Below are 55,160 nucleotides of genomic sequence, written 5' to 3' on the forward strand. Positions count from 1 at the left end.
GATTGCGATCGGTGCCCACATTGGTCACCTCGTGAGCCACGATGAGATGATGCTGCGTATCAACTGCAATCGCCCCGTGTCGAGTGGCTGGACCCCAACGAAGCCGAGCTTATCCAGATCGAGCCCGTCGACGAACACATCAACCGCACGCACCGGATTGTCCTCGGCCACGTAGTCGTCGAGCACCGCAGGGAACAAAGTGCTTTGTCCGCGATCAACCCCTTCCACGAATCCAGCCATCGCTCGTCCCCGTCGATTCGCTGCAGAATAGCAGCGGAGGCGAGGTTTTCACACGGCCTGGGCCAGTAGGCGACATCACGCGGTTGTACCAAAATGGAGGAGGCTCAATACTACCCATCCCTATGTGACCCGCTTTAGTGGCGGGGCGGTCCACTTTCCTTCCAATGCCTCGGGCTTCGGCCAGTAAAGTCGCATTACAACGAGGAACGGTCCCTCGGGCGCGGGCAGCCAGTTGGCTTCCTTGTGGGCGCCGGGAGATTTGTTCTGGAAGTGGAGCGTAAACCCGCCATCGGCATCTTTCTTGAATTGCGGGATCATCGGCGAGTTGAGCAAGTACCGATTGAGCGGATTGTCCACCATCAATTGCGCGGGAAAGTCGTACATGGTCATCGACCAAAATGCGTTAACGGGCGGCAACTGGTCCGGCGCAAAGCGAATGATGTAGCTGTTGGCTCCGTCCAGTTTCTGCCCGTCCGCGTCAACGGCATATGACGGATACATAGCCTCCTGCTGTGAATTGCCGTAAATTCCGTATACGGCACCCGCCATCCGATAGAGGTAGTTGTTCCTTAAGAACTCCCGCGTGCCGAAAAACTTGCCGGTGCTTACTTCTCGCGCGTCAATTTGTTTCTGCAAGGCCGCATGTTCAACCCATGCGTCAGCCATCCCTTGTTCGATGGCCGTCTTCATGTCGGGTGTAAGCTTCGCGACGTCGAACGTCTTGCCTGCGCCAACACCGATCTTCGCAAATCGCTCCATCAGAGCGGTTTCCGAAGGAACGGTGGGGCAGACCCGCAGGACGAAGTTCAGGATGCTGAAGAATTCTGCAGATGTTCTTTGCTCGGCTGGTGTAAGCGGCTTGATGAAATCAATAGCAGAAGCGGCGTTCGGCGCGGGCTGGCCGAGAAAGGCCGAGAGCGTCTGCACCTTGTAGCCGGCCTGCACCTTTTTCACATTGTCGAGGTCGGCTGGGCTGAAGAGTTGCGTGCGATACCCCGGAAACGCAAGCTCGGTCTCGGAGCGAAACACCTTGTCGACGCCCTTGGGGGTCTCACCTTTCCAGTTCGGGCCGGCAAGAAGGAACGTCCCGCCTCCGTTGCCGCTCGTGCGAGTGCCAATGTAATCGAAGTTTTGCGTGTAGTAGTCGATGAGCTGGACGCTGAAATAGCGATCCTTCTCCATCGCGGGCACGGTGAGCACGAGCGGTTCGGCACGCAGGTCGGCACCGATCATGGAGTAGAGAGTGTCCGAGTTCGCCGTTTGGATCGCTTTGTCTGCGGCAGTGAAAAGTCGTGCGCTATTCCAAATCTGGTTCCACGGCGCTTTATACTCGCGGTTCTTGGTGTCCACGAAGTAGGCATATTGGACGCGATAATTATCCACGACCGGGAAGCCATAAATGTACGCCTCCTTGGCGATGGCGCGAGCTTCTGCAGGACTTGCTTGGGCTTGGGCGAGCGCCGGTGCAAAACGTAGCGCCGGAAGCAGAGCAATCCCGCCGGTAAAGGATCGTCGCGTGATGGATTTCATGGTTCTGGACCTTTTATGCTTTGGTTCCATTGCGAACTTAATGAAACGCCGTGCCTTGACGTCTATGTCACCCGCTTCAATGGCGGCTTCTGCCACTTGCCGTTTAACGCTTCGGCCTTTGGCCAATAGAGCCGCAAATATATGCGAAATGGTCCCTGCGGCGCAGGAAGCCAGTTAGCCTCCTTGTCCTTGCCGGGGTTTTCGTTCTGGATCAGCAATGTCAAACCGCCGTCGGCGTCGCGCTTGAACTGCGACATCATCGTAGAGTTGAGCAGGTAACGATTGATCGGATTGTCTACCAAGAGGCTTTCCGGCATTCTGTACATGGTGAGCGACCAGAACGCGTTGACCGGCGGTAATTTATCCGGCGGGAAACGCAGGGTGTACTTGTTGGTCCCGGTCAGCTTTTGGTTCGCCTCATCCAAACCATAGAACGGATAAATCGCCTCTTTTTTCGAATTGCCGTAGATGCCAAGCACAGCGGCGCCCATGCGGTAGAGATAGTTGTTGTTCAAGAACTTTCGCGTGCCGAATACGTCACTCGATGTAACTTTTCCTCCATCAAACTTTTGCAGCAAGGTCGCGAAGTCGGCCCACGCATCGGCTCTGCCGCCTTCGATGGCCTTGGTCATTTCTGGCGAGAGCTTGCCTGGATCGAAAGTCTTACCTGCACCGACGCCGATCCTGGCGAAACGTTTCATCAACTCCACTTCCGATGGGTCCGTAGGACAGTAGCGCAACACGAAGTTCAGAATGTTGAAGAACTCCAAGGATGTCTTCTGTGTTTCCACGGTGAGCGGCTCGACGAAATTGATCGGGCGCGCCGTCTTGGGCGCTGCCTTTCCGAGAAAGGACGACAGGGGTTGGACCTTGAAGCCTGCCTGCACTTTCTTCACGTTGTCGATGTCAGTGGGATCGAAAAGCTGCACGCGATAGATCGGCATTAAGATGTCAGTCTCGGAACGAATGACCTTCTTGATACCCTTCGGGATTTCGCCCCTCCAGCCCGGCCCCACGACCAGCAAGTTCGCTGCATCGCTTCCTGTCGTACTGGTGCCCGCATAATCGATATTGAACGTATAGGCGTCCGTGAACTGAATGCTGTAATAGCGGTTCTTCTCGACCTCCGGCACTGCGATGACAAAAGGTTCAGTCCGGAGGTCCAACCCCAACCATGAGTAGGGTGTGTCCGAGTTGGGCGTTTGAACCGCCGTGTCAGCCGGTGTGTAGACCCGAGGCGTGTTGGCAATCTGGCCCCATGGTGCCTTGAACTCAGGACCAGTACGGTCCACGAAGTATTTGTACTGGATGCGGTAGCTGTCCACCAACGGGAAGCCGTAAACGTAAGCTTCCCTTGCGATTCTGCGGGCCTCTACGAGGCTGACGCTGTTTTCCGCGCTTGCCGGAACGGACTTCGCAATACCGGCGGTGGCGACAAAGGCGGCGGATCTGAGAAAATCGCGTTTCGTGAGCATTTACAGCTCCTTGTTAACGCAGCCTTAGCAGAGTGTTGGCTCTGCCACCTTAGGTTACGCAGGCTTTTGGAGAGTGACAACGCAAATCAGACGCCTCTGCCGTGCCAACCATTCGGATGGCGGGCGGTTGGATGATGTCCGTTCCGGGTCAAAGGCGCCGGTTTGATCCTGCCGTCCGTCATCATCACTGCCCAATTTGCATGCCCACTGGCTTTGCGGTGATAAATTCAGTCGATACAGTGATGCAGTGCGACATCTGGCACAACAGCGCCGGGACGGCGACGCACTGAACCGGTAGGAACTAACGGAAGTGGCATAGAAGCATGTTTGTTGCGGCTGTCGCGTTCGTATTTATCTTCGGCGGAGCGCTGCTGGGCATCTTCCTGCGCAAAGCTTTTCCTGAGCAACATTTGAATTCCGACACGAAAGACGTCGTGAGGGTCGGAACTGGCTTGATTGCGACGCTGTCAGCTCTCGTCCTTGGCCTTCTCATTGCGTCCGCGCAAAGCGCGCTCCAAACACAGAGCAATCAAATCAGACAAATGACAGCGAATGTTATTTTGCTCGACAACTTGCTCGCACGCTCCGGTGCCGATGCTCAGCCGGTACGCGCGTTGCTTCGGAGTGGAGTGAAGAGTCTGGTTGATCGAATTTGGCGCGAACAGGACGCCACGTCGACCAAAGTGACGCCGTTCGAAGCCACGCCCCAAGCCGACCTCTTCTTTGATAGCTTGCTGAACCTCACGCCAAGGAATGACGCTGAACGCATAGCGCAGACGAAGGCCATTCAACTCGGCATTGATTTGGCGCAAACACGGGTCCTTTTTGCGCAATCATCCTACTCCATCCCAAAGTCGTTCGTAGGCGTGCTCATATTTTGGCTCTCGGCCATCTTCGTCAGCTTCGGGCTGTTTGCACGTCCAAATTTGCTCATCGTGACGACGCTGTTCGTCTCTGCACTATCGGCATCGACAGCAATCTTTCTTATATTCGAACTGAGCCATCCCTTTTCCGGTCTTATGTCGATCTCTAGCGACCCGTTGCTCAACGCCCTGGTACCCTTGGACCGGTAAACGCGACGGGCATATTGGCAAGTATGATGGGCACCGCGACTTCCGCTATGGGTCAAACTGAGACCTCCCGCCGACGGGTCGGCACTTCTGGTCTTCGCTCGGAAGCGGAGATCGCACGGCCGTTCGGCATGTCTCAGAAGGCCCAAGAAGAGAAATCTTGTCGCCAGTGTCGGTCCGATCTAGGCTCCGACGGTCGAGGGCCTCTTATGGATATCAAACGGGCATTACCCCGTCCCCAACTTCGAGATGTCGTGCGTTCGTTCGAAGAGAGACGCGCGGAACTGGGGAGCGCGGTGCTGACCTGGCCCGTCGCGGCGCGGCCTCACCAGATCCTGAATATTCACCTGGCTGAGCCATATCGGGTTCGCATCGACGGCGACCCGGCAGTCACTACACCGGAAATGAGTGTGGTCGGACCGCAGACCTATCGTCGGGCCCACGTCTATCTGTCGGGCTCGATTCATGTTTTCAATATTCTGTTTCAACCGACCGGCTTCAACCGATTGGTCGGAATCAACATGACGTCCCTGGTCAATCAGGACCCCGCAGCCTCGGATGTTCTCGGTAAATCTGCCGTCACCCTCGGCGACGCTGTCCGCGCGGCATCGGACTTTCGTGAGCGTGTAGCCGCCGTCGAACGTTGGGCAGGGATGATGTTGGATAAGCGCGAACCCGACGGGGCGATTGGCCACGCATCGCGTCTGCTGATAGCCGCGCGGGGCCGCGCGCGGATCGAGGGCCTCGTTGCAAAGTCCGGCCTCAGCACGAGTCAGTTTCAGCGTCGGTTTACGACACAGGTGGGCATGACGCCAAAACTGTTCGCACGAACGATCCGGTTCGATAGAGCACTGATCGCCCGTCGCAATGCTCCGGGCAGGCCCTGGACCGACATCATCCACGAACTGGGTTACTTCGATCAGGCCCATTTCATTCGCGAGTGCCACGCTTTCACCGGCTTGCCGCCTGGCAGCCTCGTTGGCGACTGGGACAACATTTTTTTCCCGGCGGATGACTAAAATATACAAGCGCTTTCGCTAACTCTTCCGCAAGGTCTGCCTCAACGGGAGACCACGACGGCAATGAGAATGACCCGGCGCAAATTTGGTATCATCACAGCCGGCATCGCGGTTGCCGTGGCTGACGCAAGAACCGGAGCAATGGGTATGTCTACGAATCTGGAACGCTTCAAGGCGATAGTCGAACGCGGCTTTTCTCAGGGCGACCTGACTGTCGCAGACGAAGTTTGCGCCGAGACGCTGATTGAACACGAGTATTTGTCAAGAATTGATATCCCCGGCCCGCAAATACTGAAGGCGCAGATCGAGGATGCGAGGCACAGCATCAACGGACTCACCCTCACGATAGAGGCCATCGTGGAAACAAGCGATACGGTTTGGGCGCGCAGCGAAGCAACAGGCGTCGATCCGCGCTCAGGCAAGCCGGTGATCATCGATGTGGTGGACATTTGTCGATTTGCAGATGGAAAGCTTGTCGAACATTGGGGGGTACCAGACCGATTTGCCCTTCTTCACCAGATTGGAGCGTTGCCGCCTCCGCCCAAACGATCATAACGCGGGGCCTTTGCTTGATGATTCAACGTCAACGGCTTGGGAGAGATGATCCGCGGCGTTCGCCCTCTTCACACTTTGCCGCCCCGCTTGGTCCTTAACATGGAGATCGCGAATGCCCTCGAGCACAAGAGCCGTCTCGCTCGCGCGGTCAGAACACCAGGATGATCTCGAAACGCTGCAAACCCTCGCCATTTTTTGTGGTGTTGGGCTGGTTCTCTCACTGCTCCTTGCCGCTAACGGCTGGATCATCTCGATGGTATAACAAGCAATGCAAAGATCTCCCGAGAGGCAACCGCCTGACCACCCAAGGTGTGATTTCCGCTTTGGGTCAAAAGCGGTGCGGACTGATCTTGGAGAGGGTCTGGTGTGGCTGAGAAGCGGACTACGTGCATAGCCAATGTCTCGCATTCGACAAGCGTCAAACAACCAGACGGTCCCGGAGCCAAGGCAGACGTCGCGTCAGGTCAGGGGAGCTCGCCTCCAGGATGCGAGTGGCCGGGATGCGAGTAGCTTGGACACCCTTGATTTTGCGCGATCTCCGTGGTAGTTGCGCGTGATGATCAACGTCGCGCGCATTTCGAACCGTAAACACATGACCCGCTCTCGCTGGGCCGTGGAAGGAGTCGTGCGCTAGGAATTCGACGACGCGATCTTTTCACCAGGCCCCGCCGGCATCGGACGGGGCCTTTTGTTTGGCCATGCTCCCTGCCGGCACAACAGCAGGAGCATCCGATGCCACCCCAACAGACGAACGTCACATCCCTGACCAGGCGCGACGCCGCAAGGCCCCGCCTCACCATCGCTTTGGTGAAAAACGCTACTGGCGATGCTTTGGCCGAGGCGCGCCCCGATGCCTCCATCGCAACGCTGAGAGACGCTTTCTCGGAAAAGGAAGCGGCTGGACCACCCGTCGCATCGACGCGGAGCGTCCTGGATTTGCTGCGGGACTATTGGCGTGCGTTTCGAGAGCGGCGCCAGCGCGAGAGGTTGCGAGTCAGTTTGCGCGACCTGAACGAGCGAGCGCTGATGGATATCGGGGTGCCACAAGGTGACATCGAACACATCGTCGCGAACCAAGCGATCGAAAGGTCAGGGATGGCACGGCGTCTGTCTCGTGGCTTCATGTAACTGATGGTGAACCACCGTCCAGTTCGGTACGTTGTGCGGCAAGCCGTCTTACCGTCATTGCGAGCCAACGGGTCGCGCGAATGCGCGCCCGATGACAGGCTCCGCGAAGCAATCCATTGCGCCACTTGCGGAGACATGGATTGCTTCGTCGCTTCGCTCCTCGCAATGACGGTGAAGAGCCCTCAAAACTCCTGCGCGAGCTTCGCCAACATCTGCAGCAGCGCGGCGTGGTTCGACGGTCCGAGCACCTCGATCAGCCGCGCCTCGTGCTTGCTGGCGACCAGCTTCTTGGCGCGCGCCAGCACGGCACGGCCCTTGTCGGTCAGCACAAGGATGTGGGAGCGGCGATCGTTGGTGGAGCGCATCCGCGCGCAGAGGTCGCGGGTTTCCAGGGCATCGAGCATGGCGACGAAGTTCGGGCGGAGGATGCCGAGCGTGTTGGCGATCTCGGTCTGGTTGCGGCCCGGATTCATGTCGAGCAGCAGCAGCACCGAGAACTGCGCCGGCGTCAATTGCAACGGCGCGACGCAGCGCAGGAAGTCCTCGAACACCTTGAGTTGCGCGCGCTTCAGCGAATAGCCGAGCAGTCCGGACAGCTCGCCCAGCTGCAGCATGCTGTCGTCGCCGGCGGGATCGACGATATCCTTGCGCGAGGGGCGGGCCGGCCTGACGGCATCGGAGGCAGATTTCGGAACAGTCATCGCTCGTGGCTCGCAATCCAGATACAATATCCCTGCGCAGCGCTCGTGGGTCTTGAGATTATAATTGATAATTGTTATGAACCATATCAAATATTGGGATTTCAACAACCGATATTGATCGGCCCGGCTCTTCCTGGTGAAGACGGAGGGGTGACGCTTAGGGGGAGCGCTCGGTCTTGAACACGACGATTCTGCTGTTCCTGCTGCAGGACGGCATCACCAACGGCGCGGTCTACGCGCTGCTCGGGCTGGCGCTGGTGCTGGTGTTCGCGGTCACGCGGGTGATCCTGATCCCGCAGGGCGAATTCGTCACCTATGGTGCGCTGAGCTACGCCATGCTGGCGACCGGACAGGTGCCCGGCACGGTGCGGCTGGCCGTCGCGATGGGCGTCGTTGCCTTCGGCCTCGACCTGTTCTTTGCGCGCAAGGCGCTCCGCGCACGGCTGGTGCTGCGCTCCGCCGCGCTCAACATTGTCTTTCCCGTCGCGCTGCTTGCCCTCACTTATGCGCTGGTCGGCCCCAAAACGCCGATGGCCGTCAATATCGCGCTGGCGCTGCTGATCGTGGCCGCGATCGGATTGTTCCTCTACCGCATCGCGTTCCAGCCGATCGCGCATACATCCGTGCTGGTGCTATTGATTGCTGCCGTCGGCTGCCACCTCGCGCTGCAGGGCCTTGGCCTCGTGTTCTTCGGCGCCGAAGGACTGCGCGGGCCGGCGCTGTCGAGCGCCGCGGTGACCGCCGGCCCGCTGCGCTTCACCGGTCAGAGCCTTGCGGTCTACGCGCTGACGGTCGCCTTCATCGTCGGGCTCTGGCTGTTCTTCGGCTATACCCGAACCGGCAAGGCGCTGCGGGCCACCGCCGTCAATCGCCTTGGCGCCCGGCTCGTCGGCATCCGCACTTCGCTCTCTGGCCAGATCGCGTTCCTGCTCGCCTCCGTGATCGGCGCGCTTTCGGGGATCCTGATCGTGCCGATCACGACGCTCTATTACGACACGGGTTTTCTGATCGGCCTGAAGGGCTTCATCGCCGCGATCATCGGTGGCCTCGTCAGCTATCCCCTGACCGCGGTCGCGGCCATCGTGGTCGGCATCGTCGAGGCCTTCTCCTCGTTCTACGCCAGCAATTTCAAGGAAGTCATCGTCTTCTTCCTGATCCTCCCCGTGCTGGTGCTGCGCTCGCTCGCGGCACCCGCGGTCGAGGAAGAGAAGGATTGAGCGATGACGCAGCGGCTGCCCCTCATCATCTTCGCGCTCGTGATGGCGGTGATCCCGTTCGTCCCCGGCGTTCCGCCATTCTGGATCGTGCTGCTCGACAATATCGGCCTCGCGGCCCTGGTCGCGATGGGGCTGGTGCTGCTCACCGGGGTCGGCGGTCTCACTTCGTTCGGCCAGGCCGCGTTCTGCGGTTTCGGCGCCTACACCACGGCAGTGCTGACCACGGCCTACGGCGTCTCGCCATGGCTGACACTGCCGGCCTCGCTCGTGGTCAGCGGCATCGCCGCCGTGCTGCTCGGCATCGTCACGGTCCGGCTGTCCGGCCACTACCTGCCGCTCGGCACCATCGCCTGGGGCATCGGGCTGTTTTATCTGTTCAGCAAGCTCGAATTCCTCGGCCGCAATGACGGCATCTCCGGTATTCCGCCGCTCTCGGTCGGAGCGTTCAAGATGCTGAGCCCCGACACGATCTATTACGCGATCTGGATCGGGGTGCTGATCTCGGCGCTGCTGACCATGAACCTCTTGGATTCCCGCACCGGCCGCGCCATCCGCGCGCTGCGCCGCGGCCATATCGCAGCCGAGGCCTTCGGCGTGCAGACGCCGCGCGCCAAGCTGCTGGTGTTCATCTACGCGGCTGTTCTGGCCGGCCTGTCCGGCTGGCTCTATGCGCATTTCCAGCGCGCCGCCAATCCGACGCCGTTCGGCGCGCAGGCCGGCATCGAATATCTGTTCATCGCGGTCGTCGGTGGCGCAGGCTACGTCTGGGGCGCCGTGCTCGGTGCCGGAACCGTGGTGATCCTGAAGGAGGTGCTGCAGAGCTATCTTCCTTACATCTTCGGCGGCCAGAGCCAGCTCGAGACCATCGTGTTCGGCATCCTGCTGGTGCTGCTGCTGCAACTCGCCCCGGCAGGCGTCTGGCCGTGGCTGATGTCGCGATTGCCGTTCAAGCCGGGCCGCAAGACGCCTGACACCTCCCTCAAGCTGCCGGCGCGCGAGCAGGCGCCCGTGACGTCGGGGACACTTCTGCGGATCGAGAAGGCACGCAAGCAGTTTGGCGGCGTGGTCGCCGTCAACGACGTCTCCTTCGATGTCAATGCCCGCGAGATCGTCGCGCTGATCGGCCCGAACGGCGCCGGCAAGAGCACCACCTTCAACCTGATCACCGGCGTGTTGACCGCAACCGGCGGCAAGATCTCGGTGCTCGGCAAGGAGGTTGCCAACGCACCGCCGCAGGAGGTGGTCAGGCTTGGAGTGGCCCGCACCTTCCAGCACGTCAAGCTGGTGCCTGATATGACCGTGCTGGAGAACGTCGCGATCGGCGCGCATCTGCGCGGATCATCCGGCGCGATCTCCAGCATGCTGCGGCTCGACCGCGCCGACGAGGCCAGGCTGCTGGCGGAAGCCGCGCGGCAGATCGAACGCGTCGGGCTGGCCGAGCAGATCGACCAGCTCGCGGGCTCGCTGTCGCTCGGCCAGCAACGCATCGTCGAGATTGCGCGTGCTCTCTGCGTTGATCCGATGCTGCTGTTGCTCGACGAGCCCGCCGCGGGATTGCGCCACATGGAGAAGCAGCGGCTCGCCGCACTTCTTCGCCAGTTGCGCGACGGCGGCATGTCGGTGCTGCTGGTCGAGCACGACATGGGCTTTGTGATGGATCTCGCCGACCGCATCGTGGTGCTCGACTTCGGCACCAAGATTGCCGAGGGCACGCCGGCCGCGATCAAGCGCAATCCGGACGTGATCAAGGCCTATCTCGGAGCCGCGGCATGAGCGCGCTGTTGAAGGTCAGCGACGTCCACATTGCCTACGGCAAGGTCGAGGCCGTGCGCGGCGTCTCGCTCGATGTCGCCGAGAACGAGATCGTCACCATCATCGGCGCCAACGGAGCCGGCAAGAGCACGCTGCTCAACGCCGTGATGGGCATCCTGCCGCTGAAGGGCCGCGCGACCTTCGCCGGCACTGATCTGACGCCGCTCGATATCGAGGACCGCGTCGCTGTAGGCCTCAGCCTGGTGCCGGAGCATCGCGAATTGTTCGGCTCGATGAATGTCGAGGACAATCTGGAACTCGGCGCCTTCCGGATTGCAAAGGCCACCGCGGCGATCTCGATCGAGAAGGTCTACGCGCTGTTTCCGCGCCTGAAGGAGCGGCGCAAGCAGCTTGCCGGCACGCTGTCCGGCGGCGAGCAGCAGATGCTGGCGATGGGCCGCGCGCTGATGGGCGCGCCGAAGCTGCTGATGCTGGACGAGCCGAGTCTCGGCCTCGCCCCGATCATCGTCGCCGATATCTTCCGCATCGTCGGCGAGCTTCGTGCCGCCGGCGTCTCGGTATTGTTGGTCGAGCAGAACGCACAGGCCGCGCTGCAGATCGCCGACCGCGCCTATGTGATGGAGCTCGGCGAGTTCGTGCTGTCAGGCACGGCGAAGGAGATCGCAGCCAACAAGGGCGTCGCCGCAAGCTATCTCGGCTTCCAGTACGAGGGCGAGAGCGCGATTTGAGTTGTGGAAGCTCGGATGCAGATAGACCTTCACCCCACCCCGGTTCACATCGCTGACGCGATGTGAACCGACCCTCCCCCTCCAGGGGAGGGTAAGAATGGGAAGGATATCGCGTCATCCGCTTCTGGAATTCGGAGATCACGGCCGACCTCAATGCGGTGCTGGAGCGGATCTACGTCGAACTCTATGGTTCATGTGAGCCGAAGCGGTTCCATTGAAGCACCTCCGACGACGATAGACTGTCACCCCACCCCGCCTCTCATCGCTCCGCGATGCGAGGCGACCCTCCCCCTCCAGGGGAGGGTAAGAGAAAGAGCCGGCCTCCTTGCGAAGACCGGCTCGTCTGTTTCGATCCGGGATCGTCTACATCGCCGGGACGTATTTCCCGTCCTTGACCGTCAGCAGAATCCGCGAGCGGTCGTCGAGGCCGTAGCGGTCCTTTTCGGTCCAGTTGTAGACGCCCTGGGTCGCGACGATCTCCTTCTCGGTGAGGAACGCCTGGCGGATCGCCTCGCGGAATTCCGGCGTGCCGGGCTTGGCGGTCTTCAGCGCCACCGGGATGATCCGCTTCAGCACCTCGAAGGCGTCGTAGGAATGCCCTGCGAACTGACTGCGGCTGTTGGCGCCATATTTGGCTTCATAGGCCGTATTGAGCGTGAGGCCAGGCTTCTTGGTCAGCGCGCTGTCAGCTTGCGTCTCCGGCGACATCACCGGGCCCGCCGACATGATGACGCCCTCGGCGGACGCACCCGCGATGCGGATGAAGTCCATGCTGGCGGCGCCGTGGGTCTGGTAGATCAGGCCCTTGTAACCGCGCTCGCGCAGTGCGGTCTGCGGCAGCGCCGCAGCGGTGCCGGAGGCGCCAATCAGGATCGCGTCGGGATTGGCGGCGACGAGCTTCAGCACCTGGCCCGCGACCGAGGTGTCGGGACGCGCAAAACGCTCCTCGTCGGTCATGGTCAGGCCCATCGGCACGGCGGTGGTCTTGAAATCGTTGACCCAGAGATCACCGTAGGAATCGGAGTAGCCGATATAGCCGACCGTCTTGATGTTGTGCGCCTTCATGTGCTCGTACAGCACCTTGGCCATGATCGGGATCGACTGCGGCAAATCGACCGACCATTTTGCGCGCGCCTCGTTGATCGGGAACGGCGCCAGTCCGAAATGCGGAATGCCGGCCTCGTTGGCGACCGTCGACACCGCGATCGACGGCGGCGTGGTGCAGGAGCCCATGATGATGTCGGCCTTGGACTCGGTGACGAAGCGCCGCGCGTTGGTGGTCGCGGCCGTCGGATCGCCGCCGTCATCGAGCACGATCAGCTTCAGCGGTACGCCGCCGATTTCCTTCGGCACGAAATCGAGCGCGTTGCGCTCGGGGATGCCCAGGGCTGCGGCCGGTCCCGTGGTCGAGATCGAGATACCGATGGTGATGTCATTGGTCTGCGCGTGCGACGGCGAGCCCGGCAGCGCAAAAGTCGCCGCGAGCACTGCTGCGGCGAGAGTGGCCTTCTTCATTCAATTCCTCCCTGCGGATATGTTATTTCGGTTTAAGCCGGTTTTGCGGGCCAATTCAGCCCCTTCTTTAGGTCATGAAGGACGGCAAGTCAGCCCTTCATGAACAAGTCAGCCTTGCATGAAACGGTCGATGATCTCCTGCGGAAACGGCGCCGATTTCAGCTTGGCGGGATCATCCGGGTGACGGCCGACCAGCACCCGGGTCTCGAAGGCCTCGATCGCAAGTGCCTCGCCCTTGAAGACCCGGTGCACCACCTCGAAGCTCGACCGCTTGATGCTGTCGATCCGGCTTTCGATGGTAATCCAGTCGCCATGGGTCGACGGGATGTGGAATTTCGCCCGCGTGTCGACCATGGGAATGCCGACCAAGCCGTATGTCTTGATGATATCCTGCTTCGAGAAGCCGGCCACTTCGAACATGATCGAGGTCGAATCGTCGAACATCGCGAAGTAGCGCGGGTAATAGACGATGTTGGCCGGGTCGCAATCGCCCCACTGGATCTGCACGTCGCGCCGGTTGACGAACATCATTTACCCTCGATCATCATGATCATGCTCTAGCGCGGCGCCATCCGGAGCGCGGCATCGAGCCGCACCACTTCGCCGTTCAGATAGGGATTGTCGATCATGTGCAGCGCCAGCGAGGCGAACTCGTCGGCCTGACCGAGCCGGCGCGGGAACGGGATCGCGGCGGCGAGCGAATCCTGCGCCTCCTGCGGCAGGCTGCCCAGCAGCGGCGTCATGAACAGGCCGGGTGCGATCGTCAGCACACGGATGCCGAACTGCGCCAGTTCGCGCGCGATCGGCAACGTCATCGCGACGATGCCGCCCTTCGAGGCCGAATACGCCGCCTGCCCGATCTGGCCGTCATAGGCCGCAACCGAGGCGGTGCAGATCACGACGCCACGTTCACCGGTGGCGAGCGGCTCGAGCTTGGACATGCCCGCCGTCGCGAGCCGCAGCATGTTGAAGGAGCCGATCAGATTGACCTTGATCACCTTCTCGAAATCGGACAGCGCCATCGGCCCCTCGCGGCCGATCACGCGCTTTGCCACCCCGATGCCGGCGCAATTCACCAGCACGCGCGCCGGACCATGCACCTTGGCGGCCTCCGCGACCGCGGCTTCGGCCGCCGCGGCATCCGATACGTCGCAGACCAGCGGAATGCCGCCGATCTCGGCCGCGACGCTCTCGGCAAGTTTTGCATTGAGGTCGCAAACCGCGACCTTGGCGCCCTGGGCGGCCAGACGGCGCGCGGTTGCGGCACCCAATCCCGATGCGCCGCCGGTGACGATAGCGGCCTGGTCCTTCAACTGCATCGCGTTCTCCTCTTCTGAATTCAGCTTAGTGTGATTACGAATGCCGGCGGTACCGGCGCATAGAGCGTCTCGATCAATGCGGCGCGATGCTCCAGCACGGCGCGCTGGTTGATCGAGCCCTTGTCGGTCACCTCGCCGCGGTCGATCGACAGCGGGGTGTCGAGCAGGACCGCACGGGTGATGCGGGTCGACGAGCCGGTGGCGCTGGCCAAAAATCGCGTGAAGCGCTCGCGGAACGCGGCGCGCACCTTCGGATCGTTGGCCGCAGCGGCGAGGTCGTTGGCCGCAAGGTTTGGATTGATCAGCCGGCAACCGTCGAGATCGAGGATGACGAGCGCCGAGACCTCGTCGCGGTTGAGGCCGGCGATCACGACGTCGCGCACCAACGGCGCGCAGGCGCCGACGAAGCGCGCGCGCAAGGGGCCGACGCTGACCCAGGTGCCGCTTGCCAGCTTGAAGTCCTCGGCGATCCGGCCGTCGAAATCGAAACCGGCATCGAAATTGCCTGCTTCGGCCGGCTTCAGCGCATCGCCGAATTTGTAGAAGCCTTCCTCGTCGAACGCCTTGGCGGTCAATTCCGGCTGGCGCCAGTAGCCCGGCGTGACGTTCGGCCCCTTGGCGCGGACCTCCAGCTTGCCATTGTTCGGCAGCAGTTTTGCGTCATTGCCCGACACGGGAAGGCCGACATGGCCGGAGCGGCTGGTGTCCGGACGTACCGACATGAAGAACGGCGAGGTCTCGGTGGCCCCAAGCCCGGTCAGCATTGGAACCCGATAACCCTTCTCCTGCACCGCGAGCTCATCGAGGCTGTTCCAGATGAACGGCGACAGCGCCGCGCCGGAGAAGAACATCGCATGCAGCCGGTCGAAGAATCTTGCCCGCAGGCCGGCGTCGTCGCGCAGATACGGCAGCAGCGATTCATAGCCCTTGGGCACGTTGAAATAGACCGTCGGCGAGATCTCGCGCAGGTTTCGCACGGTCTCCTCGATCCCGCCGGGCATCGGCTTGCCCTCGTCGAGATACATCGAGCCGCCATTGTAGAGCGTGAGCCCGATGTTGTGGTTGCCGCCAAAGGTGTGATTCCACGGCAGCCAGTCGACGATGACCGGCGGCTCGTCCTTCAGGAAGGCCAGCGTCTCGCGCAGCATCACCTGGTTGGCGCAGATCATGCGCTGGGTGTTGATGACGGCCTTGGGATTGCCGGTCGAGCCCGACGTCAGCAGGAATTTTGCGATTGTGTCGGGACCGATGCCGTCGTTGATGGCGTCGAGGCGCGGGTCTTCCGCCGTCGCGATGAGATCGGTGAGCCGGGTCACATCGCGACCGGCCACCGCGCCACGGGTCGCCGCGATCTCGGTGCTTTCAGGCACATTGGTCAGCAGCGCGTCGGAGAATTTGTCGGCGTCGTCGACGAAGACGAGCCCGGGCGTGAGCAGCTTGACCAGGAAGTTCAGCTTGCCGTAGTCGCGCGACACCAGCGAATAGGCCGGCGAGACCGGGCAGAATGGAATGCCGGCATAGAGCGCGCCGAACGCGATCAGCGCGTGATCGACCGAATTGCCTGATAGAATCACGATCGGCCGCTCCGCCGACAGCCCGCGCGCCATCAGCGCGGAGGCGATGCGCCGTGTCGTATCCAGCAGTTGCGCGTAGGTGATCTGCCGCCAGCCGCCGCCGGCGACGCGCTCAGCCATGAACACGCGGTTCGGCTCGGCTTTCGCCCAATGATGCAGGCGATCGGTGATGCGGACCGGATAGTCGGCGAGTTTGACCTTTGGGCGAAGATAGATCGTGCCGTCGTCGCGGCGCTCGACGATGACCTCGGGATTGCCGAACGAGATCGGGCGCAGCGGATGCGCGCTGGTCGCAGACATGTCGGGCTTCGCGCTCATGTCGGCTTCACCTTGGCGGTCTTGCGGTCGAGGAACGCGCGGATGCGCTTTTTAGCCTCCTTGTCGCTCTGCGCCACGGTCGCCATCAGCGATTCCATCAAGAGGCCGGTCTGCGGATTGGCTTCCGCGATCATCGGCAACGCCTGCAGCACGGCAAAATTGGTCAGCGGCGCGTTCGCGGCGACCCGCTCGGCCAACTCCAGCGCCTTCGCCAACGCGCCGCCGGCTTCGGTGAGATATTGCGAGAAGCCGTAGGCCGCGCCTTCGGTCGCGGAATAGACCCGGCCGGTCAGCATCATGTCGGCCATCCGCGGCACGCCGATCAGGCGCGGCAGCCGAACCGAGCCGCCGCCGCCGACAAAAATGCCGCGCTGGCCCTCGGGCAGCGCGAAATAGGCCGACGGCTCGGCGACGCGGATATGCGCGGCGCAGGCCAGTTCGAGCCCGCCGCCGATCACGGCGCCCTGCAGCGCGGCAATGACCGGCACGCGGCAATACTGGATGCGGTCGAACACCCGATGCCACATCTGGGAGTGGATGAGGCCCTCGGTGGCGTCGCGCTCGGTCAGCTCGGAGAGGTCGAGGCCGGAGGAGAAGTGATCGCCGATGCCATGGATCACCACGGCGCCGACCTCGTCGGGAATTGCGGAAAAACAATCCTGCAGCGCCAGGATGATGCCGTCGTTCAGCGCATTGCGCTTGGCGGGACGGTTGAGCCCCACTGTCAGCATCGCGCCTCGTGTCTCGATCTTGAGCAGCGAAGCATCGTCAGCGGCAGCGTCAGCGTTTCCCATGGCGTTATTGTTTCCTGTTCAGAATAGTTATGTATTATAACTATTGACGGCGGAGTCAATATGGAGGCTCCCCGCAATAACGGCGATGGAGTCGAGCCCGCGGTCTTCCCATCGTCGTCCTGGCGAAAGCCAGGATCCATAACCACCGACATTTGTTGTGAGAGGGACCGTGGCCCCAGCGGCGCGTAGCAACCGGCATTTGGGGTAATGGGTCCTGGCTTTTCGCCAGGACAACAGTGAGTTTGTGGTGCGCGAAGCGGGAAACCCACTCACGGTGTCATCACCTACGCATATAGGTCATCCAGTATTCCAGAGGCAGTTGTGCTTGAGCCGATGGGTCGCGGCGTACTGGGTCGCCCGCTTTCGCGGGCGATGACAGCCGTGAGTGGAGTTGGAGCCGCGGTGATTGCTGCTCACAACACCTGGTGCACGTCGATCACGACGCAGTCGGCGTGGCGGGCGGCGGAGGCGATGAAGATGTGCTGCATCAGCCAGCGGTATTTCTCGGCGCCGGTTTCGAATCTCGGCACGGTGCGGAAATAGATCAGTTTCGGGTCGACCGGTTCACCGCGCTTCAGCTTCTCAAGCAGATCGACCGGCCCGAAGCGGATGCCCCTGTTTTCGACATAGACCACGGCGCCGTCGTCAGTTTCGAAAGCATATCTGGCTTCCAACTCGATCAGCTCGTTGGGACGGATGATTTGGAAGTCGGCGCCGAAGCCGAGCACCTTGCCGTTGACCTTTTCGCCCCTCACCTCACCGCCGACGATCGGGATGATCCGCCGGACGCCGCTGCCGATGTCGCCGGCCGACGTGACGTCCGCGATCTCAGCCGTAATGGTGAAAACATATTTTGTCTGAATCTCTGGCGTCATTGATTTAGCCAATCATGCGTTGCGGCAACCAGGTCGCCAACAACGGGAACAGGATCAGGATCACCAGCCGGATCAGGTCGGTGATCACGAAGGGCAGCACGCCGACAAAGATCGTCGACATGTTGACGTCCTTGATCACGCTCTTGATCACGAACACGTTCATGCCGACCGGCGGATGGATCAGGCCGAGTTCCACCGTCATGACGATGATGATGCCGAACCAGATCGGATCGAAGCCGAGTGCGGTGACGACCGGGAACACGATCGGCACGGTGAGGATCACCATCGCCATCGCATCCATCAGGCAGCCGAGCACCAGGTACATCAAAAGGATCAGCGCCAGCACGCCATAGGGGCCGATGCCGAGCCCGGTGAGGAACGCCGTCACGTTCTGCGGTGTCTGGGTGATGGTGAGGAAATAGCCGAAGCAGAGCGCGCCGATCAGCACGGTGAACACGGCCGCCGCCGTGCGCGTCGCCTGCAGCAGCGATTGCAGGATGCCGTCCTTGCTCAGCTTGCCTCTGGCGATGCCGATGATGAAGGCGCCGACCGCGCCGACCGCGCCGGCTTCGGTCGGGATGAAGAAGCCGCCATAGAGGCCGCCGATCACGAACAAAAACAGCAGCAGCGGCGACCAGACGTCGCGCAACGCGACCAGACGGTCATGCCACGATGCCTTCGGGCCGGCAGGCAGGAAGCCCGGCCGCACCACGCCGATGATACCGATCGTGATCATGTGCATGACGATCGCGAGCAGGCCCGGCACGATCCCGGCGATGAACAGCTTGCCGATGTCCTGCTGGGTGATGATGCCGTAGACCGCGAGCACCGTGGACGGCGGCAGCATCGCCCCCAGCGTGCCGCCGACGGCGATCACGCCGGCGGAGAAGGATTGCGGATAGCCGAAGCGGCGCATCTCGGGATACGCCACTGCGGAGAATGTCGCCGCGGTCGCGACCGAGGAGCCTGAGATCGCGGCGAAGCCGCCGCAGGCGGCGATCGTCGCGATGCCGAGCCCGCCCTTCCAGTGGCCGACGAAGGTGTTGGCGGCGCGGAACAGCTCGCGGCTGATGCCGGACACCGACACGAAGGCGCCCATCAAGAGGAACATCGGGATCACGCCGAAGGAATAGTCGGTCACCGTCCGCATCGTGGTCTGGCCGATCAGCTTCAGCGCCGGCGCAAGGCCGGTGAGATAGCCGAAGCCGGTGATGCCGACGAGGCCCATCGCCATGCCGACCGGCACGCGCAACAGCATCAGCCCGAACAGGCTGACAAAGCCGATGACGGCAACAGCTTCGTTGCTCATTGCCGGCTACTCCGGGGTCTTGATCTTGGCGTCATGGATGTCTTCCGGATGGAAGATCAGCCGCCAGGTGCGAATCGCGATCAGCAGCACCGCGGAGACGTCGCCGATCCACGACACCAGGAAGAACGGCCAGACGGGTATGCCGAGATCCATGGTGACGATATGGCTGTTCCTGGTGTCGATCACCTTGTCGATCAGCGTGTAGGTCTGCACCGTCACCACGAACAGCAGCACCAGCGTCGCGAAGATATCGATCCAGCGCTGATGGCGCGGCGTGGCATTGGCCCAGACCAAATCGACCGTGATGTGGGTGCCGCGATAGCTGGTCGCGGCGATGCCCCAGAAGATCAGGATGCCGAGCAGGAACTGGCCGATATTGTAATAGTCGGGAATTGTCACCGCGAAGAATTTTCGCATCACCACCGCAACGAAGGTGTTGAGCGCGACGATGCCGACGAAGAACGCCGCGATCCATTCGATGGAATCGATGAAGCGGTCCATGACGTTCTTGCGCACCGGCTCGGGCGGACCGGTGAGGACGCCGTCTTGGGTCACTTCAGAGCTAGCGGCCATGATACAGAGCGATCGATTCGGACACCGTCATTCCGGGGCGCTCGCAACGCGAGCGAACCCGGAATCTGGAGCTTGTTTTGGGAGATTCCGGGTTCGCGCTGACGCGCGCCCCGGAATGACGAGATTCAAATCCCCGCCTCATACTTCTTCAGCGTGGCCTGCAGATCGGCGTCGATTTTCTCCGCGTCGCCGCCGGCCTTCTTCACCGCCGCTTCCCAGCTGTCGTGCAGCGGCTTGACCGCCTTCTTCCACTCGGCGAGCTGGTCGGCGGTCAGCGGATAGACCTCGTGGCCCTCCAGCGCCTTCATCTTGACGCGGCCGTTGGCTTCGAAATCGGTCCAGGGGTCGGTGACCCTGGAGGCCCATTCCGGCGTGCAATGGTCGTCGATCACCTTCTTCTGGGTGTCCGACATCGCATCGTATTTGGCGAGGTTGATGTTGTAGGTGAACACCGTCGTGTAGAGCGGCACGTCCATGTGGTACTTCACCACCTTGTCGATGCCGAACAGGAAGATCGAGCCCCAGGGAAAGGTGATTTCATCGGCCGTGCCGCGCTCGATCGCGTCGCGCGATTCCGGCGCCGAGGCCTGGATGTTGACGCCGCCGAACATCTTCACCATTTCGCCGATCGTGCTTTGGGCCGGGCGCACTTTCACGCCGGAGAGATCGCTCGGCAGCAATATCTTCTTCTTGCCGTGCAGCGCGCCCGGATCGTGGATGAAGGCGAAGCACAGCTTGGTGTCCTTCATCTCGGTGGGTGCGTATTTGTGGTACCATTCGTTCAGCGCCAGCGTGCCCTTCTTGCCGTCGGAGAAGGTGAACGGAAGCTGGCCCGCGGCCGCGATCGGGAAGCGGCCGGGCTGATAGCCGGGATTGACATAGGTGACGTCGGCGATGCCATCGCGCGCCATATCGTAATGGTCGAACGCCTTGCCGAGCTGCTCGGACGGGAACACCGAGACCTTGATGGTACCGCCCGACGCCTTCTCGATGTCGGTGGCCCAGGCCTGCGTCGCCGGCACCAGCGGATGCGCCGGCGGCACCCACAACGAGACTTTGAGATTGACGGTCTTGTCCTGCGCCAAGGCGGGCGTGACGGCAGGCGTGACGCTGGCGGCTACGAGCAGCGCCAACACTAGTTTCCTCATCGCATCTCCTCCCTCTCCATGACGGCGGGCTTTCCGCCCGGTCTCGTTAGTTAACATGTTATCTAATTTGCGAGCCCGATCAAGACGGAATCCGCTCCTCGGACGCCTGGTCGTACCCGCCAAATCCGGCCGCTGCGGCATCTTGCATTGCGGCGAACACATTTCCCGCGCGCAAACGCACTTTGCCAAGACTGTTATATGATATAGTTGCCATGGCAAGTTCACGACGGGTGCCCGCGGGCGGCGGGCCCATGGTCGAGCTTACCGTATCGGGAGGAGCAGGTATTGCGGACAAAAGTAGCAATCATAGGCGCAGGTCCGGCCGGACTGTTGCTTGGGCAACTACTTCATACTTTCGGCGTAGACAACGTCATCGTGGAGCGGCAGACCCCGGACTATGTGCTGGGGCGGATCCGCGCCGGCCTGCTCGAGGAAGGCACGGTGGGCCTGCTCGACAAGGTGGGCGCCGGCAGCCGCCTGCATCAGGAGGGCCTGGTCCATCACGGCGTCGAGCTGGCGTTCGGCGGTGCGCGGCACCGCATCGACATGCATGCCGCGACCGGCAAGACGGTGACGATCTATGGCCAGACCGAGGTCACGCTCGACCTGATGAACGCCCGCAAGGCGGCCGGCCTGACCTCGATCTATTCGGCCAGCGACGTCAAGCCGCATGATTTCGACACCGACCATCCGCGCGTCAGCTACGTCAAGGACGGCGTGACCCATGAGATATCATGCGATTTCATCGCCGGCTGCGACGGCTTCCACGGCGTCAGCCGCGCCAGCGTGCCGTCACAGGCGATCACGAGCTATGAGCGGGTCTATCCGTTCGGCTGGCTCGGCATTCTCTCGGAGACGCAGCCGGTGTCGCCCGAGCTGATCTACAACAACCACGAACGCGGCTTTGCGCTCTGCACCATGCGCTCGTCCCACCGCAGCCGCTATTACGTGCAGTGCCCGCTCGACGATCATGTCGACCAGTGGCCGGATGAGCGATTCTGGGACGAACTGAAGCGCCGGCTCGACCAGAAGGCGGCGGACGAACTCGTCACCGGCCCCTCGATCGAAAAGAGCATCGCGCCGCTGCGCAGCTTCGTCGCCGAGCCGATGCGGTTCGGCCGGATGTACCTCGCCGGCGACGCCTCGCACATCGTGCCGCCGACCGGCGCCAAGGGCCTCAACCTTGCCGCCAGCGACGTGCATTATCTGTCGCAAGCGCTGCGCGAATATTACGACGAGAAATCCTCGGCTGGTCTCGATGGCTATTCAGCCAAGGCGCTGGCGCGGGTCTGGAAGGCGGTGCGCTTCTCGTGGTGGATGACCTCGATGCTGCACAAATTTCCCGACGACGGCGACTTCGCCGCCCGTATCCAGATCGCCGAGCTGGATTATCTCGTCAGCTCAAAGGCCGCGCAGACCTCGCTGTCGGAGAATTATGTGGGGTTGGCGTTGTAGCGGAGATCCGTAGGGTGGGCAAAGCGCAGCGTGCCCACCTTCCCGAGCGGAGTGCTGATGGTGGGCACGGCGCGAAGTGCGCCTTTGCCCACCCTACGCGATGCCGTCGTCTTACAGTCTCGTTGCCACACTCGCGCTCGTCATACCCCGCGCATGCGGGGTGTCCAGTACGCAGCGGCTTATCGAGTCCAGCTCAGGTCTCTGGGATACTGGGTCACCCGCATGCGCGGGTGACGACAAGCTGCCACTTTCAAACACCCACGCAAATCTCGTTTAAAACTTTGTAGGCGGTGCAGCCGTCACCGACATCCCGTTCAATGGCGACAAATCATACGCCAGCACGCGAGTTTCACATGACCGTCGATACGCCAACCGCCGATATCCCCGCAGGCTACGAGCCGCATTTCCGCAAGAGCCCGCTCACCGATCCCTGGGAACCACTTTACTCGAAGAAGACCGACAAAGGCGTCAGCGTCGGCCTGCGGCTGGCGAGGCCCCACACCAACAGCCGCGGCCTGATCCATGGCGGCCTGATCGCAGCGCTCGCCGACGCCGCGATGGGTTACAGCTGCGCGCAGGCGACCGGTTGGACGACGTCGTTCGTGACCATCTCGTTGGCGGTCGATTTCGTCGGCAGCGCCAAGGTCGGGCAATGGCTCGCGGTCGAGGGCGACGTGATCAAGACCGGCAGTACGATCTGCTTCGCGCAATGCCTGATCAAGGCCGACGACGTCACGATCGCACGCTCCAGCGGCACCTTCCGCGTGGTGCCGAAGAAGGAGCCGGTGGGCTAGAGCCCCGTTCCGATGGGAATCGGAACGGGGCTCTATATTCTTGTTTTGACGCGTTTTCTTCACGCGAACCGGGACCCACTTCGCTTGAAAACGCTCTGGGGTTCTCTCGAGCGGACGGGCCGGCCGCCCGACACGCGCTTCGATATCCACGAGGTCCCGGCCGTGCCTGCGCAGGACGCGCCTTGCTGCGGTCAACAGAAAGCCAAAATCTGCAACATCTCTTAACATGTTCGCCACATCCCGGCGACCAGGCGCGGGTAAGCTCGCCGTATTGCGGTTCGGAGATCAACTGAATGTCTTGGAGACTTTGGCTCAAGCGAAGCGCCGCGGCGTGTTTCGCTCTGATGACCTTGAGCGTGTCATATGCGGCAACAAGTTTCGACAATCTGGAGGGCGGATGGTCCGGATCCGGCTCGATGAAGCCCAAAGATGGAGCCTGGGAAAGGGTCCGCTGCAAGGTCGCGTACAACGTCACGAAGCCGGACAAGGCGATCAGCCTGGATCTCCGATGTGCGAGCGATGCCTACAAGATGTCGTTATCGGCCAACATCGAGCAGAACGGAACGCAGCTCTCGGGTAACTGGTTCGAGCACGAGTACCGGCAGGGCGGCAAGATTTCGGGGACCAATTCCGACGGGGTGATCGAGGCACGAATTGAAGGCGAGACCGTTGCCGCGCTGGTGACGATCAAGACCAAGGGCAACCACCAGTCGTTCGTGATGAACGCGCCGGGCTCGTGGCTCTCACAGGTCGCCATCGAATTGAACAAGGACGCCAGTTGAGCGGCAACTGATCTGCCTTGCGCGCGCGGGCCTTCGGTTGGGAAGATCTAGCCGAAGTGCCAGTCGGTGATCTCGGTCACGAGATCGATGAAGGTGCGCACCTTGGCCGACAGCAGCCGCGTCGTCGGATAGACGACATGGATCGGCACCGCCGGCTGCTCAAACTCCGCGAGCACGATCTGGAGCCGCTGCGCCCTGAGCGATTCGGCGGCCTGGTAGAACATCAGCCGGGTCAGCCCTCCGTCCTGCTCGGCATACTGGACGGCGGCATCCGAGCTGTTGCTGGTGAAGCGCGGCGAAGGCGCGATCCGAACCTCGCGGCCGTCCTCGACGAAGCGCCAGTCCGGCGCGGCAGTCATGGCGCCGAACTGGATCGTGTCATGGGTCGTGAGATCTGCCGGCCGCTTCGGCTCGCCGCGGCGCTTGAGATAGCCTGATGACGCCACCACGATCCGGCGCATCGTTCCGACATGACGTGCCACCAGCGTCGAATCGGGCAGATGGCCGATCCGGACCGCGAGGTCGACGCCGTCCTCGACAAGGTTGATCCTGCGATCCGACAGCCGCAGGTCGACGCCGACATCGGGGTAGCGCTTCAGATAGGCTGAGACGACCGGGCTGACATGGAGCCGGCCGAAGCCGAACGGGGCCGAGATCACCAGCCGCCCCTCCGGGCGGGTCCGTTCGGTCTCGACCGCGTCCTCGGCTTCGGTGACATCGGCGAGGATCCGGCGCGCCCGTTCCAGATAGCGCGAGCCGGCGTCGGTCAGCGTCACCTGGCGCGTGGTCCGCTGCAGCAGCCGCGCGCCGAGTCGCTCCTCCAGCGCCGCGATCAGCCGGGTGACGGCTGACGGCGACAGGCCGAGCTTGCGCGACGCCGGGGCAAAGCCCTCGAGGTCGGCGACGGCGACAAAGGCCTGCATGGCGTCCAGACGATCCATGGCACTATTGCATATTCGGCAATAGTGAAGTGTCAATCCACAAGATTGCCTACGATTGGGGAATGCCCATGTTAGGTCGCGAGGACGGGTGTTTTGTCGCCCGTGACGGGAGGCTCAGATGTCAGACGGGGAGAGCTATTCCAGCGATGTCGGGTTTACCCCGGCCGTGAAGCAGATCCAGACCCGGAAGGGGTCGCGCGAAACCTATGCCGAGGTCGAGGCGCAGGGTGGCTGGCGGACGGAGATCGACGACAATCTCGCCGCGTTCCTTGCGAACACCAACAGTTTCTATTTGGCGACCGCTAGCGCCGACGGCCAGCCGTATATCCAGCATCGCGGCGGGCCGAAGGGCTTCATCAAGATCCTCGACAAGCACACGATCGCGTTCGCTGACTACGCCGGCAACCGGCAATTCATCACGCAGGGCAATCTGTCCGAGAATCTGAAGGCCCATATTTTCGTGATGAACTATGCGTACCGCCAACGCATCAAGATCTGGGGCGAGGCGCGGGTGGTGGAGGACGATCCGGCATTGACGCGGACGCTGATGCCGCAAGGCTATCGCGCACGTCCCGAGCAGGCGATCGTGTTCAAGGTGACGGCATGGGACATCAACTGCCCGCAGCACATTCCGCAGAAATTCGACGCGGCCGATGTGTCCACCGCGCTCGCCTCACGCGACCAGCGCATCGCCGAGCTCGAAGCCGAGCTGGCCGCATTGAAGGGCCAGCCGGCGGCGGCGGCGACAGCTGATTAGGCCGCCTGTTGCTGCTGCACCCAGGCGAAGTCCGGGTAATATTGCAACATCATCCGGTCGACATAGGCGCTGAGATTGTCGAACTTCTCCGCGCGCTCGCGCAGCGGCGACGAGAAGTACGGCGTCAGGATCCCGGCAAGTGCGCCGAATGCGGTGGCGTCGGTGCCGCAGGGCGCGTCTCCCATCAGATAGGGCTTGTCGCCGAGTTGCACCGACAGCGCGAACAGCGAGCGGATGGCGAGATCGACGTCATCGTCGGGCCCATGGCGGCCGAGCCCGCTCAGCAGATAGTTCTCGGCGACGCGGAACTGGGCATCCTCGCGCATCTTGTCGCGCACGTGATCGGGCGCGCCATCGAAGAAATGCGCCGGCCCCTTGGCAAAATTGGTGTCGTCGACCCAGCGCGCGCCGACCATCGCCCAGTAGACATGATGCTCGATCATGCGCTCGAACGCCCAGGCCTGGGCGCGGGCCTGCAGGCTGAGCGGCGCGTCAAAATCGAAGCCGTATTTGCCCTCGATATGAGCGCGGATGAAGGTCGAATCAGCGATCGTCTCGCCGTCGTCAGAGATAAACGGCAGCTGGCCCTTGGGAGAGGCCGGCGGCATCGCCTTTTCCTTGACGTAGGCAAGCCCGGCCATCTTGAGCTGGACCTCGGTCTTGGTCACGAACGGGCTGATTTCCGGCAAGCCAAAGCCCGTGCCAAAGCCAAAAAGCGTAATCATCATGGTGCTCCCGATTGCCTGTTACCGTGGATTGAGGCTAGCGCCCCCCTGCTGCCACCATGGTGTCAGCAGTAGTGACATTCACGGTCGAGCGGGCTTTGGAGCGAGCTTGCGGGTGCGAGGCGGCGGACCGCCTCGCTGATACGTTTCACCGCCCGTGCCCGTCCGAACGACCACGCCGCGGCGACCGACCGCGCCATCAGCGCAATCAGGGCCCAGCGCAGGTCGCCGGAGGTGGAATAGACCGTGAGCATATGTTCCAGCGCGAAGCTCTGCGCCTGCCGGAAACCGAGTTCGTCAAGATTGGTCATGGACAAATTCCCTTCACTTGAGGTGTTGTCCTGCTATAGCCCCCACCTGCTGCCAACATGCTGTCAGCAGCAGCGCGGCGGGGCGCAAAAAATCGACCAAGAGACGGGCCAGAGAGACGGGCCAAAGCGACGAGCCAGAGACGGCTCAAGAGAGCTGACAAGAGATTTGCCGAGAGAATCACCATGCGACGTGCCGACCGGCTGTTTCAGATCATCCAGGTGCTCCGCCGCACCCGCAAACCGCTGACCGCGGATGCGATCGCGGCCGAGCTTGAGACCTCGAAGCGCACGATCTATCGCGACATCGCGACCCTGATCGAGCAGCAGGTGCCGATCCGCGGCGAGGCCGGCATGGGCTACATCCTGGAGAAGGGATTCGACCTGCCGCCCTTGATGCTGACCCCCGACGAGATCGAGGCCTGCGTGCTCGGCGCGCAATGGGTGGTCGGCCACGCCGATCCGGCGCTGGCGCGCGCCGCCGAAGACCTGATGGCCAAGATCGCCGATACCGTGCCCGACCGCCTGCGGCCGTTTGTGCTCGAGCCGGCCAGCCGCGCCCGGTCGGCCTGGAACCGGGAGCCCGATAGAATCGACATGGTCAGGACGCGCAGCCACATCCATGAAGGCAAGAAGATCACGCTGAACTACCGCGACGAGCATGGCCGCGATAGCGAGCGCACGATCTGGCCGATCGCGGTCGGCTATCACGAGGCGGTGCGGCTGCTCGCGGCATGGTGCGAACTGCGCAAGGATTTCCGCAGCTTCCGCACCGACCGCGTCGTCACGGCGTTCTACCACGACGAGAAATATCCGGAGCGGCGCGACCTGCTCAGGGCGCGCTGGCGGCGCAGCCTGGTCTGGGAAGCGCCGAAGGACACTTGATGACAGCTGATAGCATCGGAGCCACCGGCGAGAGCCCCTGCCAGTCCTGCGGGGCCTGCTGCAGCTATTCGGAGAACTGGCCGCGCTTCACGGTCGAGGACGACGCGCAGCTCGAGCTGATCCCGGCAAAGTTCGTCAACGCGCGGCTGTCAGGCATGCGGTGCGACGGCGACCGCTGCGCGGCGCTGTCAGGCCAGATCGGGGTTAAGACGTGCTGCGATGTCTATGCGGTGCGGCCGGAGGTGTGCCGGACCTGCATGCCCGGCGATGCGGAATGCGCAATGGCGCGGCGCCGGCACGGGCTGCCGGTCATCTGACCTGCAAAGGAACAGATCAGACCGATGCCGCGACCGTGTCGGTGAAGTCTTCGTCGTCGAGATCGTCATCGACAACAGGCGCAAAGGTCGACAGCGGCTTGGTCGACAGCGTGATCGGCTTGCGGCTGCCATGCGACACGGCGGCGGCGCGCGCCGGTTCACGCGACAGCGCATAAAGAGTCGAGCCGACCCGTCCGCCGATATTGATCAGATCGCGCTCGGTGCAGCTCGACGCAATCGCGAGCGCAAGTGAGTGCAAATGACTCCGGCGATAGCAGAACAGCGCCAGCATCGCCCTTGCGTCGGGCGAGACGTTGGCGACCAGAAGCGACAGGCCGTTCGGATTGGCGCGATACATCTGGCCGAGCATTTCGTCACCGACCGGGCAGGCATCGTTCTCGTACGCGTCACGGCTTGAAAACATTTGCAAATCCCCCTTCGATCGCGAAGATGCCGCGCAATCCTCTAACGAAAGGTTAACCACGGCCCCCGGTCGTCACCGGGGTCCCTTGGGGGGCCCCTTGCCCGTTGCACACGAATCACATCCGCGCGCCGCGAACGGCAGGTTCCAGCCGGCGCGACCTTGGAGAGCTAACTTGCGGAGATCGAGCCGCAGACGGCTCAGTTGGCGGCCATGTAGATCGACAGGGCGAAGCCGGTGAGATGGTGCAGCGCCTGGTCGACCCCGATCAGGGTCCAGAACCAAGGATGCCCGGACTCCAGCGTCACGCCGAAGCGCGAGGCGCAGATTCCTTTGCAGCGGTCGATGATGATGTGGATGACGAAATCAACGAAAGCGACGTACCAGAAGCGCGGCGCGACGACCACGATCAGCACCAGTGCGACCGCCAGATGCACCAGGCAATGCGCAAGCAGCGGCATCGCCCAGCCGGTCTTCTGATCCTTGCCGATCGCCATCCAGGCGCTCTGCAGCATGAAATCGGCGATGATGTGCTTCGCCGTCAGAAGCAGCATCCATCCGACCAGGGCACCAACCGACACCGACGATGACATCGAGGGAAACAACAAGCTGACGCCCCTTAATGGGATGAAAGTGATCGCAAGAAATCTGGGTCAGCCCGTCAGCACAATTTCTCAAACCCGGACAATTCCAAAGCGTGTCGCATTTATGACACCTCCGGCGGCGGAATGCACCTGTGGGTCGTTCGAAAATCTCATGATGTGTCCTGGCGGCGATAGTGGCGATCGTCATGTGGCATCGCGCGCGACCCCGACGGGTTAAGGTTACGGCGGGGTGCCGGTTTGCATTCCGCGCCGGGAGGCATATCATCGACGGCGCGCGAAATATTCTTTCTTTTATAGTGATTTACCAATTCACCGGGCATGCCGCCGCCAGTTGAGAAGTGGCAGGAGTCTCTCCCGGACGGGTGATGAGCCATGAGCGCCGAAGCCCCCACGCCTATGCCGGCCCTGCCGCCGCCTCGCGCCAGGGTTGTCAAGAGCAATCGTACGCAGATCTTCATCTTCTCGATCCTGACGCTGATCCTGAGCGCCGCCACCGTGTGGGGCGGCCGGGTCTGGCTGCGCAATTCGGAGACGCTGGTGTTCGCGGTCGGCGATGCCAATGGCCCCGAGGCCAGGTTCGCCGCCAAGCTCAAGACCGTGCTGAAGGCCAATTCGTCGCGATTGCGGCTCAAGATCGTGCCGAACCCTGATAATGCCAAGGCGCTGGCGCAGTTCGACCGGCGCGACGCCGGTCTTGCGATCCTGCGCACCGACGCCAAAGTGCCGCCGCGCGCCCGCACCATCGCGATCCTCGAGCACGACGTGGTGCTGGTGCTCAGCCCCGGCGGCAAGAAGATCAAGTCGCTGTCCGACCTCAAGAAGAAGAAGATCGCGGTCGTCGGCTACAGCGAGAACAGCGTCAACTTCGTCCGCAGCGCGCTCGAGATTTCCGACAGCCCCGATGCAGCGCAGCGGGTGCAGCAGGCACCACCGAACACCCCGTTCGACAAATTGTTCGCCTCTGGCTTTGCCGCGGTCGTCGCCATCGAGCACACCTCGACGATCATGAAGGACAAGACCTACGAGCAGTTCGCCAAGCATGGCAGCGGCTTCACGTTGAACGCGATCGATTCGGCCAAGGCGCTCGCCCGCAAATTTCCGGCGATCTCCGAGGAGACGGTCTCGACCGGCATGCTGTCGTCCTCGCCGGCGATTCCCGACGACGATGTCGACACCATCGGCCTGGAATGGCTGCTGGTCGCACAGTCGCAGGTGTCGACGACCACGGCGTCCGAGCTTGCGCGCGTCGTCTACGAGAACAAGGCCGAGCTCGTGCTCGACGACGGCTTCGCCTCCAAGATCGAGCCGGCGGCGACCGACAAGGACGCCTTCATCATCGCCCATCCCGGCGCCGCCCAGTACATCAACGACGACACCAAGTCGTTCATGGATCGCTACAGCGACATGATGTATCTCGGCGCCGGCGCGCTCAGCGTCATCGGTTCGATCTTCGCCGCGATCTACACCAAGATCACCCGTGTCGCGCCGGAAAAGGCCAGCGAGCTGGCGATCCGGATCCTCGACGTCGGCGAGCGGATGGAGCACGCCATGTGCATCGACCATCTCGACGAGCTGCAGGACGAACTCGAGACGATCCTGCGCCACGCGGTGGTCGGCTTGCGGGACGGCACCATCAGCAGTGACGGGCTCGACACCTTCAAGCTCGGTTACGAGCTGGTCCGCGACGAGATCGCGCTGCGCCGCGATCATCTCAAGCGCCACCCGCAGCAAGCGGAGGACAATGTGGTGGTGGTGAAGGCCGCGAGCGGGTGAGCGCCGGGCGGCGGGTTGGTCGCTGCTCATATATCGCTGTCGTCCCGGCGCAGGCCGGGACCCATAACCACAGGGTTCTGTTGTGGTAGGGATCGCGGCCCCAGCATCGAATAACAATTCGCATTGGTGGTTATGGGTCCCGGGTCAGGCCCGGGACGACAGCGAGTTTGTTGAATCGCCTGTCGGTCATATACATCAAGCATTCATCGCGGCGCGATGAGCGTCCCGCGTCCGCGCACTCAACGAGGCTCGACCACCTCGCCGTCTTCTTTCACGAACCACCCGATCGGATTGTCCAGTATGTCGATGACGGCCTCCGAGGGCCGGCACAGTCGTACGCCCTTCGGCGTAACCACGATGGGACGGTTGATGAGAATGGGATGCGCCATCATGGCATCGAGCAGCTCTTCGTCAGTCCGCTTCGGATCGGCGAGACCCAGCTCCGCATAAGGGGTGCCCTTCTGGCGCAGCAGGTCGCGCACCGGAATTCCCATCGAGGCGATCAACTCCTTTAATGTCTCACGCGACGGAGGCGTCTTGAGATATTCGATGACGGTGGGCTCGACACCACTCTGCCGGATCATCGCAAGCGTATTCCGCGACGTCCCGCAGCCGGGATTATGATAGATCGTGACGCTCATGAATGTGTCTCCGCGATAGCGACCGGGCCGCGCACCTCATGACGGCCCAGCAGCCAGTTCATCAACAGCATGCCGGCGAACGCTCCACAGAGTTCTGCGACGATGAAGCCGGGCAAGTCGGCGGGCCGGATGCCTGAAAACGTGTTCGTCAGCGACCGCGCGATCGCGACGGCCGGGTTGGCGAAAGAGGTCGATGCTGTGAACCAATATGCTGCGGTGATGTAGAGGCCCACCAGCCAGGGAACGGCCGCACGCTGGAAGCGGATGCCGGCGAGTATGGTGACGACCAGACCGAACGCAGCCACCGCCTCCGCGAACCACTGGGCTCCGCCGGTCCGCACCTTCATCGAGAAATCGATCAAGGGATGCGCGAACATCAGATGGGCCACCAGGGTGCCGATGGCGCCACCAGCGATCTGCGCGATCGCGTAGAACGCGGCCTCGTTCACGGGGAGCTCGCGCTTGCCGGTGAAGACGAGCGTCACCGCAGGATTGAAATGCGCGCCTGAAATCGGCCCCAGCACCGTGATCAGGACGACGAGGATCGCTCCGGTCGGTAGCGTGTTGCAAAGCAACGCGAGCGCGACGTCCTTGGTCAACGTCTCGGCCATAATGCCGGAGCCGACCACGGTGGCGACAAGGATGCCGGTCCCGAGAGCTTCCGCCGCCAGACGCCGGGAAAGGTCGAACGCGTCCAAGTGATCAGGCACGGCTTCGCTCCTTTCGCCTCGGCGCGCAGCAAGACTGCAGGATCTCAACAACCGGGGCGCAAATCTCCGGCTTCCCGCCGCAGCAGTCCCGCAACAGGAAAACCACGACATCACGAAATTCCTCGAGATTGGCCCGATAGAGGATCGAGCGGCTACGCCGCTCCGAGGTCACCAGCCGCGCACGGGTCAGGATGGACAGGTGTGCCGACAGCGTGTTCTGCGGGACTTCCAGCAGCCGGGCCAGATCTCCGGCAGCAAGCCCGTCGGGCTCGTGTCTGACCAGCGCCCGGAAAGCCTCCAGGCGCGTCGATTGAGAAAGGGCGGCGAGAGCCAGGAGTGCGATTTCTGTTTCCATATATCCAGATTTATAGAAATGTATGGCCTCGTCAATCCAAACTTCCGCAACAGCCCTCACTATTTCGAATATTCTGGAAATATGGTTGACATCCGTTGGAGGCTCCTTCATCCTTGTCTCCATGAAGATCGATGACGCAGCAGCTCGGCTGGAAGCACTGGGCAATCCGACCCGACTGAAAATCTACCGGACGCTCGTGCGTGCCGGCCGCGCCGGCATGCCCGTCGGCCGCTTGCAGGAACGGCTGAAGATTCCGGCGTCGACCCTGTCACATCACGTCAAGGGACTCGTCGCCGTCGGGCTGATCTCGCAGATCCGCGAGGGTACGACGCTGGTCTGTCACGCAGAATACGACACGATGCAAGGCTTGGTGGACTTTCTGGTTGCCGAGTGCTGCGTCGACGAAAAGGAATGCACGCCAACCCAGACGGCAGCCTGATTTTCTTGCCGTTTATTTCGAATATTCTAGAATAATGGGAATTAAGCCAATGAGCACATCGAAGAAGGTCGCCATCATCGGTGCCGGGCCGGTCGGCCTTGCCGCCGCAGCCCATGTCCTGGAGCGCGGCATGACGCCGATCGTGCTGGAAGCGGGGCCGGAGGCCGGGCACTCCATGCGGCAATGGCAGCACGTGCAGTTGTTCTCGCCATGGGAATACAACGTCGACAAGGCCGCCGCCCGCCTGCTCGCGCCGACGGGGTGGAATTCTCCCGACCCGCAGGTCTATCCGACCGGAGCCGAATTGCTCGAGCGCTACATCGAACCTCTCGCGACCAAGACCGCACTGCGCGACGTCATCCGAACATCGAGCCGTGTCACCGCCATCGGGCGTGCGGGCTTCGACAAGGCAAAGACCAAGGGCCGCGAGGCGGCGCCTTTCGAGATTCGTAACCAGAACGGCGGGGGCCCGGAGACGCTGCGGGCCCACGCGGTCATCGATACGTCCGGAACATGGGCCTCGCCGAATCCCGCCGGCGCCAATGGTCTGACCGCGATCGGCGAGCGCGAAGCCGCGGCGCAGATTTCGTACGGCATGCCCGACGTCCTCGGGAGGGACCGCGCCCGCTTCGCCGGCAAGACCGTGGCTGTCCTAGGCGCCGGCCACTCGGCGATCGGCACGCTGACGGACCTGACCACATTGGCGCAGCAGTCGGATGGCACGCAGCCGATCTGGCTGCTGCGTGGAACGGATCCTGCCAAGGCTTTCGGCGGCGGCGCCAACGACAAGCTGGCAGCCCGCGGCGAACTCGGGGCTCACTTCGCGTCCCTCGTCGCATCCGGCAAGGTCCGGGTCGAGGCCGGCTTTCCGGTCGCCGCCATCTCGCAGGCGGATGGCCGGCTGCGGATCGCGACGTCGTCCGCCTGCTGTGGACGCAGCATCGTCGTCGCGGACCTCTCGTTCCTCGGCGAAATCCGGCTTCGGCTCGATCCGGCAATCGAGGCGCCCGTCGCGCTTGCGCCGCTGATCGATCCGAACGAGCACTCCTGCGGAACCGTGCGTCCGCACGGCGCGCGCGAACTGATGCAGGACGATCCGGGCTTCTACCTTGCCGGCATCAAATCCTACGGCCGTGCGCCGACCTTCCTCATGATCACCGGCTACGAACAGGTGCGCTCGATCGCGGCCGACATCGCCGGCGACAGGGAAGCAGCCGAGCGGGTGGAGCTCGACCTGCCGGAAACCGGCGTCTGTACGCGCGGCGGCGTAGAAGGCGGAGCATCATCCGGCTGTTGCGGCGGCCCGACCCCTGCCAGCGTCGAGGCCTGCTGCGCCGACGATGCGTCGGCCAAGTCGGCCGGCAAGTCCGGCTGCGGTTGCGCCTGATGGATCGGGGACGGCTTGTCGTCGTCGCCGCGCTAGGCAGTTCGCAGACGCTGGCTTGGGGATCGAGCTACTATCTGCCGGCGATCCTGGCCGATCCGATCGCGCATGACCTCGGAATTTCCAGCAACTGGTTCTTCGCGGCCTTCTCCGCGTCGCTCGTGATCTCCGGACTGCTCGGTCCCCGGGTCGGCCGTGAGATCGATCGCGTCGGCGGCCGGCAGGTTCTCTGCGCCTCGAACCTGATTCTGGCGGCGGGTCTGGCGCTGCTCGGTGCATCGGCCTCGGTGTGGACGATGTCGGCCGCGTGGTTGCTGCTCGGCATCGGCATGGGCCTCGGCCTTTACGATGCGGCGTTCGGTGCCCTGGGCCGCATTTACGGCGGTGACGCACGCGCATCGATCACCGGCATCACCTTGATCGCAGGCTTCGCCAGCACTGTCGGTTGGCCGTTGAGTTCGCTTGGGCTCGAGACGGTCGGCTGGCGGGAGACTTGCTACGCCTGGGCGGTCGCGCACATCGTCATCGGCCTGCCGCTCAATCTGTTGCTGCCGAAGACGGTACGGACGACCTCCGCCAAGGGGCCGGTCGTGAAGCCCACCATTCCGTTTGACCGGACCATGGTGCTGCTCGCGTTCGCGTTCGCCGCCGCCTGGACGGTGACGTCGGCGATGGCGGCGCACCTCCCGCGCATCGTCGAGACATTCGGGGCGACGCCTGCACAGGCGGTGTTCGCCGGCATGATGATCGGTCCCGCCCAGGTCGCCGCCCGGGTGCTCGAGGCGAGCTTGCTGAGCCGCTTCCATCCACTGCTCTCGACGCGGCTTGCCTGCCTGACGCACCCACTCGGTGCATGCGTGATCGGTGTCTTCGGCGGCGGCGCCGCTGCAGCGTTCGCGCTGTTGCACGGTGCGGGTAACGGCATCCTGACGATCGCGCGCGGCACGTTGCCGCTCGCACTCTTTGGGCCCGAGAACTACGCCTACAGGCTGGGCTTGATCGGGGCGCCGTCCCGGATTTGTCAGGCAGCTGCGCCATTGGCCTTCGGGCTGCTGATCGCGCCGATGGGCCGGATGGTGGTCGTTGTGTCGGCGGGCCTCAGCCTGGCTGCCTTGATCGCGTTGGCCATGTTGCCGCGAGCACGTACGCAGCACGTATCTGAATCCGTACTTGCGGAGTGATACAGCGGGCGGCACTGAATGTGTGGTGCGGCCAGTGGCGCGTTGCCTGAAGGCCCGTTGCCGCGTACAAACTTGCGTGAAAGTACGCCAGGCTGATCGCCCGAAAGGACACATCATGAAGCGCATGCATGTTCACGTCTCCGTTGCGGACTTGTCCCGTTCGATCGGCTTCTACTCGGCGCTGTTCGCGGCCAAGCCGTCAGTCGTGAAGCAAGATTACGCGAAATGGATGCTCGACGACCCGCGGGTGAATTTCGCCATCTCGACACGCGGACGGCAGCCGGGGCTCGATCACCTCGGCATCCAGGTCGAGACCGGCGAGGAATTGCGCGAGGTCTACGACCGGCTGCAGCAGGCCGGCGGCGAGGTCATCGAGCAGGGACAGACCGCCTGTTGCTATGCCAAGTCCGAAAAGTCCTGGATCGATGATCCCGCCGGGATCGCGTGGGAGACCTTCCACACCACAGGCGAAAGCACCGACTACGGCGACGGCACCGGTGAGAACCGCGCCTGGGTCGCACAGGAGAAGCAGGAAGAGAAGCAAGGCGCCTGCTGTGCCCCGCAGGCGGCGCCGAAGCCATCGACCGCCTGCTGCTGAGGCCGCCGCGGGGCCGCACGATGACACGCGGCCCCTCTCAGCCCAATGCCAATCAGACCAGCGGCACACCGTAATAATCGTTCACCGTGCGCGTCCTGGCGATATCAGACCAACTCCAATCCCTGTCGCTGCCGTATTTCGGCGCGCCGCGAAGCTGGTCCTCGGTCACGCCGGTAACATAGCCGCCCAGCCGCGTGTCATATTTCAGCGACTGCCAAGGCAGCGGATAATGGTCGTTGCCGAGACCCAGGATTCCGCCAAAGCCGAGCACGGCGTAGAACACGCGCCCGCTCGTCTTGTCGATCATGACCCGCTCGATCGAACCGATCTTGCGCTCATCGCCGCCATAGACTGCGGTGCCCTCGACTTTGTCGCTGCCGATCAGATTCCCCATTTCCTTGTCGTCCATTGCCATGCGAATTCTCCCTTAAACATGTCGCATGTCTGCAACAGCCGGGCAGGAGCATCGTTCCTGCGGCTTGGTCCCAGCCGCTTCGGCGGAGAACGGATTTGTCTGCCCCAAAAGGCCAGGCGGGCCCCGGCGGCAAATCCGCCGGAGCCCGTCACCAGAGTGGTCCGCCGCTGTCGGGGGGCGAGCGGCGAACACATCGGTGTTACGCGTGAAGCAACGAATCGTTCCTGCGCGATTTGCCTGCGCGATTTCATCGATACGGGACGCCAGGTTAACGACGGCACCGGGGAACCTGCCTCAACATCGGCCTTCCATCGGAGGCGAGATGACCGCGTCTGCGGCCAAACCCCTCATGGCGAGGAACACGCCGTAAGCAGGCGCGTTGCCCGATACATCGTCAAAGGTGCCGGGAGCGGCAGGACAACGCTCGCCGAATTGACAGAAGCCGGGCAGCAGGCGCTGGCCGAAGTCACTGCCGCGGCGGGTTAACCGCCGCAATCCGCGCTTGCTCGTCTTCGGCAGAATCTTGTCTTCGGGAAAATCTTGGCTTTCAGCAAAGGCGGATACGCATGCGCATTGCAATCAGCATCGGCCTGCTGACATTTCTGGTCGCCGTCGGCTGCTACGCCTATGAAGGCGTGATACGGCCGGACGCACCGGTGCCCACCTATGGCATCGTCGTATTCACGATCGGAGTTGCCGCGCTTGTCGTGGTCGGCGTCGGCCTGATGGGCCTGCTGTTCTATTCGAGCCGTCACGGCTACGACGAACCGCCGCGCTATGAACGGTAGGTCGCAGAACTCAGTGCCTACGGACTCGTAGGGTGGGCAAAGCGACTTGTCGGCAGTGGCTCCGCGTCAAAGGCGGAAGCGTGCCCACCATTGCAAGCACGGTGTGAATGGTGGGCACGGCGCAAGTGCGCCTTTGCCCACCCTACAAGACTTAGGCCTGCGGCACCCGCGCGCGGATTTCGGCGATCTTGCGCTTCAGCGACGACTGCCGCGGATCGGGCATGATGGCAGCGCGCGCTTCGGCGATCGCGCCGGCGAGATCCGGCAGCGCCAGCGTGCCGTCGAAGACCGGCTTGGCGAGGGCGTCGATGATGACATGCCAGTCCGCGATGCCCTGGCGGTAGGGATCGCCGTAGCCTTGGATCATGGTCGCGGTCTCGATGATCGCCATGGCCGCCGCCGGCTGCTTGGTCAGGCTGCGGTCGATCATGTGCAGCCAGCGCTCGACCCAGATGCGCTCCTTGGCATAGCGCACCGAGAACAGCCGCCAGCGCTTCAACCCCGCCTCAATCCGCAAGCGGCGAACGCTGAAGCGGTTGTTGGCGCTGAACCGGATCGAGACGTTCTTGCGCAGCCAGCCGAGCCGATCGAGCGCGCCGAGCACGGGATCGGCGACGATCGCCGGCAAGGCATCGATCAACTCATCGAGGCGGAATTTCTTGACGTCGTCGGCGGAGCGCGCCGCCAGGGCACCGCCGGCCTCGTTGACCTCACCGAGCTTGAGCTGCGCGATGCGGATCGCATCCTCATAGGCCATTCGCTGCGCCATCAGTCGCGCAATGTCGGCGAGCAGCGTGTCATCGACGCCGCGCCGGCCGACGAAGCGCTTGAGCCGGTCGATATAAAGGCTGGCGTAGCTGGCGCTCTGATACGTGGTCAGCAACTGGATCGCATCGCTCACGACCGGCCCGAGGTGCTCCGGGCAAGCGTCGGGCAACAATGGCGGTCCGTCATCTTCATCGCCGATGATGTCGGCGAACAGATAGCGGAGCGAAGCCAGCAGACCGTCATCGTCAGGCACTGCGATGCCTCCAGGACCAGTCATAACGGACTCGTCATAATGGGCTCATGAGCGGCTCATGCGGGCTTCGGCTCCGCGACCGGCGGTGTGGTGTGCTGCGCCAGCCGCTGCTCGAGCGTCGAGATGTTCTGGAACAGCCGGGCGCTGGCCAACCGCAGGAAGTAGAAGCCGAACGCCGGGTTCTGGACGTAAAGCTGCTCGACCTGGTCGTAGGTGACCGAGAGCACCACGCCGTTCTCCGTGCATTCCAGCGTCTGGGTCCTTGTGTTCGATGGCGACAGCATGCCGAACTCGCCGACGATGGCGCCGACCGGCAGCTCGATGCCGGATTCGACCAAGCGGAAGCGGCCGCTGGTGATGTAAAACATGCTGTCGGCCTTCTCGTCCTTGTAGAACAACACTTCGCCGGCGGTGCATTTCCGTTCCGTCGTAAATGGCCGGAGCCAATCCATCGACAGGTCGCTGTTGACGGATTTCTTCACGTTGCGGACCAGCTGCAGCATCTGGTGCAGGCGGTAGGTGTTCATCGGCAGCAGCACGGAATGCAGGATCAGCGTCGCGTAATTGTGGGTCGGGACCGCGGTCGCGATCAGGATGATGTTGGTCAGGATGGCGAAGACGCGCAGCGGGATCATGGTCCGCATCGACAGCGTGGCGACCACGAAGATCGAGGCAAAGAAACTGCCGGCGGCGCCGGCGTGCTCCGCGAGGTGCGAGGTATCCATCGGAAACCAACCAATTCTCAAGAAGTGAATGTAACAGTCTATTAGTCGCTGCAGTGCGGCCGAGGTCGCGTCCGCCACCGCATCCCTGATATACGGGGAAAAAGCGACGCTTTGTCTGATTTCTCACATTTGCGGACGCAAAATCAGGACAGATTGCAGGGCCATTTATTCCAACCGACGGAAGACCAGCTGCGGCCGCTGACCTGGGTGCGTTGACTTGGGTACGTTGACTTGGGTGCGTTGACGGCCTGACCTGGGACGGGGCAGGTTACGGCGCTGGCCCGGCCTCCCGCAGGGTCCCGTTTCAGATCACCCATCGACAGGCAACATACGTCCGATGTCCAAGCGGCCCGTCTTTCCGGTTTTGGAACAATTCCTGTCCGCCACTGCCGGCCGCAACATGACCACGGTCGCCTATGCCGCGGTGAGCCTTGGCGTCGCCATGATGACGCTGCTGACGGTCGCGCCGGCCTATGATGCCGCCGCCCACTGGGTCGACGCGCTGCTGTGGGGCTGCCTCGCCTATTTCGTGTTCGAATGGCTGGTGCGGCTGCGCCATATGCGGCAGCGGGGCCGGCTGTGGTTCTACGCGCTGTCCGGCGCCGGACTGGTCGACGCCGTTGGTGCACTGGCCGTGCCGCTGGCCCTGCTCGCGGGTATCGAGCCGAAGACGGCGTGGCTGCTCGCGATCCTCTGGGTGCTCAAGGTGGTGCCGGGCATCCCGGGGCTGCGGCAGCTCCGGCGCGTGCTGGTGGTGGAATCAGGCCCGCTGCTCTCAGTGCTCGTGATCTTCCTGATGGTGGTGTTCCTTGCCTCCGTCGCCGAGTATTTCCTGGAGCACGACGTGCAGCCGCAGACCTTCGGCAGCGTACCGGCCGCGCTGTGGTGGGCGGTGGTGACGTTGACCACCACCGGCTATGGCGACGTGGTGCCGATCACCCCGCTCGGCCGCATGGTCGCGGCGATGGTGATGATCTCGGGGCTGGGCGTGTTCGGGCTGTGGACTGGTATTCTGGCGACCGGCTTTGCCGCCGAAACCCGCCGCGACAATTTCCTCAAGACCTGGGAAACCGTCAGCAAGGTGCCGTTCTTCGCGACGCTTGGACCGGCGGCGATCGCCGACGTCACCCAGATGCTGCGGACCATGGACCTGCCGCCGCGCACCATGATCATTCGCAAGGACACCAACGGCGACTGCATGTATTTCGTCGCGGCCGGCGAGGTCGAGGTCGACCTGCCCGGCCGCAAGGTGAAGCTCGGCGAAGGCGCGTTTATCGGCGAGATGGCGCTGCTCGGCAACGCCAAGCGCGGCGCCAATGTCACGACCACCAAGGTCTCGCGGCTGCTGGTGCTTGACCTCGTCGATTTCCGCCTGTTGATGGCAAGGCATCCCGAACTCGCCGAGACCATCGACGCCGAGGCCAAGCGGCGCGAACTCGAGAATCAATGATGGAGACAACAATGCCTGACGCGGCCGATACCGGAAGCTCACCCCTGCTCGACGTATCAGGCGCCCGCGCCACCATCCGCCTCAACCGTCCCAAGCATCTCAACCGGCTGCAGGCCGAGGATCTCGATGGGCTCGTCAAGCTGTTCGACCGGGTCGAGGCCGATCCCGCGATCCGCGTGCTGGTGCTGACCGGAACCGGCCGCGCCTTCTCTGCCGGCTACGATCTCAATTCGGTGGCCGAGCGCGCCAAGAGCACGAGCGCGCAGCAGAGCGCGGATTCGGCGTTCGAGGTCGTGGTCAACCGGCTCGAGGATCTCGGCGTGCCGACGATCTGCCGGCTCAACGGCGGCGTCTATGGCGGGTCGACCGATCTGGCGCTGGCCTGCGACTTCCGGATCGGCGTCGACACTGCCGAGATGTTCATGCCGGCGGCGCGGCTCGGGCTGCATTACTACCGGAGCGGCATCAAGCGCTACGTAACGCGGCTCGGCGTCGACAACGCCAAAATGCTATTCCTGACCGCGCAGAAGATCACGGCACCGGAGATGCTGCGGATCGGCTACCTTACCGCCATGGTGGCGTCGGAGTTTTTGGACGAGGAAGTCGACAAGCTCGGCACAATCCTGGCCGGCAATGCGCCGGTCGCGATGGCCGGGATGAAGCGCGCCATCAACGAATTCGCCCGCGGCGAACTCGACGACGCCGGAGCCGACCAACGCCACCGCGACAGCATGCGCGGCGACGAGATCAAGGAAGGCATCAAGGCGTTCGCGGAGAAGCGGGCACCGCGGTTTTGAGTGGCGAGGTCACGCCCGCCTGCTGCGCATCGCGCGCGTTTGCGTGAGCTTGGAATCGGCAGCAAGCGCCTGGTAGCGCTTGCTGTCGACGGCATAGATTGCGACACGGCCCTCGGCGTCGGCATGGACGCCCCAGCCGAAGCGTTTTCCCAGCGGGGAGGCGCGCATGCAGGCCTGCCCCTTGGAGAAGAATGTCTCGCGGGCGAGATTGCGCGCTTTCTTCGTCGCCTTCGCATCGAGCGCGCGGCCCGGCGCTGAGGTCGCGAATACCACGTCGTCGGAGGTGTATTCGTACGGCGACCGGACGAGCATCTGATATTGCAGCGTGGCGACCGTCGGACCGGCACCACGCGGCTGCGGCTCCTCGCCACCGCGAGCGGGACAATCCTCCGCAACGCGGATGAAGGTGTTGAGGCAGTTGGTGGTGTGCAGCGTCTTGGCCATCACAACGCTCTATCACATTCCCGCGGCTGCGGCATGCTGCGCCGCCATCTCGTCATCGGCGGCGGAAATCCGCTTGAACGCCGGACGCGAGGTGACGCGCTCGGCATAGCGGACGAAGACGTCCTTTGGCGGCACCAGGCCGAACATCATGGTCCAGCTCAACGCCATGCCCCAGAGCATGTCGGCCGCTGTGATCTCTTCGCCGAACAGATACGGCCCCTTGGTCAATTGCGATTCCAGTGCGCCCAGCATGGTGTCGTAATCGGCGTAGGGCGAGTGCATGACCGGCGTCGGCTCGCGCTTCATGAACCTGTCGATCAAAGCCGGCTCAAAGGACGCGCCATAATAGGCGATCCAGCGCAGATAAGACCCGCGCCTGACATCATCGAGCGCCGGCGTCAGTCCCGCCTGCGGGAACAGGTCGGCGAGATAGATGGTGATCGCGACCTGTTCGGTCACCAGCGCACCGCGATGGCGGATCGCCGGCACCTTGCCGAGCGGATTAACAGCGAGATAGGCCTCTTGGCGCTGCTCGCCGGCTTTCATGTTGAGGATGTGCAAATCGTATGGCGCGCCGAGTTCCTCCAGCAGCACCCGAGCGCCGGTGGCACGGCTTTGGGGCGAATAATACAGGGTGATGCGGTCGGTTGAAGTCATGGGCCGTCTCCTCGCGCCGTTCGGGGCGCGGACTGCTTATGCGCGCCTATACCTGACATCCTGTGTCAGGTATGATCCGGCCCATGCGCGCGAGCCGGCTTTTTTCCATCCTCACCACCCTGCAGGCGCGGGGGCAGGTCACCGCGCCCGAACTCGCCGAGGCCTGCGAGGTCTCGGTGCGCACGATCTATCGCGACATCGACGCGCTCGCCGCCTCCGGCGTCCCGGTTTATGCCGACCGCGGCTCCGAGGGTGGCTATCGCCTACTCGACGGCTACCGGGTGCGGCTGAACGGATTGTCGCAAGACGAAGCCGAGGCGCTGTTCATGGCGGGAATGCCCGGTCCCGCCGCCGCACTCGGCATCGAGCCTGCGATGATCGCGGCGCAGACCAAGCTGATGGCGGCGCTGCCGGAAAATCTGCGTCCCAATGCGCGGGGGATGCAGCAGCGCTTTCACCTCGATGCCCCCGGCTGGTTCGGCGAGACCGAGGAGCCGAAACATCTGCGCGCCGTTGCGGATGCGGTGCTGCGCGAGCATTTGATCGAAATCCGCTACCAGAGCTGGAAGGCCGAGAAGCGGCGTCGGGTGGCGCCGCTTGGTCTCGTGCTGAAGGGCGGCAGCTGGTATGTCGCCGGCCGCGTCGACGGCAGCGTGCGCACCTATCGTGTCGCGCGCGTGCTGGATTGCGCGACGCTGGACGAGCCGTTCACGCGGCCGGCGGATTTCGACCTCGCCGCCTATTGGCGCGCGTCGACCGAGCGACTCGAGGCCGAGCTGCATCCGAGCCAGGCCACGGTGCGGCTGTCGCCGTTCGGCCTCAAACTGTTCGATGCGCTGGCTCACCCCCATGTGAAGGCGCGGATGCGGCTTGAGGAGGCCGCCGACGCGGATGGCTGGCGGATCGCCACCATGCCGACCGGCAAGACGCTATGGCATGCCGCCACCGAACTGTTGCGGCTCGGCGCCGAAGCCGAGGTGCTGGAGCCGCCCGAGCTGCGCGAGAAGATGGCGGAGATGACGGGCGCGATGGCTACGCGTTACGCGCCAGCGCCGCTGCGCCGAGCGGTCGCGGTCCGGCGCCGCTGAGCGATTATTTGTCGAAGAACGTCACCGTGTCGGCCACACTGGCGCGCGAGGTGCGATAGCTGTTCACCTTGTTCGCGTGGTCGGCATAGCCGAACGAAATGCCGCAGACGACGCGGCGGTCGTCGGCGAGATCAAAGTGGCGGCGGATCAGACCGGAATGGCGGGCGATGGCGGCTTGCGGGATGGTGCCGAGGCCGAGCGCCTGCGCCGCCAGCATGAAGTTCGAGACATAGGCACCGCAATCGATCGCGCCATAGATGCCGAGCGGCTCGTTGGTGTGGATCACGGCGACATGCGGCGCACCGAAGAAATTGTAATTCTCCAGCGCCTGTTTTGCGTAGGCCGCCTTGTCGCCGCGCGCGATGCTCAGCGTATTGTAAAGCTGGAACCCGCTCTCGCGGCGCCGCTCCAGATAGACGCCGGCATATTCGCGCGGCGGCGTGAAGTCATAGTCCTCGCCAAGGCCACGCGATGCCTCGGCATAGATGGCTTTTCGGAATCGTTCCTTGGCCTCGCCGGAGACGATCAAGACCTGCCAGGGCTGGCTGTTGCACCAGGACGCCGTGCGCTGCGCTGTGGCGAGTACATGCTCGATGGTTTCGCGCGGCACTTCGCGTGGCTCAAACGCGCGCACCGAGTAGCGCTCATTGAGCAGCTCCTCGAGCGCGCCGATGCGGTCTTCGGTCGAATAGCGAGGGCTTGGGGTCTTCGCGTCCATGGCGCTTCCATCTTCCTGTCATTCCGGGGCGCGCGGAGCGCGAACCCGGAATCTAGAGGTTACTGACTCATCTCGAGATTCCGGGTTCGATGCTTCGCATCGCCCCGGAATGACGGTTAACCTCGCCCCTTGGTCGGGATCTTGTTGTAAGGCACGTCCTTGTCCACCCTGATGTCGCCGGGCAAGCCCAGCACGCGTTCGGCGATGATGTTGCGCAGTATCTCGTCGGTACCGCCCGCGATGCGCATCGAGGGTGACGACAGCAGCATTTGCTGGAACTGGCCGTTGGCCTGCTCCTCGTCGGCTCCGGTCAGGCTGCCTGCCGCGCCCACCAGATCCATCGCGTAGGTCGCGATGTCCTGCAGCATCAGGCCGGAGACGAGCTTGCCGATGGAGTTTTCCGGGCCGGGACGTTCGCCCTTCGATAGCGCCGAGATCGCGCGGTAGCTGGTGTATTTCAGCCCGCTCGCCTTCACCGCCCAGCTCGCAAGCTTGGAACGCACCGCCGGATCGTCGATCGCCAGCCCGTCCTCCAGCATCAAATTGGAGCAGAACTCGAACAGTTCAGGCACGCCGGTCGCGAGCCGCGAGCCGATCGACATGCGCTCGTTCATCAGCGTGGTCAGCGACACGCTCCAACCCTCGCCGACAGCGCCAAGCCGCTGGCTGTCCGGGATCACGACGTCGGTGAAGTAAACCTCGTTGAACTCCTGCATGCCATTGGCCTGCTTGATCGGCCGCACCTCGACGCCCGGGCTCTTCATGTCGAGGAAGAACATCGTCAGGCCCTTGTGCTTGGGCACATTCGGATCGGTACGTGCGATCAGGAGACCGTAGTCGGAATAATGCGCGCCCGAGGTCCAGATCTTCTGGCCGTTGACGACCCAATTGTCGCCCTTTTTCTCGGCGCGGGTACGCAAGCCGGCGACGTCGGAGCCGGCCGACGGTTCGGAGAACAGCTGGCACCAGATCTCCTCGCCGGAGGCGAGCTTCGGCAGATAGCGGCGCTTGGCGTCTTCAGTGCCCCAGGCCATCACGGTCGGGCCGCACATGCCCTCGCCGATCTGGAACGGCTGCGTCAGCTTGCCATAGACGCCCTCCTCCTGCTGCCAGATCACGCGCTCGATCGGCGTCACGCCGCGGCCACCATATTCCTTCGGCCAATGCAGGCAGGCCCAGCCGCCATCGGCCTTCTTCTTCTGCCAGGCCTTGCCGACATCGACCATGTCGTGCTTGGCGAGCCTGATGCGGCCGAGCGAGGATTTTGACAACTCCTCCTCAAACTCTTTCGGCGCATTGGCAGCGACCCAGTTGCGGGCGACGGCGCGAAACTCGGCTTCCTGCGGCGTGTCATCGAAATTCATGGCGGGCTCCTTTTTTTCTTTGTCATTCCGGGGCGCGCACAGCGCGAACCCGGAATCTAGAAGTTATGTCGCTCGAGGTTCTCAGATGTGCAAATGCACATCGTAGTTCGCCGCTTTGCGCCACCCCGGAACGACAGTTAAGCTCTTCCCTTGGTCGGGATCTTGTTAAACGGCACGTCCTTGTCGACCCTGATGTCACCGGGTAGTCCCAGCACACGCTCGGCGATGATGTTGCGCATGATCTCGTCGGTGCCGCCTTCGACGCGGGTGCCGGGCGCGCGCAGCAGCATCGCCTGAAATTTTCCCGCGGCCTCGGCATCGTCGGGCCCGCTCAGCGCGCCGCTGGCGCCCTGCAGATCGAGCGCGTAGGTGGCCACGTCCTGGATCATCGAGCCGGCCACGAGTTTGCCGATCGAATTCTCCGGTCCCGGACGATCGCCCTTCGACAATGCCGAGATCGCGCGCATGCTGGTGTATTTCAGACCGCTGGCCTTCACCGCCCAGTTCGCCAGTTTCGAGCGCACCGCGCGGTTCTCGATCGCGGGGCCGTCCTCCAGCATCAGACTGTTGCAGAAGTCGAACAGCTCGGGGAAGCCGGTGGAAACGCCGGCACCGATCGACATCCGCTCGTTCATCAGCGTGGTCAGCGACACGTTCCAGCCGTCATTGACGTTGCCGAGCCGCTGCGAATCGGGAATGCGGACGTCGGTGAAATAGACCTCGTTGAAATCAGACGCGCCGCTCGCCTGCTTGATCGACCGCACCTCAACGCCGGGGCTCTTCATGTCCAGGAAAAACATGGTAAGACCCTTGTGCTTGGGCACATTCGGATCCGTCCTCGTCAGCAGGATGCCGTAATCCGAATAATGCGCGCCCGAGGTCCAGATCTTCTGGCCGTTGATGATCCATTCGTCGCCGTTCTTCTCGGCGCGGGTACGAAGCCCCGCGACGTCGGAGCCGCCCGCGGGCTCCGAAAATAGCTGGCACCAGATCTTTTCGCCGGACGCGAGCGGCGGCAGATAGCTGCGCTTCTGCTCCTCGCCGGCGAACGCCATCATGGTCGGGCCGCACATGCCGTGACCGATGATGAACATCGCGCTGAGACGGCCGAATGCGCCCTCTTCCTGCTGCCAGATCACCCGCTCGATCGGCGAAGAGCCACGGCCGCCATAATCCTTCGGCCAGTGCAGGCAGGCCCAGCCGGCGTCGGCCTTCTTCTTCTGCCAGGCCTTTGCGACCTCCAGGATGTTGGCGCCCTTGAGCTGGACGCGGCCGAGCGAGGCCTTGCGCAGCTCATCCTCATATTGCTTCGGCGCATTCGCCGCGATCCAGGCCTTCGCCTCGGCGCGGAACGCGGCCTCCTGCGGGGTGTCGTCGAAATTCATGGCGTTGTCCTTGCTCGTCATTCCGGGGCGCGCGCAGCGCGAACCCGGAATCTAGAAGTTACTTTACTCATCTCGGGATTCTCAGGTGCGCAATTGCGCACCATAGTTCGCAGCTCCGCTGCGCCCCGGAATGACGGCCGAGATCAGGCCGCGTTCTTCTTGCGCATGCGATCGATCAGGGCGTCTTCCCAATAAGAGAGACCGCCGAGGCCGAGCGCGACCGCGTTGGCGCGGCGGTAGTACATGTGGCAGTCGAATTCCCAGGTGAAACCCATGCCGCCATGAACCTGGATGTTGTTCTTGGCGCAGTGCTGGAACGCCTGCGTCGCGCTGATGCGTGCGGCGGCGGCCGCTTCCGGCAGTTCACCGGCATTGGTCGAGAGCGCCCAGGCGCCGTAATAGCAATTCGAGCGCGCCAGCGTCGCCGAGACATACATGTCGGCCAGCATGTGCTTGACCGCCTGGAACGAGCCGATCGGACGGCCGAACGCGATGCGGTCGAGCGCGTAATCGCGGCCCATCTCCAGCGCGCGGTCGGCGCCGCCGACCTGCTCGAAGGCCATCAAGACGGCGGCGCGATCCAACACCTGCGTGATGACGCCCCAGCCTTCGCCGGCCGCGCCGAGCGGCTCGGCCTTGGCGTCCTTGAAGGTGATCTCGGCCTGGCCACGGGTCAGATCGATATTGGTCAACGGCTTGACCTCGACGCCGCCGCCCTTGAGGTCGACAATGAACAGCGAAATGTCGGACTCGCGTCCACTGGAGCCGGTGCGCGCGGCAACCACGGCGAAATCGGCGATTGCGCCGTCCGGCACCGGCTTCTTGACGCCGTTGAGCGCGCCGCCATTGGCTGACACGTTGATCGCCTTCGGCGACGGATTGCCCTTGCCCTCGAACAGCGCCAGCGTGCCGATCGCCTCTCCGGATGCGATCTTCGGCAGCCATTTCTGCTTCTGCGCATCCGAGCCGGCGATCAGGATCGCTTCCGCGGCGAGATAGACCGTGGAAGAGAACGGCACCGGCGCCAGCGCGCGGCCCATTTCCTCCGCGATCACGCAGAGTTCGAGATGGCCTGCGCCGGCGCCGCCGAATTGTTCGGGGATCGCAACGCCGAGGAAGCCCATCTCGGCAAGGCCCTTCCAGAGCGCCTTGTCGTAGGCGGCCTTGCCGTCGAGCACTTCGCGAACGGCCTTCGGCGGGCATTTCTCGGAAAGGAATTTCCGCGCCCCGTCGCGCATCTGCTTCTGTTCGTCGGAGAAATCGAAGTTCATGGCGGCTACCTTCTTGGTTCTGTCGTTTCAATTCGCCGTCATTCCGGGGCGCCGCGGAGCGGCGAGCCCGGAATCCATAACCACGATCGGGAGTATGGATTCCGGGCCTGCGCCCAAGAGGGCGCATCCCGGAATGACGAATGGAGAGAGCGTCAACCTCATCACAGCACAATCACCTCATCGCCTGGTCTGTCGGCGTAAAGCTTCTCCACCAGCGCAGCACGGCGCTCGAGGCCGGCGCGCTGGTTGATGTAGCCCTTGTCGGTGAGTTCGTTGCCATCAATCGACGGCGGCTCAACCATCAGCATCGCGCGCGCAACCCGCATGCTGCTGCCGGTGGTCGAGGAATTATGCGCCTGCAGGCCCTTTTTGAGGCACGCGATCACGTCGGGATGCCCGATCACGTCCCGATAGGTCGCCTCAGGATTGCCGACGAGCTGGCGGCACGCATGCAGGTTTGGCCAGCACAGCAGGCCAATGAACGGAAGATCCTGGCCTGCAACCAGCGCGTCATGCACCACCGGTGTCGCGGCCGCGATCGCGTCGGTGCGCAGCGAGCCAACATGAACGAAGGTGCCGGTGGTCAATTTGAAATCCTCGACCACGCGGCCGGCGAAGATGATGCCCTGCAGCGGATCCTGGGGGTCGACGAACAGGCCGGCGTCGCCGATGCAGTAATAGCCCTCCTCGTCGAACATCTTCTTCGTCAGTTCAGGCTGGCCGAAATAACCCGGCGTGACGTTGATGCCGCGCAACCGCAATTCGTATTTCGAGCCGCACGGCACCATCTTCAGTTCGACGCCAGGGAACGGCAGGCCGATCAGACCGACGCGCTCGGTGTCCCAATAGGTGCCGGTCGAGGTCGGCGCGGTCTCGGTCGAGCCCCAGCCGGTGTAGAACACGATGCGTTCGCCGGTGGTCTTCACCGCCAGAGCCTGCATGCGGTCATAGAGATCGTCGGGCAGCCGCGCGCCGCCATAGGCCATGATCAAGAGGTTCTTGAAGAAGCTCTCGCACAGCGCGTCGTCCTTCTCCATCGCCGCGGCTAGCGCCGCATAGCCAGCCGGGACATTGGCGTAATAGGTCGGCGAGACCTCGCGCAGATTCCTGATGGTCTCCTCGAGTTGGCCCGGCAACGGCCGGCCATCGTCGATATAGAGAGTCCCGCCGTCGACCAGCACCGGATTGAAGGCGGCGTTGCCACCCATGGTGTGATTCCACGGCATCCAGTCGAGCACAGTCGATACCGGACCACCTGATACACGCGGACGGACCTGCGTCATCATCGCCGCATTGGCGCACATCATCTCCTGGGTGTTGATGACGGCCTTCGGCATGCCGGTCGAGCCCGAGGTGAACAGCAGCTTGCCGACGGTCTTTGGCGTGATCTTCGCGATCGATTCATGGACCGCCGCCGTCACTGGCGTCGCCGCGAGATCGGCATAGGACACACTCTTGATGCCTTCGCAGGGACGCAAGACGTGGATCACTGTGATCCCGGTCAGATCGAGCGCCCTGAGCGCCTTCTCGAAGGTCGGGCCGTCCTGCACCATCACGACGGCCGGCTTGATCAGGTTGAACAGATATTTGAGCTTGAGATGGTCCTGGCTCATCAGCGAATAGGCCGGCGACACGGGCGCCGCTGGCAGCCGCGTCTGCATCGCGGCCTGCGTCATCAGCGCATGCTCGATCGAATTGCCAGAGAGGATCGCGACCGGGCGGCCATCGTCAAGGCCGAGATCGAGCAGGCCTTGCGTCAGCGCATCGACGGTGCGCTTGGCTTCGCCATAGGACAGCTTGCGCCACTGTCTATCGGGGCCGCCGCGCTGCGCCAGCCAGGTTCGCTCCGGCGCCTGCGTCGCCCATTTCGCGAGCGAGGCGGGAATATGCGTTTCATAGGCCTGCAGCGGAATGCGCGACTTCAGCACGACAGTGCCGTCGTCGCGCCGCTCGACCGCGATGTCGCGCGCCAGCCAGTCCACCTTGCGAAAGGCCGGCTTCGTCAACACAACAGCGGCAGCCCCATCCATTTTGCGTCTCCCGGAATTTTCTTGTCCTTTGTGGATCTTCTGTCAGCGCCTGATATAGACAGGCTTTCGTTTCTCAAGGAAGGCCTTGATGCCCTCCTGGAAATCCTCCGAGCGGCTGCACAGGACCTGATTGCGGTCCTCCATCGCGATGACGGCTTCGATCGAGCCGGCATCGACGCTCATGTTGAGGCATTCCTTGGAAAGCCTGAGGCCCACCGGCGAAGCCGTCATCATCGCGTCGACGTAAGGGTTGGCGGCGGTATCGAGATCGGCAGCGTCAACCACTTCGGACACCAGGCCCACGGCGAGCGCGCGATCGGCGTGGATGAAGCGGCCGGTGAGGATCAATTCGGAGGCGACGGAGACGCCGACGAGGCGCGGCAGGAAATAGCTGGTGCCGATATCGCAACCGCCGAGCCCGAGCTTGATGAAGGCGCAGTTCATCCGCGCATTCTTCGCGGCGATGCGGATGTCGGCGGCGAGCGCCAGCGCAAAGCCGCCGCCGGCGGCGGCGCCCTGCACCAGCGCGATGATCGGCTGCGGACAGCGCCGCATCAGCATCACAATGTCGGCAATGCGGCGCTGCGAGTCGAGCGATTCGGTGACGCCGGGCGGCTCGGTCTGGCCGCCGCGGCGGGCCATCGCCTGCTTGAGGTCGAGGCCGGCGCAGAAATTGGCGCCCGCGCCCTTGAGCACGACGACGCGGGTATCACGATTGCGCTGCAGGCCCTGGAAGTAGGTGTTGAGCGCGTCGATCAGCGAGGCATCGAGCGCGTTGAGGCTCTCGGGGCGATTGAGCGTGACCCAATCAACTCCGTCGTGATGTTCGATCAGCAGCGGACTTGTCACGTCTTGCTCCCACCCGTTCAGCGAATGCGATGCTTGTCGTTGCGCCCTCTCCCCTTGTGGGAGAGGGCATGTGCGCTGTCGGCCCTGCATTCGCTTCGGTGAGGGGTCTGTCTCCGCGGAGAGAACCCCTCATCCGTCGCGGACTACGTCCGCGCCACCTTCTCCCACAAGGGGAGAAGGCAAGTGCAGCGCAGCCTGTCGCTACCGCGGCGCCATACGGATGGCGCCGTCGAGGCGGATGGTTTCGCCGTTGAGCATCGGGTTCTCGACGATGTGAACTGCGAGGTTGCCGTATTCCGAGGCATCGCCGAGGCGGGCCGGATGCGGCACCTGGGCACCGAGGCTCTTGCGGGCTTCCTCGTTGAGGCCCATCAGCAGCGGCGTCAGGAACAGGCCGGGCGCGATGGTGTTGACGCGGATCTTCAGGCTGGCGAGGTCGCGCGCGGCCGGCAGCGTGAGGCCGACAACACCGCCCTTGGAGGCGGCATAGGCGATCTGGCCGATCTGGCCTTCATAGGCCGCAACCGACGCCGTATTGATCGCGACGCCGCGCTCTTCGCCGATCGGAGCCTCGGTCGCCAGACGTTCGGCGAACAGGCGCAGCACGTTGAAGGTGCCGATCAGATTGACGTTGATGATGCGGACGAATTTTTCCAGCGGATAGACGCCGTCCTTGCCGACGACGCGCTGCGAGCCGCCGATGCCGGCGCAGTTCATCAGCACGCGCGCAATGCCATGCGCAGCCTCGGCCTTGGCGATCGCCGCCTTGATCTGCTCCTCAGAGGTGACGTCGGCATGCAGGGCAACGCCCTTCACCTCGGCGGCGACCTTTTCGGCGTTTTCCTTGTTCTGGTCGATGACGCCGATCTTGGCGCCCTTGGCGGCCATAGCGCGGGCGGTCGCGGCGCCGAGGCCGGAGCCACCGCCGGTGATGAGAACGGCAACGTCTTTCAACTGCATTTTGATAGCCTTTCCTTGGGCGTTTCTTCTCTAGACTTCGAACTTCTTATTCGGCCGCGGCGGCCGCCGTTTCATTCTTCGGATTGAGCATGCCGCCAAAAATCAGCGCTTCCATATGCTTGATGTAATCGCGGCAGACTTCGTCGGTGACCGGACCGACGCCGACCGCGCGCGACATCGCGTGGCGGGCGAAGAACAAATGATCGCAGGCGCCGATCAGGCTGGTGTAGAACAGCACCGGATCGACATTGCGAAACTCACCAGCCTTGACGCCCTCGGCGAGCAGGCGGCCATGAAACTCCAGGAGCGGCGCGACGAAGAATTTCGACACCTCGTCGGCGGCGTCAGGTGTGCTCTCATGCAGCAGATAGTGGATCAGCCGGTTCATATAGGGGAACTGACGATAGGCGCGGATGATGCCGCCGATATGCAGCCGCAGTTTTGCGGTGGGCGTGATCGGCTGCACCAGCAGATAATCGAGCTGGGACATTTCTGTCGCGGCATCGCGCGCCAGCAGCGCCAGCAACAGCCCGTCCTTGTTGCCGAAATGATATTTCACCAGGGCGGCGTTGACGCCGGACTTCTGCGCGATGTCGGACAGCGAGACCTCGATCGAGGCGCGCTCGATCATCAGCTCGCTGGCTGCGACCAATAGCTTTTCGGCGGTGGCATTTTTGCCGGCCGGAAGTCTCGTCGGTACGCTGGTATTCAACTGCGCTCTGGCCTTTGCCGGGAAATCGAGGCCGCACATAAGCCCATGGCGGGGCTGCACTCAAGAGTTAATTGATTGATTGACTAAACGTGGAGCCGTCCCTTAAATCCGGCCCAACTTCAAAAGCATTCAATCCAGAACATCAGGGAGATCAGACATGGCCGAGGCATATATCGTCGCCGCCGCTCGCACCGCGGGCGGCCGCAAGGGAGGGCGTCTTGCCGGCTGGCATCCGGCCGATCTGGCAGCGACCGTGCTCGATGCGCTGGTCGAACGCTCCGGCGCCGACCCTGCGCAGGTCGAAGACGTGATCATGGGCTGCGTGATGCAGGCCGGCGAGCAGTCCAACAACATCGCACGCAACGCAGTGATGGCCTCGAAACTGCCGGAGAGCGTGCCCGCGACCTCGATCGACCGCCAGTGCGGCTCCTCGCAACAGGCGCTGCACTTCGCGGCACAGGCGGTGATGAGCGGCACGATGGACTGCGTGATCGCTGCCGGCGTCGAATCGATGACGCGCGTGCCGATGGGCCTTGCCTCGCAGCTCCCCGCCAAGAACGGCTTTGGCCACTACAAGAGCCCGGGGATCGAGGCGAAATATCCGAACATCATGTTCAGCCAGTTCACCGGCGCGGAAATGATGGCGGAGAAGTACGGTCTGTCGAAGGATGAGCTCGATGAATATTCCTACAACAGCCATCAGCGTGCGATCGCGGCAACCCAAGCCGGTGCCTTCAAGGATGAGATCGTGCCGCTGACGATCACCCGCGCCGACGGCTCGACCGACACCCACCACATCGATGAAGGCATCCGCTTCGATGTCAGCCTCGACGGCATCAAGGGCGTCAAGCTGATCGCCGAGAACGGCAAGCTCTCCGCGGCCAGCGCCAGTCAGATCTGCGACGGCGCTTCCGGCGTGATGGTCGTCAACGAAAAGGGCCTGAAGGCGCTCGGCGTCAAGCCGATGGCGCGCATCCACCATTTGACCATGATGGGCGGCGATCCCGTGATCATGCTGGAAGCGCCGCTGCCGGCGACCCAGCGCGCGCTGCAGAAAGCCGGCATGAGCGTCGATGACATCGACCTGTTCGAGGTCAACGAGGCCTTCGCCTCGGTGCCGACAGCGTGGCTGAAAACCACCGGCGCCGATCCGGCGCGCCTGAACGTCAATGGCGGCGCCATCGCGCTCGGCCATCCGCTCGGCGGCAGCGGCACCAAGCTGATGACGACGCTGCTGCACGCCCTCAAGCAGCGCAACAAGCGCTACGGCCTGCAGACCATGTGCGAAGGCGGCGGCATGGCGAACGTGACGATCATCGAACGACTCTAAAAAGAAAAGAAGCAATCGGCGACTGGCGAGCAGGGAGTGCGCTTCCTGCTCGCCATTTTCGTATCGAGGAAACACCCGAGGAACGTCCGTGACCCACCCGTCCATTCACGCCCGCAATACACCCGACAAGATCGCCTACCAGATGGCCGCGACCTCCAAGGCGATCACCTATCGTGAACTCAACGAGTTCTCCAACCGGGGCGCACATCTGTTCCGTTCGCTCGGGCTCAAGCCCGGTGATCACATCGCGCTGTTGATGGAAAACCGCCTGGCCTTCATGGAGATCTGCTGGGCGGCGCAACGTTCCGGGCTCTATTACACCGCGATCAGCCGCTACCTGACGCAGGACGAGATCGCCTACATCATCAGGGATTGCGGCGCGAAGGTTTTCATCACCACTCCGAAATGCGCCGACCAGGTGAAGGGGGTCGTCAAGGGCGAGCCGGGCGAACCGCTGTTCTACATGATGGACGAGCCTGCACCCGGCTTCCGCTCCTACGACAAGGAGGCTGCCGCGCAGCCGGTGACGCCTGTTACGGATGAAATCGCGGGCTACGACATGCTCTATTCGTCGGGGACCACCGGCCGGCCCAAGGGCATCAAGAAGGATTTCGAAGGCAACCGGATCGATGTGCCGAATCCGTTCCTGCGCATCCTCTGCGCCGACATGTGCGGTATGAATTCCGACAGCATCTATCTGTCACCGGCGCCGCTCTATCATGCAGCTCCCTTGCGCTTCAACATGATGGCGATCACGCTCGGCGGCACCTCTGTCATAATGGAATCCTTCGACGCCGAGGAGTTTTTGAAGCAAGTCGAGAAGCACAAGATCACCCAGTCGCAGCTGGTGCCGACCATGTTCGTGCGGATGCTGAAACTGCCGGATGATATCCGCACCCGCTACGACGTCTCCTCGCTGAAGGGCGCGATCCACGCCGCGGCGCCCTGCCCGGTCGATGTGAAAGCGAAGATGATCGACTGGTGGGGGCCGATCCTGATCGAGTATTATGCCGGCTCCGAAGGCAACGGCGTTACCGTCTCGACCTCGCAGCAATGGCTGACGCATCGCGGCACCGTCGGTCGCGCCGTGGTCGGCAAGGTCAAGATTCTGGACGAGAACGACCAGGAAGCACCGACCGGCCAGATCGGCCAGGTCTATTTCGCCGACGCGCCTGTCTTCGCGTATCACAACGATCCCGAGAAAACGAAGAAGGCCTACAATGC

General features: G+C 63.1%; 58 protein-coding genes and 1 pseudogene (1 of these 59 running past the window's edge). 25 read left to right on the forward strand and 34 right to left on the reverse strand.

Translation table 11 applies throughout. The features are described from left to right. Positions 1-69: 69 nt before the first annotated feature. From UP10_RS27380 to UP10_RS27390, 3 genes and pseudogenes are all read right to left on the reverse strand, one after another. Positions 70-240: pseudogene (locus tag UP10_RS27380) on the reverse strand (IS5/IS1182 family transposase); the annotation flags it as partial. Between the two features lie 120 nt (positions 241-360). Beyond that, positions 361-1,770, reverse strand: coding sequence for a DUF1254 domain-containing protein (locus UP10_RS27385; protein WP_050043824.1), 1,410 nt, complete (start codon positions 1,768-1,770; stop codon positions 361-363). 62 nt (positions 1,771-1,832) lie between these two features. After that, the gene (locus UP10_RS27390) at positions 1,833-3,245 is read right to left on the reverse strand and encodes a DUF1254 domain-containing protein (RefSeq protein WP_044590343.1); all 1,413 of its coding nucleotides are present in this window, start codon (positions 3,243-3,245) and stop codon (positions 1,833-1,835) included. 323 nt (positions 3,246-3,568) lie between these two features. Here UP10_RS27390 and UP10_RS27395 point away from each other — a divergent pair, with 323 nt between their 5' ends. From UP10_RS27395 to UP10_RS27410, 4 genes are all read left to right on the forward strand, one after another. Further along, the gene (locus UP10_RS27395) at positions 3,569-4,318 is read left to right on the forward strand and encodes a bestrophin-like domain (RefSeq protein WP_044590344.1); all 750 of its coding nucleotides are present in this window, start codon (positions 3,569-3,571) and stop codon (positions 4,316-4,318) included. 206 nt (positions 4,319-4,524) lie between these two features. After that, positions 4,525-5,334 (forward strand): AraC family transcriptional regulator, encoded by an 810-nt coding sequence (locus UP10_RS42195; protein ID WP_050043825.1) that lies wholly within the window; start codon positions 4,525-4,527, stop codon positions 5,332-5,334. A gap of 69 nt (positions 5,335-5,403) precedes the next feature. Continuing rightward, positions 5,404-5,889, forward strand: a complete 486-nt coding sequence (locus tag UP10_RS27405) for an ester cyclase (RefSeq protein ID WP_044590345.1) — start codon at positions 5,404-5,406, stop codon at positions 5,887-5,889. 732 nt (positions 5,890-6,621) lie between these two features. Next, positions 6,622-7,017 (forward strand): DUF1127 domain-containing protein, encoded by a 396-nt coding sequence (locus tag UP10_RS27410; protein ID WP_044590346.1) that lies wholly within the window; start codon positions 6,622-6,624, stop codon positions 7,015-7,017. Positions 7,018-7,199: 182 nt separating this feature from the next. Here UP10_RS27410 and UP10_RS27415 read toward each other — a convergent pair whose 3' ends face one another. Continuing rightward, positions 7,200-7,718 carry a MarR family winged helix-turn-helix transcriptional regulator gene (locus UP10_RS27415; RefSeq protein WP_044590347.1) on the reverse strand — a complete coding sequence of 173 codons (519 nt, stop codon included), beginning with the start codon at positions 7,716-7,718 and terminating at the stop codon, positions 7,200-7,202. A 176-nt stretch (positions 7,719-7,894) separates the two neighbouring features. Between UP10_RS27415 and UP10_RS27420 the strand changes: the two genes are divergently transcribed. The 4 genes from UP10_RS27420 to UP10_RS45990 all read left to right on the forward strand — a co-directional run bounded on the left by UP10_RS27420 (position 7,895) and on the right by UP10_RS45990 (position 11,654). After that, positions 7,895-8,935 carry a branched-chain amino acid ABC transporter permease gene (locus tag UP10_RS27420; RefSeq protein ID WP_044590348.1) on the forward strand — a complete coding sequence of 347 codons (1,041 nt, stop codon included), beginning with the start codon at positions 7,895-7,897 and terminating at the stop codon, positions 8,933-8,935. A gap of 3 nt (positions 8,936-8,938) precedes the next feature. After that, positions 8,939-10,708 carry a branched-chain amino acid ABC transporter ATP-binding protein/permease gene (locus UP10_RS27425; protein ID WP_044590349.1) on the forward strand — a complete coding sequence of 590 codons (1,770 nt, stop codon included), beginning with the start codon at positions 8,939-8,941 and terminating at the stop codon, positions 10,706-10,708. Continuing rightward, positions 10,705-11,436, forward strand: coding sequence for an ABC transporter ATP-binding protein (locus UP10_RS27430; RefSeq protein ID WP_044590350.1), 732 nt, complete (start codon positions 10,705-10,707; stop codon positions 11,434-11,436). Before UP10_RS27425 ends, UP10_RS27430 begins: the two co-directional genes overlap by 4 nt. 137 nt (positions 11,437-11,573) lie before the next feature. Further along, positions 11,574-11,654 (forward strand): hypothetical protein, encoded by an 81-nt coding sequence (locus UP10_RS45990; RefSeq protein WP_245321898.1) that lies wholly within the window; start codon positions 11,574-11,576, stop codon positions 11,652-11,654. Between the two features lie 145 nt (positions 11,655-11,799). Here UP10_RS45990 and UP10_RS27435 read toward each other — a convergent pair whose 3' ends face one another. From UP10_RS27435 to UP10_RS27475, 9 genes are all read right to left on the reverse strand, one after another. Next, positions 11,800-12,951, reverse strand: a complete 1,152-nt coding sequence (locus tag UP10_RS27435) for an ABC transporter substrate-binding protein (RefSeq protein WP_044590351.1) — start codon at positions 12,949-12,951, stop codon at positions 11,800-11,802. Between the two features lie 108 nt (positions 12,952-13,059). Beyond that, positions 13,060-13,479 (reverse strand): acyl-CoA thioesterase, encoded by a 420-nt coding sequence (locus tag UP10_RS27440; RefSeq protein ID WP_044590457.1) that lies wholly within the window; start codon positions 13,477-13,479, stop codon positions 13,060-13,062. A 29-nt stretch (positions 13,480-13,508) separates the two neighbouring features. Next, entirely contained in the window at positions 13,509-14,270 is a 762-nt protein-coding gene (locus UP10_RS27445; protein WP_044590352.1) for an SDR family NAD(P)-dependent oxidoreductase, read from the reverse strand. Positions 14,271-14,290: 20 nt separating this feature from the next. Further along, a complete protein-coding gene (locus UP10_RS27450) occupies positions 14,291-16,162 on the reverse strand; it encodes a feruloyl-CoA synthase (RefSeq protein WP_044590353.1) in 1,872 nt (623 codons plus the stop codon). Next, a complete protein-coding gene (locus UP10_RS27455) occupies positions 16,159-16,956 on the reverse strand; it encodes a crotonase/enoyl-CoA hydratase family protein (RefSeq protein WP_044590354.1) in 798 nt (265 codons plus the stop codon). Before UP10_RS27455 ends, UP10_RS27450 begins: the two co-directional genes overlap by 4 nt. A 413-nt stretch (positions 16,957-17,369) precedes the next feature. After that, positions 17,370-17,831 (reverse strand): DUF3237 domain-containing protein, encoded by a 462-nt coding sequence (locus UP10_RS27460; RefSeq protein WP_044590355.1) that lies wholly within the window; start codon positions 17,829-17,831, stop codon positions 17,370-17,372. Positions 17,832-17,835: 4 nt separating this feature from the next. Next, complete coding sequence (locus tag UP10_RS27465) at positions 17,836-19,140, reverse strand: TRAP transporter large permease (protein ID WP_044590356.1); 1,305 nt, start codon at positions 19,138-19,140, stop codon at positions 17,836-17,838. Between the two features lie 6 nt (positions 19,141-19,146). Continuing rightward, entirely contained in the window at positions 19,147-19,656 is a 510-nt protein-coding gene (locus UP10_RS27470; RefSeq protein ID WP_044590458.1) for a TRAP transporter small permease, read from the reverse strand. Between the two features lie 182 nt (positions 19,657-19,838). After that, positions 19,839-20,861: a TRAP transporter substrate-binding protein gene (locus UP10_RS27475; protein WP_044590357.1), complete on the reverse strand. Its 1,023-nt coding sequence runs from the start codon at positions 20,859-20,861 to the stop codon at positions 19,839-19,841. A 285-nt stretch (positions 20,862-21,146) separates the two neighbouring features. Between UP10_RS27475 and pobA the strand changes: the two genes are divergently transcribed. The 3 genes from pobA to UP10_RS27490 all read left to right on the forward strand — a co-directional run bounded on the left by pobA (position 21,147) and on the right by UP10_RS27490 (position 23,892). Further along, positions 21,147-22,316, forward strand: a complete 1,170-nt coding sequence (pobA, locus tag UP10_RS27480) for a 4-hydroxybenzoate 3-monooxygenase (RefSeq protein ID WP_044590358.1) — start codon at positions 21,147-21,149, stop codon at positions 22,314-22,316. 353 nt (positions 22,317-22,669) lie between these two features. Beyond that, on the forward strand, positions 22,670-23,110 hold the full coding sequence (locus UP10_RS27485) for a PaaI family thioesterase (RefSeq protein ID WP_044590359.1): 441 nt from the start codon (positions 22,670-22,672) through the stop codon (positions 23,108-23,110). A 416-nt stretch (positions 23,111-23,526) separates the two neighbouring features. After that, positions 23,527-23,892, forward strand: coding sequence for a hypothetical protein (locus UP10_RS27490; protein ID WP_245321892.1), 366 nt, complete (start codon positions 23,527-23,529; stop codon positions 23,890-23,892). Between the two features lie 47 nt (positions 23,893-23,939). On the opposite strand, the gene UP10_RS27495 is transcribed toward UP10_RS27490, so the two are convergent. Beyond that, a complete protein-coding gene (locus tag UP10_RS27495; protein WP_044590361.1) occupies positions 23,940-24,833 on the reverse strand; it encodes a LysR family transcriptional regulator in 894 nt (297 codons plus the stop codon). A 118-nt stretch (positions 24,834-24,951) separates the two neighbouring features. Here UP10_RS27495 and UP10_RS27500 point away from each other — a divergent pair, with 118 nt between their 5' ends. After that, complete coding sequence (locus tag UP10_RS27500; protein WP_044590362.1) at positions 24,952-25,590, forward strand: pyridoxamine 5'-phosphate oxidase family protein; 639 nt, start codon at positions 24,952-24,954, stop codon at positions 25,588-25,590. On the opposite strand, the gene UP10_RS27505 is transcribed toward UP10_RS27500, so the two are convergent. Both UP10_RS27505 and UP10_RS27510 read right to left on the reverse strand, forming a co-directional pair. Beyond that, on the reverse strand, positions 25,587-26,315 hold the full coding sequence (locus UP10_RS27505) for a glutathione S-transferase family protein (RefSeq protein WP_044590459.1): 729 nt from the start codon (positions 26,313-26,315) through the stop codon (positions 25,587-25,589). The two genes, UP10_RS27500 and UP10_RS27505, sit on opposite strands and share 4 nt — an antisense overlap. 65 nt (positions 26,316-26,380) lie before the next feature. Continuing rightward, complete coding sequence (locus UP10_RS27510) at positions 26,381-26,626, reverse strand: hypothetical protein (protein WP_044590363.1); 246 nt, start codon at positions 26,624-26,626, stop codon at positions 26,381-26,383. A 183-nt stretch (positions 26,627-26,809) separates the two neighbouring features. On the opposite strand from UP10_RS27510, the gene UP10_RS27515 reads away from it, so the two are divergent. Both UP10_RS27515 and UP10_RS27520 read left to right on the forward strand, forming a co-directional pair. Next, complete coding sequence (locus tag UP10_RS27515) at positions 26,810-27,508, forward strand: helix-turn-helix transcriptional regulator (protein ID WP_044590364.1); 699 nt, start codon at positions 26,810-26,812, stop codon at positions 27,506-27,508. After that, the gene (locus tag UP10_RS27520; protein ID WP_044590365.1) at positions 27,508-27,825 is read left to right on the forward strand and encodes a YkgJ family cysteine cluster protein; all 318 of its coding nucleotides are present in this window, start codon (positions 27,508-27,510) and stop codon (positions 27,823-27,825) included. Before UP10_RS27515 ends, UP10_RS27520 begins: the two co-directional genes overlap by 1 nt. A 16-nt stretch (positions 27,826-27,841) precedes the next feature. Here UP10_RS27520 and UP10_RS27525 read toward each other — a convergent pair whose 3' ends face one another. Continuing rightward, entirely contained in the window at positions 27,842-28,249 is a 408-nt protein-coding gene (locus UP10_RS27525) for a hypothetical protein (protein WP_044590366.1), read from the reverse strand. A 197-nt stretch (positions 28,250-28,446) separates the two neighbouring features. Further along, on the reverse strand, positions 28,447-28,800 hold the full coding sequence (locus UP10_RS27530; RefSeq protein ID WP_197086909.1) for a DUF3307 domain-containing protein: 354 nt from the start codon (positions 28,798-28,800) through the stop codon (positions 28,447-28,449). 423 nt (positions 28,801-29,223) lie between these two features. Between UP10_RS27530 and UP10_RS27535 the strand changes: the two genes are divergently transcribed. Further along, the gene (locus tag UP10_RS27535) at positions 29,224-30,624 is read left to right on the forward strand and encodes a TAXI family TRAP transporter solute-binding subunit (protein ID WP_044590368.1); all 1,401 of its coding nucleotides are present in this window, start codon (positions 29,224-29,226) and stop codon (positions 30,622-30,624) included. Between the two features lie 239 nt (positions 30,625-30,863). On the opposite strand, the gene arsC is transcribed toward UP10_RS27535, so the two are convergent. Genes arsC through UP10_RS27550 form a run of 3 tightly spaced genes read right to left on the reverse strand, consistent with a single transcriptional unit; the run spans position 30,864 to position 32,330 of the window. After that, positions 30,864-31,265: an arsenate reductase (glutaredoxin) gene (gene arsC / locus UP10_RS27540; protein WP_044590369.1), complete on the reverse strand. Its 402-nt coding sequence runs from the start codon at positions 31,263-31,265 to the stop codon at positions 30,864-30,866. Further along, positions 31,262-31,963 carry an aquaporin gene (locus UP10_RS27545; protein ID WP_044590370.1) on the reverse strand — a complete coding sequence of 234 codons (702 nt, stop codon included), beginning with the start codon at positions 31,961-31,963 and terminating at the stop codon, positions 31,262-31,264. Before UP10_RS27545 ends, arsC begins: the two co-directional genes overlap by 4 nt. 4 nt (positions 31,964-31,967) lie before the next feature. Then, positions 31,968-32,330, reverse strand: coding sequence for an ArsR/SmtB family transcription factor (locus UP10_RS27550; RefSeq protein WP_044590460.1), 363 nt, complete (start codon positions 32,328-32,330; stop codon positions 31,968-31,970). A gap of 121 nt (positions 32,331-32,451) precedes the next feature. Here UP10_RS27550 and UP10_RS27555 point away from each other — a divergent pair, with 121 nt between their 5' ends. From UP10_RS27555 to UP10_RS27570, 4 genes are all read left to right on the forward strand, one after another. Beyond that, positions 32,452-32,769, forward strand: coding sequence for an ArsR/SmtB family transcription factor (locus UP10_RS27555; RefSeq protein WP_044590371.1), 318 nt, complete (start codon positions 32,452-32,454; stop codon positions 32,767-32,769). Between the two features lie 49 nt (positions 32,770-32,818). Continuing rightward, positions 32,819-34,156, forward strand: coding sequence for an NAD(P)-binding domain-containing protein (locus tag UP10_RS27560; RefSeq protein WP_044590372.1), 1,338 nt, complete (start codon positions 32,819-32,821; stop codon positions 34,154-34,156). After that, positions 34,156-35,334, forward strand: a complete 1,179-nt coding sequence (locus UP10_RS27565; RefSeq protein WP_044590373.1) for an MFS transporter — start codon at positions 34,156-34,158, stop codon at positions 35,332-35,334. Before UP10_RS27560 ends, UP10_RS27565 begins: the two co-directional genes overlap by 1 nt. 115 nt (positions 35,335-35,449) lie before the next feature. Then, positions 35,450-35,932 (forward strand): ArsI/CadI family heavy metal resistance metalloenzyme, encoded by a 483-nt coding sequence (locus UP10_RS27570; RefSeq protein WP_044590374.1) that lies wholly within the window; start codon positions 35,450-35,452, stop codon positions 35,930-35,932. A gap of 52 nt (positions 35,933-35,984) precedes the next feature. Here the strand turns inward: UP10_RS27570 and UP10_RS27575 are convergent, their stop codons facing one another. Next, on the reverse strand, positions 35,985-36,347 hold the full coding sequence (locus UP10_RS27575) for a PRC-barrel domain-containing protein (RefSeq protein ID WP_044590375.1): 363 nt from the start codon (positions 36,345-36,347) through the stop codon (positions 35,985-35,987). A gap of 566 nt (positions 36,348-36,913) precedes the next feature. Here UP10_RS27575 and UP10_RS27580 point away from each other — a divergent pair. Then, positions 36,914-37,135 (forward strand): hypothetical protein, encoded by a 222-nt coding sequence (locus tag UP10_RS27580; protein WP_044590376.1) that lies wholly within the window; start codon positions 36,914-36,916, stop codon positions 37,133-37,135. Positions 37,136-37,286: 151 nt separating this feature from the next. Here UP10_RS27580 and UP10_RS27585 read toward each other — a convergent pair whose 3' ends face one another. Beyond that, positions 37,287-38,180 carry a DUF6537 domain-containing protein gene (locus UP10_RS27585; RefSeq protein ID WP_044590377.1) on the reverse strand — a complete coding sequence of 298 codons (894 nt, stop codon included), beginning with the start codon at positions 38,178-38,180 and terminating at the stop codon, positions 37,287-37,289. A gap of 32 nt (positions 38,181-38,212) precedes the next feature. Next, a complete protein-coding gene (locus UP10_RS27590) occupies positions 38,213-38,881 on the reverse strand; it encodes a Crp/Fnr family transcriptional regulator (RefSeq protein WP_044590378.1) in 669 nt (222 codons plus the stop codon). A gap of 337 nt (positions 38,882-39,218) precedes the next feature. Here UP10_RS27590 and UP10_RS27595 point away from each other — a divergent pair, with 337 nt between their 5' ends. Both UP10_RS27595 and UP10_RS27600 read left to right on the forward strand, forming a co-directional pair. Continuing rightward, a complete protein-coding gene (locus tag UP10_RS27595; protein ID WP_044590379.1) occupies positions 39,219-40,331 on the forward strand; it encodes a cyclic nucleotide-gated ion channel in 1,113 nt (370 codons plus the stop codon). Positions 40,332-40,342: 11 nt separating this feature from the next. Beyond that, positions 40,343-41,128 carry an enoyl-CoA hydratase/isomerase family protein gene (locus tag UP10_RS27600; protein WP_044590461.1) on the forward strand — a complete coding sequence of 262 codons (786 nt, stop codon included), beginning with the start codon at positions 40,343-40,345 and terminating at the stop codon, positions 41,126-41,128. Between the two features lie 9 nt (positions 41,129-41,137). Here the strand turns inward: UP10_RS27600 and UP10_RS27605 are convergent, their stop codons facing one another. Both UP10_RS27605 and UP10_RS27610 read right to left on the reverse strand, forming a co-directional pair. Next, positions 41,138-41,572 (reverse strand): DUF6157 family protein, encoded by a 435-nt coding sequence (locus UP10_RS27605; RefSeq protein WP_082077279.1) that lies wholly within the window; start codon positions 41,570-41,572, stop codon positions 41,138-41,140. A gap of 12 nt (positions 41,573-41,584) precedes the next feature. Then, positions 41,585-42,229, reverse strand: a complete 645-nt coding sequence (locus UP10_RS27610) for a glutathione S-transferase family protein (RefSeq protein ID WP_044590380.1) — start codon at positions 42,227-42,229, stop codon at positions 41,585-41,587. A gap of 83 nt (positions 42,230-42,312) precedes the next feature. Here UP10_RS27610 and UP10_RS27615 point away from each other — a divergent pair, with 83 nt between their 5' ends. Continuing rightward, positions 42,313-43,317, forward strand: coding sequence for a helix-turn-helix transcriptional regulator (locus tag UP10_RS27615; RefSeq protein ID WP_044590463.1), 1,005 nt, complete (start codon positions 42,313-42,315; stop codon positions 43,315-43,317). 4 nt (positions 43,318-43,321) lie between these two features. Here UP10_RS27615 and UP10_RS27620 read toward each other — a convergent pair whose 3' ends face one another. From UP10_RS27620 to UP10_RS27655, 8 genes are all read right to left on the reverse strand, one after another. Next, positions 43,322-44,035 carry a nitroreductase gene (locus tag UP10_RS27620; RefSeq protein WP_044590381.1) on the reverse strand — a complete coding sequence of 238 codons (714 nt, stop codon included), beginning with the start codon at positions 44,033-44,035 and terminating at the stop codon, positions 43,322-43,324. Between the two features lie 116 nt (positions 44,036-44,151). Further along, a complete protein-coding gene (locus tag UP10_RS27625; protein ID WP_044590382.1) occupies positions 44,152-45,399 on the reverse strand; it encodes an acyl-CoA dehydrogenase in 1,248 nt (415 codons plus the stop codon). Between the two features lie 137 nt (positions 45,400-45,536). Then, positions 45,537-46,784, reverse strand: coding sequence for an acyl-CoA dehydrogenase (locus UP10_RS27630; protein WP_044590464.1), 1,248 nt, complete (start codon positions 46,782-46,784; stop codon positions 45,537-45,539). Between the two features lie 143 nt (positions 46,785-46,927). Further along, a complete protein-coding gene (locus tag UP10_RS27635) occupies positions 46,928-48,055 on the reverse strand; it encodes an acyl-CoA dehydrogenase family protein (RefSeq protein WP_044590383.1) in 1,128 nt (375 codons plus the stop codon). Positions 48,056-48,216: 161 nt separating this feature from the next. After that, the gene (locus tag UP10_RS27640) at positions 48,217-50,085 is read right to left on the reverse strand and encodes an AMP-binding protein (RefSeq protein ID WP_044590384.1); all 1,869 of its coding nucleotides are present in this window, start codon (positions 50,083-50,085) and stop codon (positions 48,217-48,219) included. Positions 50,086-50,127: 42 nt separating this feature from the next. Further along, positions 50,128-50,934 carry an enoyl-CoA hydratase/isomerase family protein gene (locus UP10_RS27645; protein ID WP_044590385.1) on the reverse strand — a complete coding sequence of 269 codons (807 nt, stop codon included), beginning with the start codon at positions 50,932-50,934 and terminating at the stop codon, positions 50,128-50,130. Between the two features lie 201 nt (positions 50,935-51,135). Continuing rightward, positions 51,136-51,894, reverse strand: a complete 759-nt coding sequence (locus UP10_RS27650) for an SDR family NAD(P)-dependent oxidoreductase (RefSeq protein ID WP_044590386.1) — start codon at positions 51,892-51,894, stop codon at positions 51,136-51,138. 46 nt (positions 51,895-51,940) lie between these two features. After that, positions 51,941-52,606, reverse strand: a complete 666-nt coding sequence (locus tag UP10_RS27655; protein ID WP_502692261.1) for a TetR family transcriptional regulator — start codon at positions 52,604-52,606, stop codon at positions 51,941-51,943. 157 nt (positions 52,607-52,763) lie between these two features. Here UP10_RS27655 and UP10_RS27660 point away from each other — a divergent pair, with 157 nt between their 5' ends. Beyond that, positions 52,764-53,936, forward strand: coding sequence for an acetyl-CoA C-acetyltransferase (locus UP10_RS27660; protein ID WP_044590388.1), 1,173 nt, complete (start codon positions 52,764-52,766; stop codon positions 53,934-53,936). A gap of 88 nt (positions 53,937-54,024) precedes the next feature. Beyond that, positions 54,025-55,160: the 5' portion of an acyl-CoA synthetase gene (locus UP10_RS27665; RefSeq protein ID WP_044590389.1), read on the forward strand. It continues 403 nt past the right edge of the window; 1,136 of the gene's 1,539 nt are visible here — the first part of the coding sequence; it begins with the start codon at positions 54,025-54,027; the stop codon falls past the right edge of the window.

It is taken from the genome of Bradyrhizobium sp. LTSPM299 (assembly GCF_000938235.1).
Classification (GTDB): domain Bacteria; phylum Pseudomonadota; class Alphaproteobacteria; order Rhizobiales; family Xanthobacteraceae; genus Bradyrhizobium.

What these genes read in the sequence shown, in the direction of transcription:
- UP10_RS27385 (WP_050043824.1), bottom strand. Translation starts at nt 1,770, where the DNA reads ATGAAATCCATCACGCGACGATCCTTTACCGGCGGGATTGCTCTGCTT.
- UP10_RS27390 (WP_044590343.1), bottom strand. Translation starts at nt 3,245, where the DNA reads ATGCTCACGAAACGCGATTTTCTCAGATCCGCCGCCTTTGTCGCCACC.
- UP10_RS27395 (WP_044590344.1), top strand. Translation starts at nt 3,569, where the DNA reads ATGTTTGTTGCGGCTGTCGCGTTCGTATTTATCTTCGGCGGAGCGCTG.
- UP10_RS42195 (WP_050043825.1), top strand. Translation starts at nt 4,525, where the DNA reads ATGGATATCAAACGGGCATTACCCCGTCCCCAACTTCGAGATGTCGTG.
- UP10_RS27405 (WP_044590345.1), top strand. Translation starts at nt 5,404, where the DNA reads ATGACCCGGCGCAAATTTGGTATCATCACAGCCGGCATCGCGGTTGCC.
- UP10_RS27410 (WP_044590346.1), top strand. Translation starts at nt 6,622, where the DNA reads ATGCCACCCCAACAGACGAACGTCACATCCCTGACCAGGCGCGACGCC.
- UP10_RS27415 (WP_044590347.1), bottom strand. Translation starts at nt 7,718, where the DNA reads ATGACTGTTCCGAAATCTGCCTCCGATGCCGTCAGGCCGGCCCGCCCC.
- UP10_RS27425 (WP_044590349.1), top strand. Translation starts at nt 8,939, where the DNA reads ATGACGCAGCGGCTGCCCCTCATCATCTTCGCGCTCGTGATGGCGGTG.
- UP10_RS27430 (WP_044590350.1), top strand. Translation starts at nt 10,705, where the DNA reads ATGAGCGCGCTGTTGAAGGTCAGCGACGTCCACATTGCCTACGGCAAG.
- UP10_RS27435 (WP_044590351.1), bottom strand. Translation starts at nt 12,951, where the DNA reads ATGAAGAAGGCCACTCTCGCCGCAGCAGTGCTCGCGGCGACTTTTGCG.
- UP10_RS27440 (WP_044590457.1), bottom strand. Translation starts at nt 13,479, where the DNA reads ATGTTCGTCAACCGGCGCGACGTGCAGATCCAGTGGGGCGATTGCGAC.
- UP10_RS27445 (WP_044590352.1), bottom strand. Translation starts at nt 14,270, where the DNA reads ATGCAGTTGAAGGACCAGGCCGCTATCGTCACCGGCGGCGCATCGGGA.
- UP10_RS27450 (WP_044590353.1), bottom strand. Translation starts at nt 16,162, where the DNA reads ATGAGCGCGAAGCCCGACATGTCTGCGACCAGCGCGCATCCGCTGCGC.
- UP10_RS27455 (WP_044590354.1), bottom strand. Translation starts at nt 16,956, where the DNA reads ATGGGAAACGCTGACGCTGCCGCTGACGATGCTTCGCTGCTCAAGATC.
- UP10_RS27460 (WP_044590355.1), bottom strand. Translation starts at nt 17,831, where the DNA reads ATGACGCCAGAGATTCAGACAAAATATGTTTTCACCATTACGGCTGAG.
- UP10_RS27465 (WP_044590356.1), bottom strand. Translation starts at nt 19,140, where the DNA reads ATGAGCAACGAAGCTGTTGCCGTCATCGGCTTTGTCAGCCTGTTCGGG.
- UP10_RS27475 (WP_044590357.1), bottom strand. Translation starts at nt 20,861, where the DNA reads ATGAGGAAACTAGTGTTGGCGCTGCTCGTAGCCGCCAGCGTCACGCCT.
- UP10_RS27485 (WP_044590359.1), top strand. Translation starts at nt 22,670, where the DNA reads ATGACCGTCGATACGCCAACCGCCGATATCCCCGCAGGCTACGAGCCG.
- UP10_RS27490 (WP_245321892.1), top strand. Translation starts at nt 23,527, where the DNA reads ATGAAGCCCAAAGATGGAGCCTGGGAAAGGGTCCGCTGCAAGGTCGCG.
- UP10_RS27495 (WP_044590361.1), bottom strand. Translation starts at nt 24,833, where the DNA reads ATGGATCGTCTGGACGCCATGCAGGCCTTTGTCGCCGTCGCCGACCTC.
- UP10_RS27500 (WP_044590362.1), top strand. Translation starts at nt 24,952, where the DNA reads ATGTCAGACGGGGAGAGCTATTCCAGCGATGTCGGGTTTACCCCGGCC.
- UP10_RS27505 (WP_044590459.1), bottom strand. Translation starts at nt 26,315, where the DNA reads ATGATTACGCTTTTTGGCTTTGGCACGGGCTTTGGCTTGCCGGAAATC.
- UP10_RS27510 (WP_044590363.1), bottom strand. Translation starts at nt 26,626, where the DNA reads ATGACCAATCTTGACGAACTCGGTTTCCGGCAGGCGCAGAGCTTCGCG.
- UP10_RS27515 (WP_044590364.1), top strand. Translation starts at nt 26,810, where the DNA reads ATGCGACGTGCCGACCGGCTGTTTCAGATCATCCAGGTGCTCCGCCGC.
- UP10_RS27520 (WP_044590365.1), top strand. Translation starts at nt 27,508, where the DNA reads ATGACAGCTGATAGCATCGGAGCCACCGGCGAGAGCCCCTGCCAGTCC.
- UP10_RS27525 (WP_044590366.1), bottom strand. Translation starts at nt 28,249, where the DNA reads ATGTTTTCAAGCCGTGACGCGTACGAGAACGATGCCTGCCCGGTCGGT.
- UP10_RS27530 (WP_197086909.1), bottom strand. Translation starts at nt 28,800, where the DNA reads ATGCTGCTTCTGACGGCGAAGCACATCATCGCCGATTTCATGCTGCAG.
- UP10_RS27535 (WP_044590368.1), top strand. Translation starts at nt 29,224, where the DNA reads ATGAGCGCCGAAGCCCCCACGCCTATGCCGGCCCTGCCGCCGCCTCGC.
- arsC (WP_044590369.1), bottom strand. Translation starts at nt 31,265, where the DNA reads ATGAGCGTCACGATCTATCATAATCCCGGCTGCGGGACGTCGCGGAAT.
- UP10_RS27550 (WP_044590460.1), bottom strand. Translation starts at nt 32,330, where the DNA reads ATGGAAACAGAAATCGCACTCCTGGCTCTCGCCGCCCTTTCTCAATCG.
- UP10_RS27555 (WP_044590371.1), top strand. Translation starts at nt 32,452, where the DNA reads ATGAAGATCGATGACGCAGCAGCTCGGCTGGAAGCACTGGGCAATCCG.
- UP10_RS27560 (WP_044590372.1), top strand. Translation starts at nt 32,819, where the DNA reads ATGAGCACATCGAAGAAGGTCGCCATCATCGGTGCCGGGCCGGTCGGC.
- UP10_RS27565 (WP_044590373.1), top strand. Translation starts at nt 34,156, where the DNA reads ATGGATCGGGGACGGCTTGTCGTCGTCGCCGCGCTAGGCAGTTCGCAG.
- UP10_RS27570 (WP_044590374.1), top strand. Translation starts at nt 35,450, where the DNA reads ATGAAGCGCATGCATGTTCACGTCTCCGTTGCGGACTTGTCCCGTTCG.
- UP10_RS27575 (WP_044590375.1), bottom strand. Translation starts at nt 36,347, where the DNA reads ATGGCAATGGACGACAAGGAAATGGGGAATCTGATCGGCAGCGACAAA.
- UP10_RS27580 (WP_044590376.1), top strand. Translation starts at nt 36,914, where the DNA reads ATGCGCATTGCAATCAGCATCGGCCTGCTGACATTTCTGGTCGCCGTC.
- UP10_RS27585 (WP_044590377.1), bottom strand. Translation starts at nt 38,180, where the DNA reads ATGACTGGTCCTGGAGGCATCGCAGTGCCTGACGATGACGGTCTGCTG.
- UP10_RS27590 (WP_044590378.1), bottom strand. Translation starts at nt 38,881, where the DNA reads ATGGATACCTCGCACCTCGCGGAGCACGCCGGCGCCGCCGGCAGTTTC.
- UP10_RS27595 (WP_044590379.1), top strand. Translation starts at nt 39,219, where the DNA reads ATGTCCAAGCGGCCCGTCTTTCCGGTTTTGGAACAATTCCTGTCCGCC.
- UP10_RS27600 (WP_044590461.1), top strand. Translation starts at nt 40,343, where the DNA reads ATGCCTGACGCGGCCGATACCGGAAGCTCACCCCTGCTCGACGTATCA.
- UP10_RS27605 (WP_082077279.1), bottom strand. Translation starts at nt 41,572, where the DNA reads ATGGCCAAGACGCTGCACACCACCAACTGCCTCAACACCTTCATCCGC.
- UP10_RS27610 (WP_044590380.1), bottom strand. Translation starts at nt 42,229, where the DNA reads ATGACTTCAACCGACCGCATCACCCTGTATTATTCGCCCCAAAGCCGT.
- UP10_RS27615 (WP_044590463.1), top strand. Translation starts at nt 42,313, where the DNA reads ATGCGCGCGAGCCGGCTTTTTTCCATCCTCACCACCCTGCAGGCGCGG.
- UP10_RS27620 (WP_044590381.1), bottom strand. Translation starts at nt 44,035, where the DNA reads ATGGACGCGAAGACCCCAAGCCCTCGCTATTCGACCGAAGACCGCATC.
- UP10_RS27625 (WP_044590382.1), bottom strand. Translation starts at nt 45,399, where the DNA reads ATGAATTTCGATGACACGCCGCAGGAAGCCGAGTTTCGCGCCGTCGCC.
- UP10_RS27630 (WP_044590464.1), bottom strand. Translation starts at nt 46,784, where the DNA reads ATGAATTTCGACGACACCCCGCAGGAGGCCGCGTTCCGCGCCGAGGCG.
- UP10_RS27635 (WP_044590383.1), bottom strand. Translation starts at nt 48,055, where the DNA reads ATGAACTTCGATTTCTCCGACGAACAGAAGCAGATGCGCGACGGGGCG.
- UP10_RS27640 (WP_044590384.1), bottom strand. Translation starts at nt 50,085, where the DNA reads ATGGATGGGGCTGCCGCTGTTGTGTTGACGAAGCCGGCCTTTCGCAAG.
- UP10_RS27650 (WP_044590386.1), bottom strand. Translation starts at nt 51,894, where the DNA reads ATGCAGTTGAAAGACGTTGCCGTTCTCATCACCGGCGGTGGCTCCGGC.
- UP10_RS27660 (WP_044590388.1), top strand. Translation starts at nt 52,764, where the DNA reads ATGGCCGAGGCATATATCGTCGCCGCCGCTCGCACCGCGGGCGGCCGC.